Source organism: Pusillimonas sp., assembly GCF_035515275.1.
Taxonomy (GTDB): Bacteria; Pseudomonadota; Gammaproteobacteria; order Burkholderiales; family Burkholderiaceae_B; genus Pusillimonas.
Window position 1 is genome coordinate 1 of the sequence record NZ_DATJBQ010000151.1, and the last position, 55,137, is coordinate 55,137.

The 55,137-nt window shown below is 58.9% G+C and carries 57 protein-coding genes, 1 other RNA gene and 1 pseudogene (1 of these 59 only partly in view); 32 read left to right on the forward strand and 27 right to left on the reverse strand.

Features of this window, described 5'->3' with window-relative positions; all coding sequences use genetic code 11:
* From VL003_RS11095 to VL003_RS11115, 5 genes and pseudogenes are all read right to left on the reverse strand, one after another.
* Positions 1-139, reverse strand: a pseudogene (locus tag VL003_RS11095) (diacylglycerol kinase); the annotation flags it as partial.
* A gap of 198 nt (positions 140-337) precedes the next feature.
* Positions 338-1,984, reverse strand: a complete 1,647-nt coding sequence (gene groL / locus VL003_RS11100) for a chaperonin GroEL (protein WP_325442443.1) — start codon at positions 1,982-1,984, stop codon at positions 338-340.
* A gap of 47 nt (positions 1,985-2,031) precedes the next feature.
* Entirely contained in the window at positions 2,032-2,319 is a 288-nt protein-coding gene (locus VL003_RS11105) for a co-chaperone GroES (RefSeq protein ID WP_017522627.1), read from the reverse strand.
* A gap of 156 nt (positions 2,320-2,475) precedes the next feature.
* Positions 2,476-3,150: an MBL fold metallo-hydrolase gene (locus VL003_RS11110; RefSeq protein ID WP_325442448.1), complete on the reverse strand. Its 675-nt coding sequence runs from the start codon at positions 3,148-3,150 to the stop codon at positions 2,476-2,478.
* Between the two features lie 86 nt (positions 3,151-3,236).
* On the reverse strand, positions 3,237-3,722 hold the full coding sequence (locus VL003_RS11115) for a MarR family winged helix-turn-helix transcriptional regulator (protein ID WP_325442450.1): 486 nt from the start codon (positions 3,720-3,722) through the stop codon (positions 3,237-3,239).
* 186 nt (positions 3,723-3,908) lie between these two features.
* On the opposite strand from VL003_RS11115, the gene VL003_RS11120 reads away from it, so the two are divergent.
* From VL003_RS11120 to VL003_RS11155, 8 genes are all read left to right on the forward strand, one after another.
* A complete protein-coding gene (locus tag VL003_RS11120) occupies positions 3,909-6,236 on the forward strand; it encodes a xanthine dehydrogenase family protein molybdopterin-binding subunit (protein WP_325442452.1) in 2,328 nt (775 codons plus the stop codon).
* On the forward strand, positions 6,229-7,113 hold the full coding sequence (locus VL003_RS11125) for an FAD binding domain-containing protein (protein ID WP_325442454.1): 885 nt from the start codon (positions 6,229-6,231) through the stop codon (positions 7,111-7,113). The genes VL003_RS11120 and VL003_RS11125 overlap by 8 nt, the downstream gene beginning before the upstream one ends.
* Positions 7,110-7,589 carry a (2Fe-2S)-binding protein gene (locus VL003_RS11130; RefSeq protein WP_325442456.1) on the forward strand — a complete coding sequence of 160 codons (480 nt, stop codon included), beginning with the start codon at positions 7,110-7,112 and terminating at the stop codon, positions 7,587-7,589. Before VL003_RS11125 ends, VL003_RS11130 begins: the two co-directional genes overlap by 4 nt.
* On the forward strand, positions 7,579-8,385 hold the full coding sequence (locus tag VL003_RS11135; protein WP_325442458.1) for an SRPBCC family protein: 807 nt from the start codon (positions 7,579-7,581) through the stop codon (positions 8,383-8,385). The genes VL003_RS11130 and VL003_RS11135 overlap by 11 nt, the downstream gene beginning before the upstream one ends.
* A 25-nt stretch (positions 8,386-8,410) precedes the next feature.
* Complete coding sequence (locus tag VL003_RS11140; protein WP_325442460.1) at positions 8,411-9,577, forward strand: ABC transporter substrate-binding protein; 1,167 nt, start codon at positions 8,411-8,413, stop codon at positions 9,575-9,577.
* A gap of 136 nt (positions 9,578-9,713) precedes the next feature.
* Positions 9,714-10,742: a branched-chain amino acid ABC transporter permease gene (locus tag VL003_RS11145; protein ID WP_325442462.1), complete on the forward strand. Its 1,029-nt coding sequence runs from the start codon at positions 9,714-9,716 to the stop codon at positions 10,740-10,742.
* Positions 10,739-12,523, forward strand: a complete 1,785-nt coding sequence (locus VL003_RS11150; RefSeq protein WP_325442464.1) for a branched-chain amino acid ABC transporter ATP-binding protein/permease — start codon at positions 10,739-10,741, stop codon at positions 12,521-12,523. The genes VL003_RS11145 and VL003_RS11150 overlap by 4 nt, the downstream gene beginning before the upstream one ends.
* Positions 12,520-13,239, forward strand: coding sequence for an ABC transporter ATP-binding protein (locus VL003_RS11155; RefSeq protein WP_325442466.1), 720 nt, complete (start codon positions 12,520-12,522; stop codon positions 13,237-13,239). The genes VL003_RS11150 and VL003_RS11155 overlap by 4 nt, the downstream gene beginning before the upstream one ends.
* Before the next feature lie 3 nt (positions 13,240-13,242).
* On the opposite strand, the gene VL003_RS11160 is transcribed toward VL003_RS11155, so the two are convergent.
* A complete protein-coding gene (locus tag VL003_RS11160) occupies positions 13,243-14,064 on the reverse strand; it encodes a helix-turn-helix domain-containing protein (protein WP_325442468.1) in 822 nt (273 codons plus the stop codon).
* A gap of 103 nt (positions 14,065-14,167) precedes the next feature.
* On the opposite strand from VL003_RS11160, the gene accB reads away from it, so the two are divergent.
* The 11 genes from accB to VL003_RS11215 all read left to right on the forward strand — a co-directional run bounded on the left by accB (position 14,168) and on the right by VL003_RS11215 (position 24,915).
* On the forward strand, positions 14,168-14,677 hold the full coding sequence (gene accB / locus VL003_RS11165; RefSeq protein ID WP_325442470.1) for an acetyl-CoA carboxylase biotin carboxyl carrier protein: 510 nt from the start codon (positions 14,168-14,170) through the stop codon (positions 14,675-14,677).
* Between the two features lie 9 nt (positions 14,678-14,686).
* Positions 14,687-16,147 carry an acetyl-CoA carboxylase biotin carboxylase subunit gene (locus VL003_RS11170; RefSeq protein ID WP_325442472.1) on the forward strand — a complete coding sequence of 487 codons (1,461 nt, stop codon included), beginning with the start codon at positions 14,687-14,689 and terminating at the stop codon, positions 16,145-16,147.
* Complete coding sequence (locus tag VL003_RS11175) at positions 16,144-17,637, forward strand: hypothetical protein (protein ID WP_325442474.1); 1,494 nt, start codon at positions 16,144-16,146, stop codon at positions 17,635-17,637. The genes VL003_RS11170 and VL003_RS11175 overlap by 4 nt, the downstream gene beginning before the upstream one ends.
* Complete coding sequence (locus tag VL003_RS11180; RefSeq protein WP_325442476.1) at positions 17,634-18,473, forward strand: HAD-IIA family hydrolase; 840 nt, start codon at positions 17,634-17,636, stop codon at positions 18,471-18,473. Before VL003_RS11175 ends, VL003_RS11180 begins: the two co-directional genes overlap by 4 nt.
* 85 nt (positions 18,474-18,558) lie before the next feature.
* Positions 18,559-19,800: a Tm-1-like ATP-binding domain-containing protein gene (locus tag VL003_RS11185; protein WP_325442478.1), complete on the forward strand. Its 1,242-nt coding sequence runs from the start codon at positions 18,559-18,561 to the stop codon at positions 19,798-19,800.
* A gap of 127 nt (positions 19,801-19,927) precedes the next feature.
* A complete protein-coding gene (locus VL003_RS11190) occupies positions 19,928-21,151 on the forward strand; it encodes an amino acid ABC transporter substrate-binding protein (RefSeq protein ID WP_325442480.1) in 1,224 nt (407 codons plus the stop codon).
* A 109-nt stretch (positions 21,152-21,260) separates the two neighbouring features.
* Positions 21,261-22,136 (forward strand): branched-chain amino acid ABC transporter permease, encoded by an 876-nt coding sequence (locus VL003_RS11195; RefSeq protein ID WP_325442482.1) that lies wholly within the window; start codon positions 21,261-21,263, stop codon positions 22,134-22,136.
* The gene (locus VL003_RS11200) at positions 22,133-23,086 is read left to right on the forward strand and encodes a branched-chain amino acid ABC transporter permease (protein WP_325442484.1); all 954 of its coding nucleotides are present in this window, start codon (positions 22,133-22,135) and stop codon (positions 23,084-23,086) included. Before VL003_RS11195 ends, VL003_RS11200 begins: the two co-directional genes overlap by 4 nt.
* Positions 23,083-23,808 (forward strand): ABC transporter ATP-binding protein, encoded by a 726-nt coding sequence (locus tag VL003_RS11205; protein WP_325442486.1) that lies wholly within the window; start codon positions 23,083-23,085, stop codon positions 23,806-23,808. Before VL003_RS11200 ends, VL003_RS11205 begins: the two co-directional genes overlap by 4 nt.
* Positions 23,801-24,511, forward strand: coding sequence for an ABC transporter ATP-binding protein (locus VL003_RS11210; protein WP_325442488.1), 711 nt, complete (start codon positions 23,801-23,803; stop codon positions 24,509-24,511). Before VL003_RS11205 ends, VL003_RS11210 begins: the two co-directional genes overlap by 8 nt.
* A gap of 179 nt (positions 24,512-24,690) precedes the next feature.
* Positions 24,691-24,915, forward strand: a complete 225-nt coding sequence (locus VL003_RS11215) for a hypothetical protein (RefSeq protein WP_325442490.1) — start codon at positions 24,691-24,693, stop codon at positions 24,913-24,915.
* 35 nt (positions 24,916-24,950) lie between these two features.
* On the opposite strand, the gene VL003_RS11220 is transcribed toward VL003_RS11215, so the two are convergent.
* The 4 genes from VL003_RS11220 to purT form a co-directional block, all read right to left on the reverse strand.
* Complete coding sequence (locus VL003_RS11220; protein WP_325442492.1) at positions 24,951-25,520, reverse strand: YceI family protein; 570 nt, start codon at positions 25,518-25,520, stop codon at positions 24,951-24,953.
* 49 nt (positions 25,521-25,569) lie between these two features.
* A complete protein-coding gene (locus VL003_RS11225; RefSeq protein WP_325442494.1) occupies positions 25,570-26,142 on the reverse strand; it encodes a YceI family protein in 573 nt (190 codons plus the stop codon).
* Between the two features lie 44 nt (positions 26,143-26,186).
* The gene (locus VL003_RS11230; RefSeq protein ID WP_325442496.1) at positions 26,187-26,732 is read right to left on the reverse strand and encodes a cytochrome b; all 546 of its coding nucleotides are present in this window, start codon (positions 26,730-26,732) and stop codon (positions 26,187-26,189) included.
* A 296-nt stretch (positions 26,733-27,028) separates the two neighbouring features.
* Positions 27,029-28,234 (reverse strand): formate-dependent phosphoribosylglycinamide formyltransferase, encoded by a 1,206-nt coding sequence (purT, locus tag VL003_RS11235; RefSeq protein WP_325442498.1) that lies wholly within the window; start codon positions 28,232-28,234, stop codon positions 27,029-27,031.
* A 113-nt stretch (positions 28,235-28,347) separates the two neighbouring features.
* Here purT and VL003_RS11240 point away from each other — a divergent pair, with 113 nt between their 5' ends.
* The 3 genes from VL003_RS11240 (at position 28,348) to VL003_RS11250 (ending at position 30,210) form a co-directional block, all read left to right on the forward strand.
* On the forward strand, positions 28,348-28,554 hold the full coding sequence (locus tag VL003_RS11240) for a dodecin (RefSeq protein ID WP_325442500.1): 207 nt from the start codon (positions 28,348-28,350) through the stop codon (positions 28,552-28,554).
* An 11-nt stretch (positions 28,555-28,565) separates the two neighbouring features.
* Entirely contained in the window at positions 28,566-29,204 is a 639-nt protein-coding gene (locus VL003_RS11245) for a class I SAM-dependent DNA methyltransferase (RefSeq protein WP_325442502.1), read from the forward strand.
* A gap of 253 nt (positions 29,205-29,457) precedes the next feature.
* On the forward strand, positions 29,458-30,210 hold the full coding sequence (locus tag VL003_RS11250; RefSeq protein WP_325442504.1) for a TorF family putative porin: 753 nt from the start codon (positions 29,458-29,460) through the stop codon (positions 30,208-30,210).
* A gap of 65 nt (positions 30,211-30,275) precedes the next feature.
* On the opposite strand, the gene epsC is transcribed toward VL003_RS11250, so the two are convergent.
* On the reverse strand, positions 30,276-31,199 hold the full coding sequence (gene epsC, locus VL003_RS11255) for a serine O-acetyltransferase EpsC (protein ID WP_325442506.1): 924 nt from the start codon (positions 31,197-31,199) through the stop codon (positions 30,276-30,278).
* 75 nt (positions 31,200-31,274) lie between these two features.
* Positions 31,275-32,948, reverse strand: coding sequence for a methyl-accepting chemotaxis protein (locus VL003_RS11260; protein ID WP_325442508.1), 1,674 nt, complete (start codon positions 32,946-32,948; stop codon positions 31,275-31,277).
* A gap of 160 nt (positions 32,949-33,108) precedes the next feature.
* On the opposite strand from VL003_RS11260, the gene VL003_RS11265 reads away from it, so the two are divergent.
* Both VL003_RS11265 and VL003_RS11270 read left to right on the forward strand, forming a co-directional pair.
* On the forward strand, positions 33,109-33,684 hold the full coding sequence (locus VL003_RS11265; protein ID WP_325442510.1) for a copper chaperone PCu(A)C: 576 nt from the start codon (positions 33,109-33,111) through the stop codon (positions 33,682-33,684).
* Positions 33,685-33,855: 171 nt separating this feature from the next.
* Positions 33,856-36,426, forward strand: a complete 2,571-nt coding sequence (locus VL003_RS11270) for an EAL domain-containing protein (RefSeq protein WP_325442512.1) — start codon at positions 33,856-33,858, stop codon at positions 36,424-36,426.
* 46 nt (positions 36,427-36,472) lie between these two features.
* Here VL003_RS11270 and ybgF read toward each other — a convergent pair whose 3' ends face one another.
* The 8 genes from ybgF to VL003_RS11310 all read right to left on the reverse strand — a co-directional run bounded on the left by ybgF (position 36,473) and on the right by VL003_RS11310 (position 43,682).
* A complete protein-coding gene (gene ybgF / locus VL003_RS11275) occupies positions 36,473-37,162 on the reverse strand; it encodes a tol-pal system protein YbgF (RefSeq protein ID WP_325442514.1) in 690 nt (229 codons plus the stop codon).
* Positions 37,163-37,273: 111 nt separating this feature from the next.
* Positions 37,274-37,774 (reverse strand): peptidoglycan-associated lipoprotein Pal, encoded by a 501-nt coding sequence (gene pal, locus VL003_RS11280; RefSeq protein ID WP_325442516.1) that lies wholly within the window; start codon positions 37,772-37,774, stop codon positions 37,274-37,276.
* 33 nt (positions 37,775-37,807) lie between these two features.
* Complete coding sequence (gene tolB, locus VL003_RS11285) at positions 37,808-39,034, reverse strand: Tol-Pal system beta propeller repeat protein TolB (RefSeq protein WP_414708296.1); 1,227 nt, start codon at positions 39,032-39,034, stop codon at positions 37,808-37,810.
* A gap of 97 nt (positions 39,035-39,131) precedes the next feature.
* Positions 39,132-40,313, reverse strand: coding sequence for a cell envelope integrity protein TolA (tolA, locus tag VL003_RS11290; RefSeq protein WP_325442520.1), 1,182 nt, complete (start codon positions 40,311-40,313; stop codon positions 39,132-39,134).
* Positions 40,310-40,759, reverse strand: a complete 450-nt coding sequence (gene tolR / locus VL003_RS11295) for a protein TolR (protein WP_325442522.1) — start codon at positions 40,757-40,759, stop codon at positions 40,310-40,312. Before tolR ends, tolA begins: the two co-directional genes overlap by 4 nt.
* Positions 40,759-41,436, reverse strand: coding sequence for a protein TolQ (gene tolQ / locus VL003_RS11300; protein WP_325442524.1), 678 nt, complete (start codon positions 41,434-41,436; stop codon positions 40,759-40,761). Before tolQ ends, tolR begins: the two co-directional genes overlap by 1 nt.
* A 2-nt stretch (positions 41,437-41,438) precedes the next feature.
* The gene (ybgC, locus tag VL003_RS11305; protein ID WP_325442526.1) at positions 41,439-41,864 is read right to left on the reverse strand and encodes a tol-pal system-associated acyl-CoA thioesterase; all 426 of its coding nucleotides are present in this window, start codon (positions 41,862-41,864) and stop codon (positions 41,439-41,441) included.
* Positions 41,865-41,948: 84 nt separating this feature from the next.
* Positions 41,949-43,682: a proline--tRNA ligase gene (locus tag VL003_RS11310; protein WP_325442528.1), complete on the reverse strand. Its 1,734-nt coding sequence runs from the start codon at positions 43,680-43,682 to the stop codon at positions 41,949-41,951.
* A gap of 63 nt (positions 43,683-43,745) precedes the next feature.
* Between VL003_RS11310 and VL003_RS11315 the strand changes: the two genes are divergently transcribed.
* Positions 43,746-44,327, forward strand: coding sequence for an RNA pyrophosphohydrolase (locus VL003_RS11315; protein WP_325442530.1), 582 nt, complete (start codon positions 43,746-43,748; stop codon positions 44,325-44,327).
* A 62-nt stretch (positions 44,328-44,389) separates the two neighbouring features.
* Here VL003_RS11315 and VL003_RS11320 read toward each other — a convergent pair whose 3' ends face one another.
* Genes VL003_RS11320 through VL003_RS11330 form a run of 3 tightly spaced genes read right to left on the reverse strand, consistent with a single transcriptional unit; the run spans position 44,390 to position 47,321 of the window.
* On the reverse strand, positions 44,390-45,304 hold the full coding sequence (locus VL003_RS11320; protein ID WP_325442532.1) for an NAD(P)-dependent oxidoreductase: 915 nt from the start codon (positions 45,302-45,304) through the stop codon (positions 44,390-44,392).
* Between the two features lie 16 nt (positions 45,305-45,320).
* Positions 45,321-46,826, reverse strand: coding sequence for a tripartite tricarboxylate transporter permease (locus VL003_RS11325; protein ID WP_325442534.1), 1,506 nt, complete (start codon positions 46,824-46,826; stop codon positions 45,321-45,323).
* A gap of 39 nt (positions 46,827-46,865) precedes the next feature.
* A complete protein-coding gene (locus tag VL003_RS11330) occupies positions 46,866-47,321 on the reverse strand; it encodes a tripartite tricarboxylate transporter TctB family protein (RefSeq protein ID WP_325442536.1) in 456 nt (151 codons plus the stop codon).
* A gap of 142 nt (positions 47,322-47,463) precedes the next feature.
* Here VL003_RS11330 and VL003_RS11335 point away from each other — a divergent pair, with 142 nt between their 5' ends.
* The 5 genes from VL003_RS11335 (at position 47,464) to VL003_RS11355 (ending at position 50,830) form a co-directional block, all read left to right on the forward strand.
* Positions 47,464-47,868: a hypothetical protein gene (locus tag VL003_RS11335; protein ID WP_325442538.1), complete on the forward strand. Its 405-nt coding sequence runs from the start codon at positions 47,464-47,466 to the stop codon at positions 47,866-47,868.
* Positions 47,869-47,871: 3 nt separating this feature from the next.
* Complete coding sequence (locus VL003_RS11340) at positions 47,872-48,186, forward strand: cell division protein ZapA (protein WP_325442540.1); 315 nt, start codon at positions 47,872-47,874, stop codon at positions 48,184-48,186.
* 37 nt (positions 48,187-48,223) lie between these two features.
* A non-coding RNA gene (ssrS, locus tag VL003_RS11345) (6S RNA) lies at positions 48,224-48,404 on the forward strand.
* Positions 48,405-48,518: 114 nt separating this feature from the next.
* Positions 48,519-50,021: a sensor domain-containing diguanylate cyclase gene (locus tag VL003_RS11350; protein ID WP_325442542.1), complete on the forward strand. Its 1,503-nt coding sequence runs from the start codon at positions 48,519-48,521 to the stop codon at positions 50,019-50,021.
* A 59-nt stretch (positions 50,022-50,080) separates the two neighbouring features.
* Entirely contained in the window at positions 50,081-50,830 is a 750-nt protein-coding gene (locus VL003_RS11355; RefSeq protein WP_325442544.1) for an SIMPL domain-containing protein, read from the forward strand.
* Here VL003_RS11355 and lgt read toward each other — a convergent pair.
* The gene (gene lgt, locus VL003_RS11360; RefSeq protein ID WP_325442546.1) at positions 50,793-51,584 is read right to left on the reverse strand and encodes a prolipoprotein diacylglyceryl transferase; all 792 of its coding nucleotides are present in this window, start codon (positions 51,582-51,584) and stop codon (positions 50,793-50,795) included. The genes VL003_RS11355 and lgt overlap by 38 nt on opposite strands.
* 175 nt (positions 51,585-51,759) lie before the next feature.
* Between lgt and VL003_RS11365 the strand changes: the two genes are divergently transcribed.
* Positions 51,760-52,086 (forward strand): c-type cytochrome, encoded by a 327-nt coding sequence (locus VL003_RS11365; RefSeq protein ID WP_325442548.1) that lies wholly within the window; start codon positions 51,760-51,762, stop codon positions 52,084-52,086.
* A gap of 44 nt (positions 52,087-52,130) precedes the next feature.
* The gene (msrA, locus tag VL003_RS11370; protein ID WP_325442549.1) at positions 52,131-52,676 is read left to right on the forward strand and encodes a peptide-methionine (S)-S-oxide reductase MsrA; all 546 of its coding nucleotides are present in this window, start codon (positions 52,131-52,133) and stop codon (positions 52,674-52,676) included.
* 154 nt (positions 52,677-52,830) lie between these two features.
* Here the strand turns inward: msrA and VL003_RS11375 are convergent, their stop codons facing one another.
* The 3 genes from VL003_RS11375 to VL003_RS11385 all read right to left on the reverse strand — a co-directional run.
* Positions 52,831-53,895, reverse strand: a complete 1,065-nt coding sequence (locus VL003_RS11375; RefSeq protein ID WP_325442551.1) for an NADH:ubiquinone reductase (Na(+)-transporting) subunit F — start codon at positions 53,893-53,895, stop codon at positions 52,831-52,833.
* 121 nt (positions 53,896-54,016) lie between these two features.
* Positions 54,017-54,376, reverse strand: coding sequence for a phenol hydroxylase subunit P4 (locus tag VL003_RS11380; RefSeq protein ID WP_325442553.1), 360 nt, complete (start codon positions 54,374-54,376; stop codon positions 54,017-54,019).
* 11 nt (positions 54,377-54,387) lie between these two features.
* Positions 54,388-55,137, reverse strand: the final stretch of a protein-coding gene (locus VL003_RS11385) for an aromatic/alkene/methane monooxygenase hydroxylase/oxygenase subunit alpha (RefSeq protein WP_325442555.1). 795 nt of this gene lie beyond the right edge of the window; the window shows 750 of its 1,545 coding nt (coding positions 796-1,545); the start codon falls outside the window, past its right edge; it ends in the stop codon at positions 54,388-54,390.

Below are 55,137 nucleotides of genomic sequence, written 5' to 3' on the forward strand. Positions count from 1 at the left end.
CCATGCACAAAAGCAGCTCTTGGCGAAAGGCCGCCTCATGCTTAAGGGCTGCGCCTAATCCCTGCATGGAATAACGCAGCGCATTGATCAGGCGGGCCGGGCCGCCTCGACTTTTATACGGTGATTTATGTTGCGTCATGACGCCATGGATAAGTGGGGCGGTTATGTTGTGTCTGGGGCATTGTAAGAGAAAACCGCGCCAGGGCTTGGGCACAAGCACATTAAGCGGCATGAAACAAAGAAGCCCCCGGTTTTACCCGGGGGCTTCTTGCGGCCCTGGCCCGCAAGGGCCCGGCCGCATGACAAAGCAGTGGCTTTGGTTTGGGCTGTGGCGTGCTTAGAAACCGCCCATGCCGCCCATACCACCCATGCCGCCCATGTCGGGCATGGCCGGAGCCGACTTGTCTTCAGCCACTTCAGCCACAGCGGCTTCGGTGGTCAGCAGCAGTGCGGCAACCGACGCTGCGTTTTGCAGGGCAGTGCGGGTAACCTTGGTGGGGTCCAGCACACCTTGCTCAACCAGGTCGCCGTACTCGCCGGTGGCAGCGTTGTAGCCGTAGTTGCCTTCGCCTTTAGCGACGTTGTTGACCACGACGCTGGGCTCTTCGCCGGCGTTGGCAACAATGGTGCGCAGAGGAGCTTCGATCGCGCGCAGAATCAGCTTGACGCCGGCTTCCTGGTCGATGTTGTCGCCCTTGACTTTGGCAATGGCAGCTTTGGCACGGATCAGTGCAACACCGCCGCCAGGAACAATGCCCTCTTCGACGGCTGCGCGGGTGGCGTGCAGGGCGTCTTCAACGCGGGCTTTCTTTTCCTTCATTTCGACTTCGGTGGCTGCGCCGACGCGGATCACCGCAACACCGCCGGCCAGTTTGGCCACGCGCTCTTGCAGTTTTTCGCGGTCGTAGTCGGACGTGGCTTCTTCGATCTGAACGCGAATTTGTTTGACGCGTGCTTCGATCGATTTGCCGTCGCCGGCGCCGTCGATAATGATGGTGTTTTCTTTGCCGACTTCGATGCGCTTGGCTTGGCCCAGCTCTTCGAGCGTGGCGTTTTCAAGCGAACCGCCGGTTTCTTCCGAAATAACCGTGCCGCCGGTAAGAATGGCGATGTCTTCGAGCATGGCTTTGCGGCGGTCGCCGAAGCCAGGAGCCTTGACAGCCGTGGTTTTCAGGATGCCGCGGATGTTGTTGACGACCAGGGTAGCCAGGGCTTCGCCTTCGACGTCTTCAGCCACGATCAGCAGCGGACGGCTGGATTTGGCCACTTGCTCGAGAATGGGCAGCAGGTCGCGGATGTTGCTGACTTTTTTGTCGTAGATCAGAACATACGGATCGTCCAGAACGGAAACTTGCTTGTCCTGGTTGTTGATGAAGTAGGGCGACAGGTAGCCGCGGTCGAATTGCATGCCTTCGACGACGTCCAGTTCGTTGTCCAGCGATTTACCGTCTTCAACGGTAATGACGCCTTCTTTACCCACTTTGTCCATGGCGTCGGCAATGATTTTGCCGATGGATGCATCGCTGTTGGCCGAGATGGAACCGACCTGGGCGATTTCCTTGCTGGTGGTGCAAGGACGCGAGATTTTTTTGAGCTCGTCAACGGCAACGGCAACGGCTTTGTCGATACCGCGCTTGAGGTCCATGGGGTTGATGCCGGCGGCAACGTACTTCAGGCCTTCTTCGACGATGGACTGAGCCAGCACCGTGGCAGTGGTGGTGCCGTCACCGGCGTTGTCCGACGTTTTGGAGGCGACTTCTTTAACCAGCTGAGCGCCGATGTTCTCGAATTTGTCTTTCAGTTCGATCTCTTTGGCAACCGACACGCCGTCTTTGGTGACGGTGGGGGCGCCGAACGAACGCTCGAGCACAACGTTGCGGCCTTTGGGGCCAAGAGTGGTTTTGACGGCGTTTGCCAGGGTGTTGACACCGCGAACGATGCGCGTGCGCGCGTCGTCGCTGAATAGAACTTGCTTAGCAGCCATTGTTGATTCCTTGCTTGATTCGAATTCGGTTCAGATTCGGGGGCAGATTACTGGATGACGGCGAGGATTTCGTCCTCGCGGATGACGAGAAGCTCTTCGCCATCGACCTTGACAGCCTGGCCGGCGTATTTGCCGAACAGAACCTTGTCGCCCGCTTTGACGTCGACCGGCGTTACCTTGCCATCTTCAGCTTTTTTGCCGGGACCAACGGCAATGACTTCGCCCTGATCGGGCTTCTCAGCGGCGCTTTCGGGGATAACGATGCCCGAAGCAGTAGTACGCTCGTTGTCCAGACGTTTGACGATCACGCGATCGTGCAAAGGACGCAGTGCCATGAAGGAACTCCTGTTATCAAAAATGTTGGTATTGGCGACGGGGGCGGCTTGCTAGCACTCTACCCCCTCGAGTGCTAATTATAAGGGCGGTATCAGATACTTCAAGGGCATGGGCGGATTTTTTGTTTATCCCTAAGGTTTGTCGTGCACGGAGTTTCAATCCTGGGAAGGCTTCATAGCATTAGCGCTGCGTTGCTTTTCCAGTAAGCCTTCCAGCGCGCGGCTTACGTGTTCCGGCCATTCGCCCCGATCGATCTCGTGGTAGCCGCCTTGTCCTCCGGTAGCGCTGGAAATCACGACGTCTGGCTCCAGGGTGCCGAGTGTCTCCAGGCTTTTTACATAGCTTTGAAGGTCGCCGCGCCGTGGAAAGAACGCAGTCGCCAATACCTTGTTCTTATTGAAATACAGGGTGTCTCCTGTGAAGAGGTAGCGCTTGCCGTAAGGTGAGTGCACATAGAAGCAGGTGCTTCCCGGGCTGTGGCCGGGCGTGGGAATGACCTCGATATTGCCCAGATGGGTGTCTCGTCGCTCGAACAAAATGGTGGGGCGACGAAATTTCGAAAACTGCTCCAGTTCGTTGACATGGCCGCCTAGCTCAGCGCCGTAGCGCTCGGCAATCATATTCAGGCTCTCGCTGAGTTCGTCGCAATGACTTAGGTACTGACGCGCCACTCCACCCAGTTGCTCCATGTGCTCGATCTCTTCGAGGCGGCTGGTGTTATAGAACAAGACGTTGCCGTCGCCATGCAGTAGTAAATAGGCATGGGTATATACGCCGCTAAAGGGGCTTTCGGCTTCAGTCTCGAACAGGTCCGGTTGAATTTGCTTCATCACGCCTCCTGTACAAGTCATTACAGGCACTTCGAGTCGACAGCCGCCGCTCGATAAGGGTAGTGTAAACGTGGTGATCCCGCGCCCTAATCAATATCCGCGCAAACTGTCTGCAATTTTTGAAGAATGTCGTACAGCCGCACGCGGTCTTCGACGTCGAGCGAGAGCAGCAGGCGGGCGTGGCGCTCGCGTGCCAGGGGAATAACCTTGTCGACGGTCTTTGCTCCCTTGGGCGTAATGTTGCATACGAGCGAGCGATCGCCGCTGTTCATGGGTGAGGTCAGCACCAGGCCTTTTGCGACCAGCTCTTTTACCGTGCGGCTGACCAGGGCTTTGTCGCTGGCGGACACCTCGGCCAACTGTTTCATCGGAATGGTCTTATGGTGCGCCACAGTTGACAGCAAGCGCCATTGCGGCAGGGTCAGGTCGACCGTGCCTGCATAGGTACTGGGAAAGCGCTTCAGGTGCGCCGCGATTCGCACGATCGGCACAGAAAGAAAGTCTTCGACAGTAAGGTTGGACCCGTCGGGTTCAATATGTGCCCAGGGGCAGGTATTAGGGTTGCGTGTCACGACCAACATCAGAAAAAGGGTGGCGCTGCCGGAAAAGCGCGCATTGGTTTGCGCTCTATAACTTTAAATATTTACTCCAATCAAATTGATAAGTCAATAAGGAATGGTGTTAATTGATTTATCAATTTGATCGGCGCACACTCTGCTCATTATCAGTCAAACACCCGTCTCAAAGTGGTCAGTGTTATGAGTAATTCAGCGATACCGGGCGCGCAGCCCCCGCACTTTACCTTGGGCACCGAGCTCCCGCAGGTCAATCACCAGGCCAAGGTTCTGGGTCGGGCGCAGTATGCGGGCGACATCAAGATGCCCGGCATGTTGCACGGCGCCATATTGCGCAGCCCGTATGCCCATGCTCGTATTGTCACCATCGACACTTCGGCGGCGCTGGCGCTGCCGGGCGTCAAGGCGGTGCTGACCGGCAACGATGCGCCTGCCACGCCATGGGGCGGCGGGCCCGCCAAAGAGCGCTACATACTTGCCAAGGGCGTGGTGCGTTTTGCGGGCGAAGAGGTGGCCGCTGTGGCTGCCGTTACCGAAGATATTGCCCGCGACGCGCTGGACTTGATCCGGGTCGAATATGAAGAGCTGCCGGCCTTGCTAACACCAGACCAGGCGCTGGCGCCTGGGGCGCCTACGGTGCACCCGGGCCGTGAAGACAATATCGCTCACGAAATCAAGTTTCACCGAGGTGACGTCGACGCGGCCATGGCATCGGCGCATTACGTCTACGAAGCCACATACAGTACGTCGCCCCAGTATCCGGGTTATCTCGAGCCCATGGTTTCCGTAGCTTCGGTCGAGGCCGACGACCGCTTGCATGTCTGGACCTCCACTCAAACCGTATTTCTGGCGCGTTCGCGCATTGCCAAGGCGCTTGAGCTGCCCATTTCTTCAGTTCGAGTGGTGCAGCAAACCACCGGCGGCGGCTTTGGCGGAAAAATCGTCGAAGATGACAACCAGCTGGTGGCCGGTTTGCTGGCGCTGCACACGCGTCGCCCGGTCCGTCTGCTAAATAACCGCCTTGAAGATTTTTTGTCGTGCTGCAGTAGCGTGCCCGAGCGCATCACGCTCAAGCTGGGCATGAGCCAGGACGGCACCATTGTGGCCAAAGACGTAAAAATCATTGCCGACTGCGGAGCTTACTCGGGGCTGGCGGGCGAGGTCATGCACGTCTCCGCCATGCGCAGCGACAATATGTTCCGCACGCCGAACGTGCGCTGCGATGCAGTGCTTACGCATACGCACACGCCGCCCCATGGGGCGTTTCGCGGGTTCGGGGGTTCGCAAATGTTGTTCGCCTTGAACAGCCATATCGATACCATGGCGCGCAAACTGAACCTCGACCCCATCGACATCCACAAGCGCAATGCAATCGAAGCGGGCGACACCTCGGTTCATGGCTGGAAAATCCAAAGCACGGGCTTCAAGCAGTGCATCGACAATGCAACCCAGGCACTTGACTGGGCAGGCAAGCGTGCGGCCCCGCGCGGCAGCGGTGTTCGGCGCCGGGGCGTGGGTATGGCTGCCGCCATGCACGTATGTGGCAACCGCACAATGGGCAACTGGGACGGCTCCACCGTCACGCTTACCATCAACGAAGACGGCGGCGTCGTTGCCCGTAGCGGGGAATGCGACATGGGGCAGGGCGCCATGACGATGGTCACCCAGATTATTGCCAACGAGCTGAAGGTGCCGATGTCGCAGGTGCGCTTGCTTGCCCCGGACACCGACAGCGCACCCTATGCGCTGGGGTCGTTTGCCTCGCGCGTCACCATGTCGGCGGGTAATGCGGCCATACGTGCAGGCCAGGCCGCCAAGGCCAAGTTGTTTGCCGTGGCGGCGCAGCTGGCGCAGGCGTCGCCCGACGACATGGAGCTTGCCGACAACGGGGGCGTTCAAGTGCGGGGCACCGACAAACGCTTCAGCCTGGCCGAACTGGCCCGTGCCCATGTCTGGCGCCACGGCGGCGAGGCCTTGCAGGTCAGCGAAACCTGGGACCCACAAACTCAAGAGCCCGATGCCGATCTGTATGGCAACTGTGCACCTACCCATTCATTTTCTGCTCAGGCCGTCGAGGTCGAGGTAGACACCGAAACCGGTCAGGTCACCGTGCTGGACAGCTTCCTTTCCGATGATCTGGGCCGGGCGCTGAACCTGGCTGCCGTGCATGGCCAGGCCAACGGCGGGGTCGCTCAGGCCATAGGCTGGGCCTTGTACGAACACTTGCAACTGGAAGACGGCCGTATCGCCAACGGTAATTTCGCCGACTACACCATGGCCACGGCTGAGTCCCTGCCGATGTTGCGCGGCGGGTTCGTCGAGTCGATGGACCCGGTGGGCCCATACGGGGCCAAGGCGGCCAGCGAAACCCCGATATTGATGGGGGCGCCGGCCATTGCCAACGCGGTGTACGACGCGGTGGGCATACGTATCACCGACCTGCCCATTACGCCCGAGAAAGTGCTGGCTGCCCTGCGCGCCAAACAAGAAGGAGGCGCCAACCATGCGTAGTTTCGAATATTTTGAGCCGACCTCAATCGAAGAGGCCGGCCGCCTGCTCGCCGATCTGCAAGACGAGGAAGTGCGGCTGATTGCGGGCGGGACGGCGCTAGTGCTTACCATGCGTCAGCGTATGGTGCAGCCCTCGCATCTGGTTTCCCTTGCAAAAATCCAGCGCTTGCACGGTATTGATTTTGACGGGCAAAAAGGCCTGCGCATCGGTGCCATGACGCGACATGCCGACCTGGCAGCGTCGCCCCTGGTTCAGCAGTATTTTCCGATGCTGGCAAGCATGGCGGCGCGTGTGGCCAACCCACAGGTGCGCAACCAGGGAACCCTGGGTGGCAACCTGTGTTATGGCGACCCTTCCACCGACCCCCCCACCTGTTTGCTGGCGCTCGAGGCGCAAGTGGTGCTGGCGGGCCCCCGTGGCGAACGCAGCTTGCCTCTGGAGGCATTCATTGTCGATTACTTTGAAACCGCTCTCGAACCCGACGAGATCCTGATCGAGATTCGCGTGCCGACTCTGCCGTCTGGCACCTCGGGCGTGTACAACCGATTTTTGCGCACGGCGGCCGAGCATCGGCCCCTGGTCAGTGTCGCGCTGGTCGCCAAGCGCGACGGGGCCCAGTGCCACGACGCGCGGCTGGCCGTGGGGGCGTCGGTTCCCATTCCTTTGCGCGTTCAGCGTGCCGAAGCCTTGCTGCGCGGCCGGGTTGTCGATGCGGCTGTGGCGCTTGAGGCAGCCGATCGGGTTGCCGCCGACATTGAAACCTTGTCCGACTCACGTGGCAGCGCCGAGTTTCGGCGCGATATGGTGCGAGCGGTGGTCCGACGCACGATTTGCGAATTATTTGAACTTTCCATCGACGAAGGGGTGTCGGCATGAGCTCGCATCGTATCGAATGCACTGTCAACGGCCAGGCGCACAGCCTGGAAGTACCCACCGGTCGCCTGCTTTCCGACTTCCTGCGCGACGACCTGCAGCTTACCGGCACCAAACGGGGATGCGAAACAGGCGTTTGCGGGGCTTGTTCAATCTTGCTTGACGGCGACGTGGTCAAGTCGTGTCTGCTTCTGGCGGTACAGGTCAACGGACGCGCCATCACCACCATCGAAGGCCTGGCTCAGGGCGACACGCTTCACCCCTTGCAGAAAAGCTTCATGCAGTGCGGCGGCTTGCAATGCGGCTACTGCACCCCGGGCATGATCATGGCCTCGTGTGACCTGCTCAAGAACAATGCCCAGCCCACCATACAAGAAGTGCAACGCGGCCTGTCGGGCAACTTATGCCGCTGTACGGGCTACACCCAGATCGTCGAGTCCGTTTTGCACGCTGCAGAAGAAATGAACCATGGAAATTGAAAAGACACTGGTGGTTTCGGCACCCCGGACTCAGGTGTGGGCCATGCTCATGGACCCGCATGTCATGACCGGCGCCGTGCCGGGCATGCAATCCATCGACGTGATCAGCCCCACCGAATACGCCGCGCTGATGAAAGTGAAAATCTCGTTCATCAGTGCCAAGTTCAAGCTTCGTACGAATATTGTTGAACAGCGCGAGCCCGAGTATTTGCGCGCCGAAGGCACGGGGGAAGACGCCTCGGTGGCCAGTTCGCTTAAACAGACCAGCGAAATATTTCTCAGTGAAACGCCTGACGGCGGCACTGAATTGCGCATCAAGGTCAATGTCGATCTACTCGGACGCCTGGGCACTTTTGGTCTGTCCGTCATGAAGACCAAGGCCGATCGCATGTGGGACGAGTTCGGCAAGAACCTGGCCCAGCGTATTGAAGGGGGGGCGGAGTCCGAGCCGGCCGAGACGTCGGCCAAGGCCGGTGCCGACGAAACGGCAGTAGAACACGCCAGAGTCTCCGTCTCGGCTGCTGCAGCTGCGACAAGACCTCAGCCCGGGCAGCCGGCGCATCGTGCCACGGCCGCCGCTGATACCCCTGCCTACGACGAGGGTCGGTTGACAGGCTGGTTCTCGCGCTTGCTGGCACCCACCCGCGCATCGAGCAGCCGCGTGGCGGCGCCGGCTTCATCAGTGATTCGTGTAGAAGTGCGTCAAAAAGACCGTACGGTTTCGATCGAGTGGCCGGTAGAAGCTGCCGGCCAGTGCCAGGAATGGTTGCGCGAACTACTAGCCCAGCCAAAGTAAAACAAGATCATTTTAGGAGACAGCTATGTTTGAACAGAAGAAAATAGGCGGTGCCCTGCGACTGTTAAGCGGGGCATTGATCGCAGGCCTGTTTGGCGCTGCGGCCCATGCCGCAGAGATTAAAGTGGGCGTTATTGTGCCCTTGTCCGGCCCGGTTGCCGCCCAGGGCCTGAGCACGGTCGAAGGCATCAAGGCGGGCGTTCAGTATCAAGACACCGTCAACGGTCATCAGCTCAAGGTGCTGCAGCTTGACGATGCGTCCAATCCTTCGCTGACCACCCGCAATGCGCGCAAGCTGATCGAGCAGGACAACGTCGATGTGCTGATCGGTACCAGCAGCGTACCGGGTGCCATGGCGCTGGCCACCGTCTCGCGCGAGGGCAAGACGCCTCTGGTTTCGTTTACGCCCATCGAACTCAAGGACGAAGCAGCGGCCTGGGCGGTTACCACCACTCAGTCGGGTCACACCATGGTGTCGGCGGTGGTTGATGAAATGAAGCGCAATGGCGTAAAAACCGTGGGCTACATCGGGTTCGCCGATGCCTGGGGGGACGTGGCCTATGCGGCTTTGCAACAGTACGCCAAAGAAGCCGGCATCGAGGTGGTGGCCAACGAGCGTTACGCCCGTGCCGATAATTCGGTGGCCGCCCAAGTGCTGAAAGTCATGGCCGCCAAGCCTGATGCCGTCCTGGGCGGTGGGGCCGGTACACCGGGCGCTCTGCCGTACATCGGCCTGCACGAGCGTGGCTACAAGGGCGCCATTTACGGCACCCATGCCATTCTTAGCCCCGAGTTCGTGAAGCTGGTGGGCGAAGCCGGCGAAGGCCTGCTCGTGCCGACGGGTCCGGCACTGGTTGGTGAGCAGCTTCCCGCCGACAACCCCAGCAAGGAAATCGTTGGAAAGTACGCCAAGGCCTACGAGGCGGTGCACAACGAAGCCCCTTACGACGTGTTCTCGGCTTATGCCTTTGATGCGTGGCTGGTGGTAACGGAAGCGGCCAAGCGCGTGCCTGAAAGCATTCAGCCGGGCACCCCCGAGTATCGCGAGGCCCTGCGCGATGCGATCAAATCGACCAAGAACCTGGCCGCAACCGAAGGCGTATTTACATACTCGCCCAATACGGCTTACGGCGTGGACAAAAGTTCGGTTGTGATCGTCAAGCTCGATAAGGGCAAGTGGGTACTGCAGTAAACCCGCCGCTCTTTCAATCCGCACATCACCTGGGGTGAACGCCACCCCCTGCAGGCCCTGCAGCAAGTGCAGGGCCTGCAAAACCCTTTTATCAACCAACCAGACAGAACGCTGACGGATGGATTCAACAATTGCAATGATATTGCTGGCGGATGGCTTGGCCTGGTCGGCGATCTATCTGATTATCGGGCTAGGGCTCGTACTGATTTTCTCGGTCACGAGAGTCATTTTTGTACCCTTCGGCAGCATTGCGGTGTTCTCGGCCCTAAGCCTCGGGGCCATGGAATCGGGGCGCCTGCCTGCCATGATCAATCTCATTGGCTTGTTCATGGTGTTGGCGGTGCTGATGGAGCTCAACCGCATCCGGCAGGACAAGGCTTGGCGGCGTGTGCCGCGTATGCTGCTGGGCTGGGTGGTGGCCCCTTTGCTTCCTTGTGCACTGGCTGTTTGGGCCACCGGCCAGGATTCCGGCGCATTGCGCGTGGCGGCGGCCATTTTGCTGGCTGTGCCCCTGGGCCCGCTGATCGAGCGCGTAGCGTTACGGCCTATCGCCCAGGCCTCGGTGCTGAGCCTGCTTATCGTCTCGTTGGTGCTTGACCTGGTCCTGGCAGGGTTGGGGCTGCTTTGGTTCGGCCCCGAAGGTCTGCGCACCAACGCCGCCATCGACGGCTCAGTAGCCCTGTCATCCAGTCTGGTCGTCAATTACCAGACACTCATGACCATAGGTGTGGCCGTGGTATTGGCCGTGTTGTTCTACCTGGGCTTGCAGCGCACGCGCGTGGGCAAGGTATTGCACGCTACCGCGTCCAATCCTACCGGCGCCAGGCTGGTGGGCATCCGCCCGGCGTTCACGGCCACCATTGCGCACATTATTGCGGCCTTGCTGGCCGGCGTGGTGGGTGTGCTGGTTTCGCCGGTGGCCACCGTTTACTACGACAGTGGGCTCATCCTTACCCTCAAAGCCTTTGTGGCGGCGATTATCGGGGGCATGGTCAGCTACCCCCTTACGGCGTTGGGCGCATTGCTGGTCGGCGTGGCGGAAAGTTACGCGGCGTTCTGGAATAGCGGTTTGAAGGACGCCATTGTGTTCGGTTTATTGATTCCAATACTCGTGATCCGTTCGAGCTTGTCGGCGCATCACGAAGAACAAGAGAGTGAAGAATGAAGCGTCGCGCGTGGACATTCGCAGTGCCGCTGCTTTTGCTGGTGCTGATCGCCGTGGTGCCGAAAGTGCTCGGCAGCTTTCATATTGCCCTGCTTAACGACATAGGCATTGCCGCATTGGTGGTGTTCGGCCTGGTCCTGGTGTCGGGTGTGGGGGGGGTGTTGTCTTTCGGGCAGGCCGCTTTTGTGGGCATTGCCGCTTATTCAACGGCATGGCTTACCACCACGCAGGGCTTGTCGCCGTGGGCGGGATTGCTGATGGGGCTGTTGCTGACCTGCGGCAGTGCTTGGGTGGTGGGCGCCATCACCATGCGCCTGGGCGGCCATTACCTGGCGCTAAGCACCATCGCCTGGGGGCTGGCCGTGCCGCTGGTTTTTGCCAATAGCCCAGCCTTGGGCAGCCATACCGGCATCGACGGCGTCCCGGCCATTCAGTTGGGTTCCTGGGTGCTGAACCAGTCACAGAGTATTTTTGTTCTGATCTGGCTGCTGGTGCTGGCCGGAGGGTGGTTCGCCTATAACTTGCTGGGAGCACGTGTCGGGCGCACCATCCGCGCCCTGCGCGGCGGCAAAGTGCTGATGGCCAGCTTTGGCGCTGACGCATTTCGGCTGCGCCTGACGTTGTTTGTCCTGGCGTCGGCCTACGCGACCGTAGCGGGCTGGCTGTATGCCCACACCAATCGCTTCGTCAGCCATACGCCGTTTTCCCTGCATGCCAGCATCGACTATGTGTTCATGATGGTGCTGGGCGGCATGTCTCAGCTAAGCAGCGCTTTGCTTGGCTCAGCCTTGTACATTGGTATCAACAACCAGTTGCAGGACATTCTGCCTCTCTTTACCAATCGAGGGGCGCAGGTCAACTCGCTGGTCTTCGCCGTGCTGTTTCTGTTGATCCTGCTGCGCATGCCCGGCGGGCTGGGACGCCCGCTTGCTCGCCTTGTCGAGCGAGTTCGCCCGTTGCGCAATCCGGTCTCATTGCCAGAGCCTGCCTCCAGTCTGCCTCGAAGAAACATGCCCGAGCCGGGCAGTCTCATCCTGAGCGCCCAGAACGCCACCAAGCGTTTCGGGGGGCTGGTGGCGGTCAATGGCGTCAGCTTTGAAGTCCGGGCCGGCGAAATTCTGGGCCTGATCGGCCCGAACGGCGCAGGTAAATCAACCATGTTCAATCTGCTTACCGGCACTTTGCCGCTAAGCGACGGCAAGGTGCAGTTTTTGGGCCAACCGCTTGCCGGCCTGTCGCAACGAGATATCGCGCTTCGCGGCGTGGCTCGTACGTTTCAGCACGTGAAGCTGCGACCGCGCATGACCGTGCTTGAAAACGTGGCGCTGGGTGCGCATGCCCGAGGTCGATGCGGCTTGTGGCGCGGCGGCCTAAGCCTTGATCACGCCGAAGAGACGCAGATCATGGCTGAAGCCATGGCGCAGATCAAGCGGGTGGGGCTGACCGAGCATGCATACGAGCTTGCTGGCAGCCTTCCGCTTGGAACACAGCGGCTTGTCGAGATAGCGCGCTCACTGGCTGCAGACCCGGTGCTGCTTATGCTGGACGAGCCTGCAGCGGGGCTGCGTCTGTTCGAGAAGCAGGCCTTGTCGCAATTGCTGGACAACCTGCGTATCGAAGGCGTCACGGTGTTGATCGTGGAACACGATATGGAGTTTGTCATGAGTCTGGTCGACCGCCTGGTGGTCATGAACTTCGGCAGCAAGATCTTTGAGGGCAAGCCCGCCGAGGCTCGCGCCGATGCTCAGGTCCAACAAGCGTATTTGGGAGGCGACGCATGAGTGCATTGCTGGAAGTCGAAGACCTGCATGTGGCCTATGGTCAGGTCGAAGCGGTGCGAGGCGTGTCTTTTTCCTTGCAAGAAGGCCATATCAGTTCGGTCATCGGCCCTAACGGCGCGGGCAAGACCACGCTGCTTGCTGCGTTGATGGGGCTGCTGCAGCCTGTTGAAGGCCGCATATGTTTTGATGGTGTGGATATCACCCGTCTTGATGTCGAAACCCGGCTTGAGATGGGGCTTTGTCTGGTGCCCGAGCAGCGTGAACTGTTTGGCGACATGTCGGTGCTCGACAATCTGGTCCTGGGGGGCTATTCAAGAAAACTGTCGAAGGCAGAGCTAAAGCGCAAGCTGGACGAAACCTATGGCCGCTTTCCCCGCTTGGCCGAGCGGCGTGATCAGCGCGCCGACACGCTTTCGGGGGGCGAGCGCCAGATGCTGGCCCTTGGTCGCGCCATGATGAGCCAGCCGCGCCTGCTGATGCTGGATGAACCCAGCCTGGGCCTGGCTCCCCTCATCGTGCAAGAAATATTGACCGAAATAGGCCAGTTGCGTCATCGCGGGCTGTCGGTGTTGCTGGTCGAGCAAAATGCTCGGGCGGCCTTGAAGGTATCTTCCGAAGGGCATGTTCTTGAAGGCGGCTGCATTACGCTTGGCGGGCCTGCCGACCAACTGATCAACGACGAGCGTGTGCGGCGGGCATATCTGGGCGGAGCCTGACGCCTAGGGCCTGGGCCCCGCCGTCATCAGTCTGGTCGAAATGTCCTGGGCCGCCTGCTGTAATACCGGCAGGTGTTTCTCGGCGATTTCACCGACCGTGGCCACGGAATGCATCCAGGTCAGGTTGACAATAGCCACCACTTCTTCGCCCGCCCAGATGGGAACCGCAATCGAGTCGCGCCGGTCGTCCCATTCGCGGCGCGATTTAGCGAAGTGGCCGCCAAAATCCCTGACGCGCGTGCCGTACCCCAGCTTGCGCGTTTCTTTGAGCAATGCTTCTACTTCTCGGGGCTGTCTGGCCAGGTCGTTGCCCGGTTCGCTGCTTACCCTCAAGCGCTGTAGTACGGCCTGGCGTTCGGCATCGCTGCAGAACGCCAGGTAGGCTCGCCCGGTTGCCGATCTCAGCATGTTTACACGAAACCCGATTGGCCCCAGAGGGATATGCGAGAAATATGATTTGGGGCTGTTGGTCTCAATAACCTCCAGGTAGTCGAGCCGCGGCACGGCCAGAATCGACGGCCAGTTCACCTTTTGGCATAAGCGCCCCAATATGGGTGAAGCGGTCTCGACCAGGAAATGCTCGTCATTGATCTGTGCCAGGCGCGGCCGATAAATGTGGCTGGCCATGAACGCGCCGTCGGCCAGGCGTTGCCAGACCAGGCCCCGACTTTCCAGGGTGGCAAGTATGCGAGTAAGCGTGGCCTTGGGCAGACCAGTGGCCAGGTACAGGTCGTGCAGGCTGGCGTTGCGAAACTCATGCAGCGTTTGCAGCACTTCCAGTCCGCGGTCCAGGGCTCGGATGGTTTTTACTTTGTATTCGCGCATAGGCTTCAGATTTCACCCAGTGAAAACTGTGTAATTGATGCTAGCACTGCAGCGGGCCTTGAGCAACACTGGATCGCAAGACCAGAACTCCAGGAGACCGGGCATGAGCTTTTCTCACGCCGATGTGGAAAACATCATCAAGCTGCTTGATGCGTCGCACTTTGACGAGCTGCTGCTCGAGGTCGACGGGGTCAAGCTGCAGTTGCGCCGCAATGGCGCGGGTTCGGCTCAGATGTCAGGCGCTTCGCAGGCTTTGGGCAGTGCTTCGGCGACGCCGTCTGTTGCCCAGGTCGGGCAACCCGCAAGTGCAATCGGGGCGGCCGGGGCGGCCGTCGCCCCGGAAGCAGTGCAAGCCGAATCGTCGCATGACACCAGCCTGCTCGAGGTTCGCGCGCCCATGCTGGGCACGTTCTATCGCTGCCCCAAACCTGGCGCCGAGCCTTTTGTTTCGGTGGGCAGCCGGGTCGACGAGAACACGGTAGTGGGCATTATCGAAGTGATGAAGCTCATGAATTCCACTGCGGCAGGCGTTCAAGGCGAAATTGTCGAGATCCTGGTCAACGACGGCGATCTGGTTGAGTATGATCAGCCGTTGATGCGGGTTCGTGCTTAAAGGGCCGCCATGCCGAATCAAGACAAAGTGGCTTCCGTCCATCCGAACGCCGCAGCTTGGGCGAATGCAAAGCAAAATACCCAGGTCGTGTCCGGGGGCGAGCCCATTCAGCGGGTACTGGTAGCCAATCGGGGCGAGATCGCCGTGCGCATATTGCGCACGCTAAAGCACCTGGGCCTTGAATCGGTTCTGGCGGTTTCCAAGGCCGATCGCAACTCGCTCGGTGCACGCATGGCCGATCGTAGCGTTTGCATAGGGCCTGCGCGGGCCACCGACAGCTACCTGCAAATCGGTACTCTTGTTCAGGCGGCCTTGGGCACGAGGGCGCATGCCATCCACCCGGGCTACGGGTTTTTATCCGAAAGGGCTGAATTTGCCCAGGCCTGCGAAGACAATCAAATTATTTTCATCGGTCCAACCGCCCAACAGATTCACCGCGTGGGCGACAAGCTCGAGGCGCGCCGCATTGCCCAGGCCGCTCAGGTGCCTGTTACGCCCGGTGGGCCTGTACAGGGTCTGGACGAGGCGCTGGCCATGGCCGAGCGCATCGGCTTCCCGGTGCTGATCAAAGCCGTCGGTGGCGGCGGCGGAAGGGGGCTTAAGCGCGCCGACACCCCGCAGCAGCTGGCCGGGCTGTTCGAGCTGGCCGGCGCAGAAGCCCTGGCTGCCTTTGGCGACGGGCGCGTATATATCGAATGCTTCGTGAGACAAGGCCGGCACGTCGAGGTTCAGGTGCTGGGCGACGGAACGCGGGTCATACATTTGGGTGACCGCGATTGTTCCGTGCAACGGCGCTACCAGAAGCTGATCGAAGAGGCGCCGGCGCCCGGACTGCCCGACAAGCTGCGCGCCGACTTGCGCCAGGCGGCTGTGCGCTTTGCCGAATCTATTGCATATCGCGGTGCGGGTACTGTCGAGTTCCTGGTCGACGTCATACGCGGTGAGTTCTACTTTCTGGAAATGAATGCGCGCATTCAGGTCGAACACCCGGTTACCGAACTGGTTACCGGCATCGACCTGGTTGAACAGCAATTGAATATTGCCCAGGGGCGGCGGCTGGCCTTTACACAAGACGATATCCGCATTCAAGGCCATGCCATCGAGTGCCGCATCAATGCCGAAGACCCCGATCGCGATTTTGCACCCTCGCCGGGGCGTGTCCTAGAGGCGTATTTTCCGGCAGGGCAGGGCGTGCGCGTTGATACTCACATTGAAGCAGGGGCCACTATTTCACCGTTTTACGACTCCATGATGGGCAAGGTCATGGCTGTGGGCGCCAACCGCGACCAGGCGCGCACCCGGCTTTTGCAGGCCTTGGCTCAAACCCGTCTTACCGGCATCACAACCAATATTGCGTTGCATCAAACCGTGCTCGAAACCCCCGAGTTTGTGCGGGGCGAGGTCGACACTGGTTTCCTGGGTCGTTATCTGGCCAAAGAGTTTGACGCCGGCGTGCAGGAGAACCCATGAAGAACGGCACCATGCAATTTATCGACACTTCGGTCCGAGACGGAAACCAAAGCCTGTGGGCGGCAACGGGCCTGCGCACGGGCATGATGCTGCCCATCGCACCCGTCATGGATCAGGTGGGCTACCACTCTATTGATTTCAGCACCAGCACCCACATGGCGGTTACCGTGCGCTTTCACAAAGAGGATCCCTGGGAGCGCCTGCGCCTGATGAAGGCAAGCCTGAAACGCACCTCGCTTACTTTTCTGTCGACCGGCATGCGGTTCATCTCTTGGGAAACCGCCCACCCCGAGCTCATGGCGCTTTCGTACAAGCTGCTTGTCAATAACGGCATCGAACGCTTCATGGTGATGGACCCCATGAACAACACGCAGGCCGTCATTGACAACTGCCAGGCCATACACAAGGCGGGCGCTTCGGAAATCGTGGGTGCTTTGGTGTATACGGTCAGCCCCATACATAACGACGCATTCTTTTCCGTCATGGCCGAGCAGCTGGCCGCCCAGCCCTTTATCGACCGCATCTACCTGAAAGACCCCGGCGGCCTGCTGACGGTCGATCGTGCCCGTACGCTCTTGCCGGCCATTCGGCAGGCCGCAGGCAACAAGCCTTTCGAGCTGCATTCGCACTGCACCATTGGGCTGGCGCCCTTTACCTATGCCGAGGCGCACGAGCTTGGCGTGGATGCGCTGCATACCGCTGCGCGCCCCTTGGGTAACGGAACCAGCCAGCCGACGGTCGAAAGCGTCGTCAATAACCTGCAAAGTCGCGGTGTGGCGCACAGCCTCGATATGGATGCGCAGGCGCAGGTCAGTGCCTGGTTCGAACAGCTGGCGCGCGCCGAAGGCCTGCCGGTGGGCGTGCCGCAAGAATACGACGAGCGGTATTTTTCGCATCAGTTGCCCGGCGGAATGATCGGCACCATGCAGCGTCAGTTACGTGAAATCCGTCAGCAGCACCGCCTGCCCGAGGTTTACGAAGAGGTAGTGCGCGTGCGAGCGGAACTGGGCTACCCCATAATGGTTACGCCGTTCTCGCAGGTGGTGGGCACCATGGCTGTCATGAATGTGCTGGCCCCTCAACGTTACGTCAACGTACCCGATGAAGTCATTCGCTACGTCACCGGTCGCTTTGGCACGCCGCCGGGTCAGGTCGACCCGAATGTGCGCGATCGCATCGAGCAAATGCCGCGCACGCGCGAGCTCCTTTCGCAATCTTCCATGCCCGGCGTGGCCGAGCTGCGCAAGCGTTTCAGTGTCAATATCTCAGACGAAGAGTTCTTGCTGCGTGCCGTCATGCCGGCCGAACAGGTCGATGCCATGGTTGCATCAGGCCCTTGCCGTCGCAGCTATAACCCTGCTGCAGCCCCGGTCGAGACATTAATCAAAGAGCTTTCCAAGCGCCCTGACATCACCCACGCGCGTGTCGAGCGCGAGGGTTTCAAGATCGATCTGCGCAGCAATACCTGCCCCACACAAGGAACGGCATGAGCCACCCCGTATCGTCCCGCAGCCTGGAAGGCGTGCGCGGATTCATTTTCGACATCGACGGCACGCTTGCCCTGGCCGACCGTAACCTCAACGGCTATCAGCCCTTGCCGGGCGCCATTGAGATCATTCAGCTGCTTGTCCGGCGCGAAACGCCATTTGTGGCGTTTACCAACGGTTCAACCAAAACGCCCCTGCAGTTGTCGCAGGCCCTGCAAAGTGCAGGCTTGAACATAAGGGATGACCAGGCGCTTACCCCGCCGGCAGCGGCGGTGTCGCTGTTCAAAAGCCGCGGGTATAACAAGGTGCTGGCGCTGGGCGTCGAAGGCGTGTGGCGCCCGCTGGCCGAAGCGGGGTTCGAGGTTGTGTTGTCGCCCGAGCGGGCGGACGACGCCGATGCCGTCTTCATAGGCTGGTATCCCGAGTTTCGTCTGGCCGATCTCGAAGCTGCGTCGCGGGCGGTCTGGAACGGCGCGGGCTTGTACACAGTGTCCACCGCCCCGTTTCTGGCCAGCCGCGAAGGCCGCACACTGGGCATTTCAGGGGCTCTTACAGCGGCCGTCGCCAGCGTAACGGGCGTAGCGGCCGTCATCGTGGGCAAGCCCGCTGCCGCGGCTTTTGATGTTGCGCGCGGCATGTTGGGCGTGCCCGCGCAACAGATCGCCATCGTGGGCGATGACCCCACCCTGGAAAATGCCATGGCGCACCAGGGTGGAGCCATTTCGGTGGGCGTGCATACGGGGCTGGCAAGCGCGGCTGATTTTGCCGGCCTGCCCGAAACGTTGCAGCCGCATTATTCATTGTCCGGCGTTAATGAACTGCTGGACCTCATTCGTTAAAGGCCGTCCTATTAATTAAAGCCAGGCGTTGTGTCAAAGGGTTAACAAAAGACCTGGCACAAAATACATAAGCAGGAGACAAAACATGCAGAACAAACCAAAGGTGCTTTTGATTTGTACCAAAGACACCAAAGAAGTCGAGGCCCGGTATGTGCGCGAGGCGCTCGAACAACACGGCGTTGACGTCATACACATGGATCCAAGCATCCGCAGCGTCGTCGAGCCCCTTGCCGAGATTCCGCCCGAGCAAGTGGCCGCCGCCGGGGGCATGACGCTGCACCAGGTTCGCGACCTGCGTCACGAGGGCAAATGCCAGGCGGTCATGATCGAAGGCGCCGTCAAGGTTGCACACGAGCTGCACCAGCGTACGCCTCTGGGCGGCATCATAGCGCTGGGCGGCTCCATGGGCAGCACGCTGGGCGGTGCCGTCATGAAGACCTTTCCTTATGGCATGCCCAAGGTATTGGTGTCGACCATGGCGTCGGGTTTTACGCGGCCGTTCGTCGGGGCAAAAGACATCACCATGTTCAACCCCATTACCGATATTGCCGGCCTCAACACCATCACCAGGGCGGTATTCCGCAACGCGGCCATAGCGGTGGCGGCCATGGCCAAAGAGTACGCCCCCTATCAGCGTGAACCCCGGCCTGTTATTGCCATGGGTACCTTGGGCACCATCGACCGTTGCACGGTACGGGTGCGAAAAAAGCTCGAAGAAAAAGGCTACGAAGTGCTGGTGTTCCACACCCTGGGAACCGGCGGAATGGCGCTGGACGAATTCGTGTCCGAGCGCGATGTGGCGGCGGTGATCGAAACCTCGCTCAATGAGCACAACGACTTTCTGAACAACGGCATTACCAGCGCCGGCCCTGACCGCTCGAAGGCGGCCCTTAAAAAAGGGGTGCCGGTGGTATTTGCCCCCGGCAATGCCGATTTCATGGTGTCCGGGCCCATCGAAATGGCGCGTCAGCAGTTTCCGGGCAAGCGTTATCACCTGCATAACGCTGCCTTGACCGCCGTGCGCACCGAGGCCGAAGAGCTTGATAAGCTGGCCAGGCACTTGGCCGGCCTGGTTGCCGAGGCCCAGGGGCCCGTTTCGGTACTGGTGCCGCTAAAAGGGTTTTCGAACCACGACAGCCCCGAAGGGCACCTGCATGACCCTTCGCTATGCCCGGTTTTTTATGATGGGGTTAAGTCTAATATGCCGCCATTTGTAAATGTGGCAAATTTCAACTGTCACTTGAATGACGAGCAGTTCGCAGATGCGCTGGTCGACGAGGTACTCAAGCTTATCGCCCAGCGCCAGGCCGCTACCAGCCAGGCTTAGGGTTAATGCGTTGCAGGGGTTCAAGCAATTGGAACCCTGTTGCATCATCAGCATGCCCAAAGCCAGGGGCGGAATTCGGCATGTTTATATAAATCTAGCGCCCTGAAAAACAACGGAGACTAACTGTATGACGCTTTCCAAATGGACTTCCACTCTGGCGGTTACGCTTGGCCTCTCGGTCGGGCTGGCTGCACCGTCTTTTGCCGAAAAGGCGCCCGATGTCATTCGTATCGGCTATGCCCTGGCCAAAAGCGGCCCTAACGCCCCCGGTGCCGACACGACCGTGCGGCCGAACTACGAGATGTGGGTAAAAGAGGTCAACGATGCCGGCGGCCTGATGCTTAGCGCCTACGGCAAGCGCGTGCCCATCGAAGTCATCCAATACGACGACCGCTCCAGCACCGAAGAGGCGGTACGCGCGGTCGAGCGTCTTATCACTCAGGACAAGGTCGATCTGGTGCTTCCACCCTGGGGCACTGCCACCAACCTGGCAGTAGCTCCGTTGTTCATGAAGCACGGCTACCCGCAGATCAGTGGCACCAACCTTACCGACAAGGCCGATCAGTTTGCAAAGCGCTGGCCCACCCAGTTCTTCCTGCTGGGTAATGCCACCGCCTATGCTGAAACCCTCATGCAAGTGCTCGATGCTGCTCGCAAAGACGGCAAAATCAACGACAAAATCGCCATGATCTCCGTCGCAGACGGGTTTGGGGTCGACAACTCGGCAGCCGCCCGCAAGGCAGCCAAAGAGCACGGCTTCAACCTGGTCATCGATAAAACCTACCCCGTCGGCACCGCCGACCTTTCATCCTTGCTCAACGAGGTCAAAAGCTCGGGTGCCGACACCTTCGTTGCCTGGTCGTATCCGCCCGACACCGTTCTTATTACCGATCAGGCTCGCGTCACCGGCCTGAACCCCAAAGTGTTCTACACAGGTGTGGGCACGCAGTTTCCGTTCTTCCTGGGCAAGTATGGCGCCGAAGCCATCGAAGGCCAAATGAGCCTGGGCGGTATCGACGGCAACTCGAAGCTGGTCAAAGACTACCGCGCCCGTCACAAAGAGATCACTGGTCGAGACGCCGACTACTGGGGTAGCCAGGCTAATTACGCCGGTCTGCAAATGTTGCAACAAGCCATCGAGCGTGTAGGCAAGATCGATCGCGAGGCCATCACCAAAGAACTCCAGTCGGGCACGTTCGACACGGTTGTGGGGCCGGTCAAACTCGAGAATAATCAGCTCAAGGGGCTGTTCTTGGTCGGCCAATGGCAAAACGGTGTCTTCCAAGGCATCGGGCCCAAAGACCACGAAGGCGCCCAGCCCGCCATCATTCCCAAACCCGCCTGGAAATAACTCTTCTGTCCAGAGCCTTCGTCCAACAGCCCACGTCGTTGAACGAAGGCTGATTCGTTGTGGCTGAAGCAGGTGGGCGGTGCCCCAATTGCTTCAACAGGGGAAAAGCATGCTTGTTGTTGAGCTGACGTTGTCTGCCCTGACCTTGGGCGGGCTGTACGCGCTTATCGCCATGGGGCTAACCCTGCAGTATGGGGTGGCCCGCATCATGAACCTTTCGCATGGCGAGTTCATGGTGGGCGCAGCGTTTCTGTCGTACTGGCTGGTTACCAGCCAAGGGGTGCATCCCCTGTACGCGCTGGCCATTGCGCTGCCCATTGGGTTTGTGCTGCAGTGGCTGGTGTACCAAATATTGCTTACGCCGCTGGTCAAGCGTTCGCCCAATGCCGGCGCACTTGAAGTCGACAGTATTCTGGCCACCTTCGGCATTTTGTTTGTCGTGCAGGGCATCATTCTGGTGATTTTCGGGGGCGAATACTACAGCTACGATTTTCTTACTGTACCCGTGCACGTTCTGGGTGCCACGGTTGCCGCGAACCGTCTGCTGGCCGCCGCTACGGCTGTGATCATCGGGTTGCTGGTGTATTTTGTGCTGGTGCGTTCGCGTTGGGGCGCAGCGCTGCGCGCCATGGCCAATGCGCCGCAATTCGCGCATCTGGTCGGCATCAACCCGCGCGCCATGGCGGCCTTTGCCTTTGCCCTAGGCGGTGCGCTGGTGGCCGGTGCAGGTGTGCTTATCAGCATGTTCCTCAGCTTCAGCGCCTCGATGGGGGTGGCCTTTACCATGAAGGCCCTGGTCATTGTCATTATGGGGGGCGTGGGTAATTTGCTGGGCTGCCTCATCGCAGGCATGTTGCTGGGCATCGTTGAAACCCTGGTGGCGCGTTTTGTCGACCCTGGGTTAACCATGGCCGCCACGTTTTCCATCTTCCTGTTGGTGCTGCTGATTCGGCCCCAAGGTATTTTCGGGAGGGCCACACGATGAAACCCGCCAACCTTGCATCCGCCGGTTTTGTCCTGGTGTCGTTGACCCTGCTGGTGGTGGCCGCCTTGCCCTTCTTCGTGCAAAGCGATTACTTCATCGCCTACACCATCAACGTCTTGCAATACGGGGTTCTGGCCACCGCCTGGACCTTGTTTTCGGGCCCGACACGCTATATTTCACTGGCCACCACCGCTTTCTTCGGCATTGGCGCTTATACCGTGGCGGTGCTCTCCGAAGCCTTGCCCTGGGCGGCCGTGCTGGGTGTGGCCGGTGTCATTGGTGTCGTGCTGGCGCTTATTGTGGGCTTGTCTACCTTGCGATTGTCGGGCGTGCATTTTGTTATTTTTACCTTTGGTCTGGCCGAGCTCATACGTCAGCTGGTCACCTGGTACGAGGTCAATATCACGCGCGTCATCGGGCGGTATATCTTTCTTGACATCACCCAGCGTCAAATCTATTGGCAGTTGCTGGTGCTGCTGGCGCTGGCCCTGTTTACGGGCTGGCTGATCAAACGCTCGCGCCTGGGCCTGGCCTTGCGCGTCATCGGCGAAGACGAACTCGTGGCCCGCCACCTGGGCATCAACACCACCCGGGCCAAGGTCATGCTGTTCGTCATCAGCTCCACGTTCATGACCCTGGTGGGTGCCGTCATGGCGCCTCGCTGGACCTACATCGACCCGACCATTGTGTTCAACCCCATTGTGTCGTTCCAGGTGCTGATCATGTCCCTGCTGGGTGGCGTGGGTCATTTGCTTGGGCCATTGGCGGGGGTCATACCGCTTACCGCTTTGTTCGAGGTATTGTCGGCCAGGTTCCCCAATCATTTCTCCATCCTGCTGGGCACGGCCTTCCTGGTCATTGTGTATCTCGTACCCAATGGGGTCGTCGAGGCCTTGCGCAAGTGGCTGCGGCCCCGTCGTGGCGAAAAGAAGCAAGAGGCTCCTGTATGACACTGCTCAAAGTCCAGAACCTGCGTAAATCGTTCGGTGGCTTGCGCGCCGTCGACGGCCTCAGTTTCCAGGTTGCGCAGGGCGAAGTCATGGGGCTGCTTGGCCCCAACGGTTCGGGCAAGACCACGGCCATGAACCTTATTTCGGGCGCCTTGCGGGCCGATTCAGGCAGTGTCCTATTAGGGGCCGATCAGCTTGTCGGCCTGCCTTCGTACAAAATTGCGCGTTTGGGTGTCGCCCGTACCTTTCAACTGGTGCGGGTGTTGGGCGGCATGACCTGCTCTGAAAACGTGCAGGCCGGCATGGCCTTTCGCCGCGACCACAGTTTTGGCCAGGCAGCCCAAAAAGAAGCGTTGCAGCTGCTCGAGCTGGTCGGCCTGCGCTACCTTGCTGACACCCCTGCCGGCGACATGACCTACATCGATCAGAAACGGCTCGAACTGGCGCGTGCGCTGGCGCTCAAGCCCAGGCTGCTGTTACTGGACGAATGGCTGGCGGGGCTCAACCCTACCGAATTGCAAGTGGGCATCGAACTCATCCGTAGTTTGCGGGCTTCGGGGCTTACCATCATTTTGGTCGAACATGTCATGGATGCGGTGCGTGCCTTGTGTGATCGCTGCGTCGTCATGCTGGCAGGCGCCAAACTGGCCGAAGGCCCCACCGAACAAGTGTTGTCCCAACAGGACGTCATTTCTGCTTATCTTGGGGTGCCTTATGCTTGAAGTCAGCCAACTGTCGGTTCGCTACGGCAAACACCAGGCGCTCGATAATGTCGCGCTGCGGGTCGATAAAGGCGAGATGGTCGTTATTCTGGGGGCAAACGGAGCCGGCAAGTCTTCGATGTTGAAGGCGCTGGGCGGCATGGTCAAACCCTTGCCGGGGGGGCGGGCGCAACTCGAACAGGTCGACCTGCTGGCCTTGCCGCCGCATCGGCTGGTCGAGCATGGTCTGGCGCTGGTGCCCGAAGGGCGCGGGGTGTTTGTTGACCTGACCGTGCGTGACAATCTCAAGCTGGGTGCGCTTAACAAGCACGCCCGCAACCTCGAAGAGCAGAATCTGGCCCATGTCATCGAGCTTTTCCCTCGCTTGGGCGAGCGTCTGGGCCAGCGTGTGGGCACCATGAGCGGCGGCGAACAGCAAATGGTGGCGGTAGGGCGCGCCATCATGTCGGCGCCCAAGGTGTTGCTGCTCGACGAGCCCTCGCTGGGTTTGTCGCCACTTATGTGCCAAGAGCTGTTTCGCGCCATCGAGCAGGTGCGTAAATTGGGCATGGGCATATTAATGGTCGAACAAAACGCCAACCTTAGCCTTGCCATTGCCGATCGCGGCTACCTTATTGAAACCGGTCGTATTGTCGGCGAAGGTACGGCAGCGCAATTGCGCGAAGACCCTGCCGTGCAAAGGGCTTATTTGGGGGCTGTCTGACACGGCTAAGTGCAATGTTGAAAATTGCAGGGTCGCGCCGTGTGGCGCGCTGCGCATGGCCTTCCGGGCCTGCCGGTGCTACACTTGCGCGGCCTTGTCCAAGGCGGCGGCGCGGTCGCACCTACAAAACAGCGGCGCGTCTTATCGGATCAAATCAATAAACAAAGCAGGGGGCATCCATGCAATACGTCTACAACCTTCTGGCGGTCATACTTATTGGCCTGTCTATTGGGGCCATTATGGGCCAGCATAACAATGCGGCTCGGTTTTCGGGGCTTGTTGCCATCGTACTGGCGGTTCTGGCGTTTTTTATTTCGCCGGGCTGGGCGCCATTGGCCGTTGGAACCGCGGTGTTCCTGGTTGGGCAGGGCATGCAACGCGACCACCGGGGCGCGCGCGTTTAACCCATACCCAACGCTGCTTCAGGCGGTCTCGAGCCTTACTCGACGATCGCTTCTAGCGCGATATCCAGCGTTATCTCGTCGCCCACACCGGGTGCAAATTTGCCGGCATTGAATTCGCTGCGCTTAATAACAGCGGTTGCGTTGGCGCCGACCGTGTCTTTCTTCATCATCGGATGGGGCCCATTGAAGAACGAGGTCACGTCTAGGGTCACCGGCTTGGTGATGCCTTTAATGGTCAGGTCGCCTTCAATGCTGACGGGCTTGTCGCCTTCAAACACAACCTTGGTCGATTTGTAGGTGGCGGTCGGAAACTGCGCGGTGTCCAGAAAATCGGCTGCCTGAATGTGTTCGTTGAACAAGTCAAAGCCGGTGTCGATCGAGGTCATGTCGATCGTGACATCCACCTTGGCTTGTTTGGCTGCTTTATCCAGCATTACCGTTCCGCTTGTCTTATTAAAGCGCAGAATCTGCTTGGACAAGCCCATGTGGTCATACGAGAAGCGGGGGAAGGTATGCGACTGGTCCAATACGTAGGTCTGGGGGGCGGCCAGTGCCTGACCGGCAAAGAAGGTGGCAAAAGCTGCGGCGATAAGTGTTTTTTTCATGGTGTTTCCAGTGTGGTAAGGTAAATTTAAAAAGCCTGAGAAGAACAATCTAGCGCGTTGCAATAACGCGGAACTTAATCTTGATATCGTTGGCTACGATGCTGAAGTCGCGCCATGGGCCGTCCCCGATGCCGAAGTCGGCACGCTGAAAAGTAAATTCGCCCTCGAAGGCGCCCGAGTCACCTTTCTCGGTAAAAACGAAGGGCGCCGTCACCATCTTGCTGTTGCCTTTAACGGAAAGGTTGCCGGTCACCTGGTACCGGTTGTCGCCCAGCGCTTCAACTTTGGTCGATTGAAAGCTCGCCAGCGGGTGGGTGCCCAGGTTCAACCATTCTTCTTTTTCAAGCTCGGCGTTGGCTTCAGCGTAGCCGGCATCAATGCTCGACAAAGGAATCTCGAGCGCCACCTTTGCTGTCTCGGGGTTGGCCGGGTCGAAATTGAATTCAGTGGCCTTGATCTGCCCGAAGCCGCCCTCCATGCTGACGTTCATCTGGCTGTAGCCGAACGAGATGCGGCTGTTCGCTGCGTCAAGCGAGGTGTATTGGGCGGCGGTGGCGCCACCCAGCATGCCCAGGCCAAGTGCAGCGGCCAGGGCAATAGAGTGTATGGCTTTGCGTTTCATGGTTACTCCGGTCTATAGATTTTTCGGTTCAGGGCTGGCGGGGCTCAGGCCTTGCCTGCGAAGGGCAACATGCGTGTCAACACGGTGTCTTTTTTAATAAAGTGATGCTGCAGGGCTGCGCCCACGTGTCCAACCACCACCACCAGCAAGGTGTAGTTCATTACCACGTGTGCATCCTTTAGCCACTGGCCAAGCTCGGCGTTTCTGGACACCAGGTCGGGCAGCGGCACGACGCCGAACCAAACCGTCTGGAACCCTTGTGCCGAACTCATCAACCAGCCGCTAATGGGTATGGCCAGCATCAGTACATAAAGCAACCCATGGCCTGCATGCGCCGCCCTTTGGGCCATGGGGCCCATCGAAGAAGGCAACTTGGGCGCAGGGTGGGAAAGGCGCCAGGCCAGGCGCACCACCGCCAGCGCCAGCAGGCTGATTCCGGCCCACTTGTGCCAGGAATAAAACTTGAGCTTGTCGGGCGACAACGGAAGGTCGTGCATGTAAAAGCCAAGTGCAAAAGTGCCCGCCAAACCCAAGGCGACCAGCCAGTGCAGAAATATTGCTGTTTGTGTGTAGCGCGGAGGGGTATTCATGGGTGCCTCGGTGGTTGAATGGCGAGCGAGCGGGTGATCGAGCGTGTAACGGTTTTCGCTCGAGGCTTGGTAACATTCTATTGGTTGTGATTTATTAAATTAAGCCCATCGATTGGGCTTTTTAGTTCCAAAAATGGAACAGTCTGGCTCTGTTGCGGACGTGTCGGCGGGCAGAGCGCGGGCAGTAAGCTGCCTTGGGTTATGCGAGTAGAGGACGCCAGCAGGCAAGGGGCGCGTACCCACCGGCTTTAGGGAAAGGAACCGCCGATACTGGGTCCCGTGCAGGCTGGTGTTGGCTAATCGGCAGCCTTGACCTTGATGTGCGATGCCACCGTACGTGCCCGCTGACGCGCGGCGTCGATGTTGTCGTCGTAGGCCACAGCCACCCCCATGCGCCGTTTCACGAAGCTTTCAGGCTTGCCGAACAAGCGTAGGTCGGATTGCGGAACACTGAGTGCTTCGTCCACGCCCTCGAAGCGCACTTGCCTGGCATCGACGCCGCCATATATAACCGCACTGGCCCCCGGGTTACGAAGGCGGGTATCAACCGGCAAGCCCAAAATGGCCCGGGCGTGCAGCTCGAACTCGCTTTGCCATTGGCTGATAAGCGTGACCAGCCCTGTGTCATGGGGACGCGGACTCACTTCGCTGAACCATACTTGGTCGCCCTTGACGAACAGTTCTACCCCGAACACGCCCAGCCCGCCCAGGTTTTGAGTGATTTTTTGAGCCACGTCGCGGGCATTGGTCAATGCTGCATCGGCCATGGGTTGAGGCTGCCAGCTTTCTACATAGTCGCCCGCTTCCTGGCGGTGGCCGATGGGTTCGCAAAAGTGGGTCTGTACCGACCCGCCGGCATCCTTCGCCCTTACGGTAAGCAGGGTGATTTCATAATCGAAGTCGATAAAGCCTTCAACAATGATGCGGCCATGGCTGACGCGGCCGCCCGCCATGGCGTAGTTCCAGGCGGCTTCGATGTCGTCTGCATTGTCGATGCGGCTTTGCCCTTTGCCCGAGCTGCTCATGACCGGTTTGACAATGCAGGGGTAGCCGATGCCTGCGTCAATGGCCGCGCGCAATTGGTCGAGCGAGTCGCAGAAACGATAAGGGCTGGTAGGCAGCCCCAGTGTTTCAGCCGCCAAGCGTCGTATGCCTTCGCGGTCCATGGTCAGGCGGGCTGCACGGGCGGTGGGAATGACCTTTACCGTGCCCGCCGCCTCGAGCTCTTCGAGCATGGAGGTGGCGATGGCTTCAATTTCCGGCACGACCAAGTGCGGCTTTTCGGCTTCAATCAGCGCTCGAAGCTGGGCCGGGTCGCTCATGTCGATGGTGCGGGCATGATGCGCCACCTGCTGGCCGGGCGAGTTTGAATAGCGGTCGACTGCAATGGTTTCAACCCCCAGGCGTTGCAGGGCGATTAAAACTTCTTTGCCCAGCTCGCCGGAACCCAGCAACATGATGCGGGTGGCGACAGGGGTAAGGGGGGTGCCCAGTGTGGTCATGCGAAGCTCATTTTCTAGCGGTTCCAAAGATCGAAATTGTACGCCTTGTGGCAAGCGTGCAAACGAATTACCATGGTTTAACCTGTGATCGACACCAGTGTAAGGAGCCAACCATGAGCAGTCATGTTTATAAGCAAATCGAACTCACCGGTTCATCGCCCACCAGCATCGAAGACGCCGTCTCCAACGCCATAGCCAAGGCCAGCGAAACCGTGCGCCATATTCAATGGTTCAATGTGGTCGAAACCCGCGGCCACGTGGTCGACGGCAAGGTGGGGCATTGGCAGGTCACCATCAAAGTCGGCTTCACCATGGAGTAAACGCTTTAACCATGACGTCAAATTTTCGTCCGGCGAACAACATTACTGAACACACGCTGGACGATTACAATCGAAACGCCGCCAGCTTTCGTGCAGGTACCCAGCACCACGACGTTCAACAGAACATCGATGCGCTCTTGCGCCACATTCAGGGGTCGCCGCCTTGGCGCATACTTGATTTCGGCTGCGGGCCGGGGCGCGACTTGGCGGCCTTTTTGCAGCGTGGGCATCAAGCCGTCGGGCTCGATGGCTCTCACGAGTTTGTCGCAATGGCGCGCGAAGCCACGGGTTGCGAAGTCTGGCACCAAGATTTCCTGTCCCTGCAGCTTCCCGACGAGCATTTCGACGGCATCTTTGCCAACGCCTCGCTTTTTCATGTTCCCAGTGCTCATTTGCCCCGGGTCATGTCTGAGCTTAACGCTGCCCTGAAGCCGTCAGGCGTGCTGTTCAGCTCCAATCCACGAGGCGCCAATCAAGAGGGCTGGAACGGAGCGCGCTATGGTGTTTATCACGACCTCGACTCGTGGCGGCGCTTGCTTGAGCAAGCCGGCTTTGACATGCTCGAGCATTACTACCGGCCACAAGGCCTGCCGCGAGAACAGCAGCCCTGGCTGGCCAGCGTTTGGCGCAAGGTTGGCGCACCCCGGTAATTTGCGCCTCGTCGCCAACCTACCATCCGCAACCTTGTCGCAGCCGTATCGTATACACGACACGCCTTGCATTTGGCACCTTTTCGGGGCGTAGCACCAAAACCGCGCACATTGACCGTTTCAGTTTTTATGCCTGGCCCTGGCTCGCAGAAGCAGGCACACAAGACCCTGACGCCGCAGAACTGGCATGCATGTTGCGTAATGAATGATGAAGAAGCGATTCACCTCATTCATCCAAACGCAGGGAGCATGCATGAAAACCAACGTAAAAAAAGCGGCAATTTCTTTAGCGCTGGCAGGTTGTGTCGGCGGGGCGGCGGCCGCTGAATCCGCCGGGTCTGCCTTTGACTTTGAAGCCAACGTTTCGTTGGCGAGCCAGTACCGCTATCGCGGGCTGATGCAGACCAATAACAAACCTGCTGTTCAGGGCGGATTCCGCATTACGCATGCCAGCGGGTTCTACGCGGGCAACTGGAACTCCAGCATCAGTTGGCTGGGCGATACCGACCCCGGCGTGTCTGCACCCCTGGAAATGGATTTCTTCGCCGGTTACGCGGGGACCTTGTGGAACGACCTGGGCATCGACACCGGCGTGCTGCAGTACTACTACCCAGGGGATTATCCGGGCGGTTACACTCGCCCGCACACCACCGAGTTGTTTCTAGGGTTGAAGTACGGGCCGGTTTCGTTCAAGTACTCGCGTGCCTTGACGAATCTATTTGGTGTGCCCGACAGCAAGAACAGCCAATACTACGAACTGAACGCCAGTGTGCCGACGGGGGTGTGGGGGCTGAGCCTGGATGGACACGCGGGTTATCAGCGCGTTCGTAATCTTGATGACGGCTCGTACACCGACTGGTCGTTGGGCCTAAGCAAAAGCTGGGGCGGCCTGACTGCGGCACTGACCTACATTGACACCAATGCGGATCGCACTGTGTATACCAATAGTAGCGGACGCTATACTGGACGCGCTGCCGGAATGCTGACCCTGACCCAGACTTTCTGACGGTTGCCCGCCACACGTTCTGGCCGGCTTTTGGCCCCAACGTGTGGCGTAGTCTTTATAAAGCATTAGAGCCGTGACAAGGTTTCTTGTCGGCCCGGCGTGCAGTCGGCCTGGGTCACGTAGCTGCCGGCGGCCACGTCTTGCGTCAGCCATACGTTACCGCCAATCACGCAGCCGCGTCCCAAGGTGACGCGGCCCAGTATGGTTGCGCCGGCGTAAATGACCACGTCGTCTTCCACGATGGGGTGCCGGGGCAGACCTTTTTGAAGCGAGCCGTTCTCGTCAGTTGGAAAGCGCTTGGCGCCGAGCGTTACCGCTTGGTAGATGCGCACCCGTTCGCCGATGATGGTGGTTTCGCCGATGACCACGCCCGTGCCATGATCAATAAAAAAACTGCCGCCGATTTCTGCGCCCGGATGAATATCAATGCCGGTCTGGCTGTGGGCCAGCTCGGACGCCACCCGTGCCAGCAGGGGCAGCCCTTGCTTATATAGCTGGTGCGCGATGCGGTGGTAGATCATGGCTTCCATGCCGGGGTAGCACAGCAGTACTTCGTCGACTGTGCGGGCGGCCGGGTCGCCATGGTAGGCGGCCAGAGCGTCACTGTCGAGCAGGCTGCGAATCTGCGGCAACGAGGCGGCCAGCTGGCGAATGGACTCGACTGCACGTGCCTGTATGGCGACATCGCCAATGTCTTCGTCGTGGCGTGCGAGGTATCGAAGCTCGAGCCGGGCTTGGTTCAGCAGCGAATGCAGCGCAGATTCCAGTGTGTAGCCTACGTAGTAGTCTTCGCTTTCGTGGCGCAGGTCGGTGGGCCCCAAGCGCATGGGAAACAAAGCGCCCTTCAGATCGTCCATGGCACGGGCCACGGCCTCGCGTGAAGGAAACTCGCGTCCGTCCGGCTCGCGCGGTCGCTTCTGCGAATCGCGCCAATCTTGCCGGATGGAATGCAAGGATTTGACGATGGGGTCGATGTCGAACACGGCCATAGGTATGCTACTTGATGGAATGAGTGGACAGGTTTAAATGTTACCACCCAATCGAGCAGTCCTATCGGCCAGGTATCAGAACTCGTCCCATTCGTCTTTGCCGACGGCTAGGGCCGGCCGGTCCGAGGTCAACGGGGCCTCGGGCGCATGCACCGGCGGCAGCACCGGGTGCGCTTCGTCGATGTCCTGACCTATATCGAACACACCAACGACATCGACCAGGCGATCGGCCTGATCGCGCAGGCTGTCGGCTGCGGCGGCTGACTCCTCGACCAGTGCGGCGTTTTGCTGGGTAACGTCGCTAAGCTGGTTGACCGCATCGTTGATCTGGTTCAGCCCAGAGGTTTGTTCGGTGGTCGCGGCGCTGATTTCGTTGATCAGCTCGGTCACTCGTGCAACCTGTGAAACGATTTCCGACATGGCGGCGCCGGCGGCATCGACCATTTCACTGCCTGTTTCTACCTTCTGAGTGCTATCGTCAATCAGTTGCTTGACGTCCCGGGCGGCCGATGCGCACTTTTGCGCCAGGCTGCGTACCTCGCTGGCCACCACGGCGAACCCGCGCCCTTGCTCACCTGCACGGGCGGCTTCCACTGCGGCGTTCAGGGCCAGGATATTGGTCTGGAAGGCGATCGAGTCGATCACGCTGATAATGTCCACTACTTTTTGAGACGAAGCGTTGATCTCGCGCATCGTGGTCACTACGCCGTTTACCACTTCGCCGCCTTTGCCTGCCGAGTCGCTTGCCGACGCGGCCACGGCGGCGGCCTGGCGGGCAACGTCTGCGTTGTTTTTTACAGTGCTTGAAAGCTCTTCCATGGCTGCGGCCGTCTGCGTCAGATTGGCCGCTTGTTCTTCAGTGCGTTGCGACAGATCGGCGTTTCCGGCTGCAATCTGGCTTGAGCCGGCAGCAATGTGATCGCTGCTCGCCCGCACCGACGCCACGACCTGGCGTAGCGAATCCTGCATCCGGCTCATGGCATGCACCACACTGCCCTCGACTGCCTTGCTGATGTCGATGCGGCTGGTCAGCTTGCCTTGCGCGATGGTGCCGGCCAGCACGGCGACCTCTCGGGGCTCGCCGCCCAGCTGCCGCGTCAGACCGCGAGTGATCAGCCAGCCCAGTATGAGCGCCAGCAGTGCGCCGCCCAACGTCAAGGCGATCATGCTGTACAGCGTGACCCGGTAGATATCGGCAATTTCTTTGGCGTACTGCTGGGCAATGTTTTGCTTTTCCAGTGTCAGCAGGCTGACCAGGATTTCTGCGGTGTCGCTCAGCGAGCGAACCTCATTGAACAATCGCTCAGACACTTCTTCGGGGCTGGGCAGGTCGGCCCGGTTTTGAGTAACCAGCGATTTGGCGGCTTTCTCGTAGGCCGCTACCGCGGTCAAGGCGTCCTGAACCGACTTCAGGGCCCGTTCGGTATCGAACATGCTTTCGAGCTTTTTGAGCTCGAACGTCAGTGAGTCGAAGCGGGATTCCATGGCGTAGTACTCGGCTACATGCACATCAGCGTCCGGCGCCAGTAGCGTGCTGCGCAAGGAGCGTCCAGCCGCCACGATGTGCAGGTTGGCTTCGGCGGCCATGGCCACTCCCAGCAACTCGCGTTCGTACATCTGATGGGCCATTTCGTTCATTTGCTGCGTCGAGCGTATGCCCAACGCGCCGATCACGGCAGCGATTGCCGCCACTATCAGGAACCCGCCGACCAGTCTGGTGCGGACCGTTGTCTCATTAAGCCAATGCATCGCTGCTTTTTCATAGTTATGTACTTGGAAATGAGATGAACGGCTTGTTTACGGATAAGTTTAGAGTGGTATGGAAAATGATCGAGAGTGAGGCCGCGCGCGCGTTCGGGGCGGGTGTTCGCGGTACACTCAACCCCGAAACTTTTCATTCGGAGTGAATATGAAACATGTCATTTTGGCGGGCTTGACCTTGCTTGGCGCGACGTCCATGGCCTTGTCCGGTACCGTGCATGCATCGGCTTCGGGGGTACAGCTTGCCCAGGCTCATGGTCATCATTCCGGCGCCGGCGGACACGGTCATGGCCAAGCAAGCGGGGTTGCGGCGCCTTCCCAACACGCCATTGCGGCCATGCCGCTTTCAAAGTCGGTTGTCATCAGCGACTGCTGGATACGCCTTTTACCCCTGCCCGCTCCGTCTGCAGGGTACTTTGTTGCCGCCAATCAGGGCGACAAGCCGGTTACTTTAGCCGGCGCTGCCTCGGCGAAGTATGGTGCGGTCATGCTGCATCAAACCACGCACAGCGACGGCATGAGCCGCATGTCCTCGGTCAACGGCGTTGAAATCGCCGCTCACGAAAAGCTCGAGTTCAAACCTGGTGGTTATCACATCATGCTCGAAAAACCAGCCGGCGAGATCAAGGTGGGCGACGCCATACCCTTGCAGTTTCTTTTCGCATCGGGCGAGAAGGCTGAGGCGCAGTGTGCGGTCAAGCCGGCAAACACGGTTGCCAGGTAAGGCAGCCTAGGGGTAATCCTTATCTATGCGATATCCAGTACACGCACAGATAATCCAGAACAATTAATGACAAATATTATTAAATATGATGCCATCAGGCTGCGTTCAAGCCTTTAGCATTCCTGATGGCAAGGTTGGTGGTTTACTCCAAGGCCCGTCCAAGGTTGCATCATGAAGGACCTGACTAAAAAAATCCAAGCCCTGACCCAAGATCTGGGCCTTGACGAAAACGCGATTTCCCTGCGTAAAGAGTTTCTAGAGCTCACCCGCGAAGACGAGATCCGGCTGGTGCGTGCCCATAAGCTGTTGGGCAACCGATCGGCCAGCTTTGCCGACGCGTTCTACGACCATTTGCAACGCTTCGAAGCCATGAGGCGCCTGCTCGAAAGCGAAGGGCAGCTTGCACGTCTCAAGCACGTGCAAGGGCGGTATTTCGACACCCTTACTGCGGGCGACTATGGCCCCGAGTACGTACATGACCGGCTTCGTGTGGGGCTGGTGCATCAACACATAGGGCTCGAGCCTACCTGGTATCTGGGGGCTTACCGCAAGTATCTTTCTGAAATGCAGCGCATGCTCTGGGAGGTCCTGGGCCATGAACCGCAAGAATTCCTGAGCACCTGCGATGCATTGACCAAGGTTGTGAACTTCGATATCGGCTTGGCACTTGATACCTATTTTCACGCCGACACCCAAGAGGTCCGAGAACACAAAGAGTACGGGGAAAATATTTTTTCGGCCATGCCTAATGGCCTGATGGTCGTCAGCGCCAACCTTTTCGTGCTGTCAACGAACCCCGCCATGCGTTCGATGCTGCAATTAACCGACGACATGTCAGGCGAGGGCCTGCCATTATCGTCGTTGGTTAAAAGCAGCTTGCTGCTCGAGGCATGCAACGACGTCTTCGAGAGCGGCGACGAGCAAAAGAATATGTTGGTAACGCTGGTGCGTGAGTCGCAGCGAATCAAGCTCGAATTCAACCTCAGCCGCATCCAGTTTCGGGGCAAGCCCTTGTTGCTGCTTACTGCACAAGACGTCACCGAGAAGCTGCGCGTTGAAGCGCAGCTGGCACAAAGCGAAGAGCGCTACCGCCTTACGTTCGATCTGGCCGCTGTGGGCATGGCGCAAGCCGATCCCGAAGGCCGCATCACAAAAACCAATAAAAAGCTGTGCGACATTCTGGGTTACGAACAAGACGAGCTTCAAGGCGTGCGTGTTCAACAACTTACGCAAGCCGAAGACCGCGACGACATGCACGTGATGTTTCATCGTGTCATTAACGGCAGTCTCGAGAGCTACAGCAAAGAGCGTCGCTACTTGCACAAGAACGGCCAGGTCATCTGGGCCAATGTCACGGTTTCCTGCCTGCGCGAAGACAGCAAGAACATTGGTCTGATCATCATTCTTGAAGACATCTCGGCGCGCAAGCACATGGAGCAAGAGCTTGTGCACATGGCCGGGCACGACTCGCTTACCGGCCTGCTTAATCGGGTGCTGTTGCAAGACCGTCTTGCCAAAGCGCTGGTTCAAGCCCGCCGCACCAGCAGGCAGGTGGCGGTCATGTATGTCGATCTGGATAATTTCAAGCATGTAAACGACAGCAAGGGTCACGCAGCCGGAGACGCCATGCTGGCCGAAGCGGCTCGCCGACTGCTTCGCTCGGTCCGCGACATCGATACCGTGGCCCGTTTGGGCGGCGACGAATTTGTGGTGGTGCTTGAAAACCTAAGCGGTAACCATGAGGCAAGCGCCAGAGCCCAAAGCATACTTAAGGCCTTGGCCGAACCCTTTGTATACAAGGGCAGGTCGTTTCATATTGGTGCCAGCATAGGCATAGCCCTATACAACAATAACGGCGTCGATGGCGACACCTTGCTCAAGCAGGCTGATTCGGCCATGGGTCAGGCCAAAGAAGCGGGCCGCAACAATGCCCAGTTTTATACCCCTGAGCTCAATGCTCAGCACGCCCGGCGCGTAAACATTGCCGACGCTTTGCGTGTGGCCCTGGAAAACAACGAGTTGCAACTGCATTACCAGCCCAAGATCCACGCGCTAACCGGCGAGCTGGTGGGGCTCGAGGCCTTGCTGCGTTGGGGGCGCTCCGATGGCACCCTCGTGCCTCCTGAAGAGTTCATTCCCATTGCAGAACACACTGGAATGATTCTTCCGATTGGCGAATGGGTGCTGCAGCAAGCCTGTCGTCAGATCGTGGCTTGGCGCGACCGTTCTGATCCCAAGTTGCGTGTGTCGGTCAATATGTCGGCCCGACAGCTTAAGAACCCCGGTATTGTCGCGGTGGTTCATAATGCCTTGCAGCAGGCTAGGTGTCCGGCAGACGCGCTCGAAATTGAAATTACCGAAAGCGTTCTTATGGAGCACCCTGAAACCACCAAGCAAACGCTGCAAACCTTGCACGACATGGGCATACGGTTGTCCATCGACGATTTCGGCACCGGCTATTCAAGCCTGAGCTATCTGCGCAACTTCCCCATACACGAGCTAAAAATCGACCGGTCGTTCATCGACGATATTACCCACGACGAAAGTCACGCTGCCATTGTCAGGGCCATTATCAACCTGGCCCATAACCTGAAGCTGACGGTCGTCGCCGAAGGCGTTGAAACCGACGAGCAGCTACAGTATTTGCGCGCCGAAAACTGCGATCATTTGCAAGGCTACTTGTTTAGCCGTCCGTTGCCTGCCGCCGAAATCGACGGCTTGCTGGGCACCACCTTGCTTTAAGCGGTGCGTGTTGCGGTCGGCCCGACGGGCGGGCCGCAACGCTTTATTATTGTAAAAGTTGGAGCCGGCTCTTGGCGGTATCGGCGGCCGAGCTTTGCGGGTAGTCGCGTACGATTTGCTGCAGGCTGGCCTTTGCGCCGGCCATGTCGTTAAGCTCGATTTTGCTGGCGGCAACGATAAGCAAGGCATCAGGGGCACGCGGGTCGCTGGGGGCCTCTTGAACCAACTGCTGCAGCCGGCTTATCGAGCCCTTGAAGTCTTTGATGGCGTATTGGCTGCTGCCCAAATAAAACTTGGCCTCAGAACCTAGCTGGCTGTTCGGGTAATTGCCAAGAAACCCGTTCAGGCCCTGTGCCGCTTCTTTGTATTTGCCGCTGCGAAACAAGCCCATGGCGTTGTCGAACGCGGCCTGCTCTTGCGGGTTGCTGACCTGAATCGAACTGCCGCCTGACTGGTCCTCGCTCGAGCGCTTATTGATGTCGAGCTCGAAGCGCATGCGTTCCATCTGGCCGCGTATGTCGGTCAGCTCTTGTTGCAGGGCTTCTATCTGGTTGGCAAGCATGAACCGCGCCTGCTGGTTTTGCTCTTGCATCTGGCGCACTTGCTGACGCAGGTCGATGATGGCTCGGCGGGCTTCGTCGTCGGCGAATGCGTGAGCCGGCAACATGAAAACCGACGCGAACACCAGGGCAAATGCTGATAGCAAGGGACGGGATCTGGGAACGAATCTGCGCATCGAAAGGCTCCGGTGCCGCGGTGTGCGGCAGGCTACGTGGACAAACAATTGACAAAAGAAAACGCTGCGACGGAAAGCCGCCGCAGCGTTGCAGTGACTCAAACCCTAAGATTAACGCCGATAGACGATGTCTGCACGTCGGTTTTCAGCATAATCGGCTTCGGTCGTGCCGTGAGCCTTGGGACGCTCTTTACCGAAGCTAATGGTTTCGATCTGGTCGGCACGTACGCCCATCAGGGACATCATGCGCGAAACCGCCTCGGAACGACGCTGACCCAGGGCCAGGTTGTACTCGGCGCCGCCGCGTGCATCTGTGTTGCCTTCGATGACGATGCGCTGCTGACTATTGCTGGTCAGGTACGAAGAATGCATTTCGACCACGTTGCGGTATTGGTCCGGTACCACATAGCTGTCAAACTCGAAGTAAACCGAGCGTTGCTGGGCCAGTGGGCTTTGTGGGTTGAAGGGGTCCATGACTTGGCCGGTGGCAGCGCCACCGCCCATGCCGGCGCCACTGCCGCTCTGTGATTCATCGAGAGGCACAGAGCTACACGCAGCCAAAGAGGCGGCAAATGCGGCAATGCTGAGGCTTTTTACAATGCGCGATCTCATTTGAGTTCCTTTTAGAAAAGAGTCACGAAAAAACTAGTTGGTGAATGGTCCCCAGGTGGGTTCGCGTACTTTGCCGTCCAGGGTGGACAATGTCTGACGCACCCGTCCGTCTGTAGAAACTACAGCCAGCACGCTACGTCCGCCTTGTATGGAACTATATAGGATTTGCATTCCGTTCGGCGCGAAACTGGGCGACTCATCGTCGGGTCCGTTCGTAAGTAGTTGTTCAGCGCCGGTACCCATGTTTTGCAATGCGATCCGAAATGCGCCGTCCCTTCGTGTAACGTACACCAACTGGTTGGCGTCTGGCGAGAGGGCCGGTGAAATGTTGTAACTGCCATTGAAGGTGATACGGCTTGCATTGCCGCCCGAAACCGGAACCCGATAGATTTGCGGGCTGCCGCTGCGGTCGCTGGTAAAGACCAGGCTGCCGCCGTCAGGGCTATAGAAGGGCTCGGTGTCGATAAGCGGCGAACGCATCACACGTCGAAGATCGGATCCATCGGCACTGATCGTGTAGATCTGGGCAATGCCGTCGCGCGAAAGGGTAATGGCCAATTGCTGGCCGTTCGGAGACCAGGCCGGTGCGCTGTTATTGCCCTTGAAGTTGGCAATGGGAAACCGTTCGCCGGTGGCCAGCGTCTGCACGTATACCACCGGCTTGCCGGTTTCAAAGCTGACATAGGCCAGCTTGGAGCCGTCGGGCGACCAGGCGGGTGAAATGATGGAATGTTTCGAACGCAACATGACCTGCGGATTTTGCCCGTCAGCATCTGCAATTTGTAACTCATGCGTGTTGTTTTTTTGCACTACATAGGCCAGGCGTGTGGAAAACACGCCACGCACACCGGTGATCTTTTCGTAGATGCGGTCGGCGATCTGGTGGGCGATGCGACGCAGCTCTTTTTCGGAACCGGTAAACGCCACGCCGTCGAGCTGACTTTTATGAATCACATTACCCAGCCGATAGCTGATGGTGTATTGCCCTGCAGCCAGAGTGACGGACCCGTAGGCAATGTAGTCGGCGCCGCGCCCGTGCCAGCCGTCGTAATCAATGGTGCTTTCGGCGTCCAGGCTTGTGCCGGTGGCGTTTACCAGGCGGAACTGGCCCGATCGGGTCAGGTCGGCCCGAATGACCTCACTGATAAGCTGGCCCTTGGGGTCGCCCGAGAAATCGGCGATGGCAATGGGGTATTGCGTGGCGCCCACACCCGAGATGTCGACGCGAAGCTGCGCTGCGGCTGTTCCGGCTGCCAGCATACTGAATGCAAACAGCAGCAGGCCGAACAGGCAAGTTGCCCAGGCGCGCTGCAAGGGCTTGATTGCGGGGATGACGGTGGTCATGTCGGCATATCTCCTATTGTTCATACATCAGATAGTTCCCGTCGACATACGCAGGATACTTGCCCGTGGGCGGGTTGGGGAAAGGGTTGCAAGCCCGAATGCCTGTTTCGACGGCTCGGTCAAAAGCGGGTATGCCCGATGAGCGCAATATGCGAACCCCGGTAACTCGCCCGTTGCCGTCCAGATTGGCTCTATATTGTACTGTCGGGTTCTGGCCGCTACGCGGCGGAGTTGGATAAACCACGCCGTTGCGGATGCATTGGGCCACCTTGGCTGCGTAACCCGAGTCAGTACCACCGCCGCCCGACTGATTGCGGTCAGCGGTGCCGCCGGAGATACCGGCCGCGCCCAGGGCATCGCCGCGCATGGCTGCACGAATGGCATCGCGCTTGGCCTGGTCTTCTTTGGCCTTTTTCTCGGCTGCGGCTTTTGCCGCTGCTGCTTTCTTTTCTGCGGCCGCTTTATCAGCTGCTGCTTTTTCGGCAGCGGCTTTCTCGGCAGCGGCCTTTTTCTCCAGTGCCGCCTTCTCGGCAGCGGCCTTCTCAGCAACTGCTTTTTCCGCAGCCGCTTTCTTCTCAGCGGCGGCTTTCTCAGCGGCTGCTTTTTCTGCCGCCGCCTTTTCGGCAGCGGCTTTCTCGGCCGCGGCTTTTTTCTCGGCGGCAGCCTTCTCGCGAGCGGCCTTTTCAGCTGCAGCTTTTTCTTCGGCAGCCTTTATTTCCGCCAGGCGGCGCTGTTCGTCCTCTTCACGCTTGCGTTGCGCTTCTCGCGCTTTCTCAATGGCGATGTCGGGATCCACCTCGGGAGGTGTGGGCGGCTCGACAGTGGGCTGCGGTTTAGGCTGGGCCTGAGCTTCCGGTTCGGGTTGTGGTTCGGGTTCGGGCTGTGGTTGGGGCTCAGGTTGAGGCTCCGGAGGCTGCTCGATATTTTCGGGGGCTTCAGGCTCGTGCGTGGGTTCGGCGGCTGACAAGGTATTGCCCTCGGCCCAAAGTTCGATCTGCACCGGGTTTGGATTGCTGGGCGACGAACTAAGGAAGCCGATGAACATGATGGCCGCAATGGTGGCGTGAGCGGCGAGCGCATAGGCAAGCCCTCGACGTTCGTCTTCTTGCTCGGGTGTGCGCAATGGCCGCTTGGCAGACCGCGGGGCGGACTGCTTTGACCCGTTTCCTGGTTTGCGGATGGGCGGTTGCGTCATTGCTTCTTGTCGTCAGGAGCGGCGCTTTGGTCAACGAGCAGGCCCAGTCGAGTGATGCCGTTCGAGCGCAGTTGATCCATGGCCTTCATGACTGTTTCGTATGGCACTTGGCCGTCGGCCGCCAGCACCACAGGGGTTTCCGCCGTAATGCGCGAGCGGATTTCTCCGACCAGTTGCTCGGGGGCAATCTGCCGGAACTCTTCGCCGGCACGGCGAGTGCGGATGGCCATTGAACCGTCTTTTTCAATCTGGACTTCGACCGGGTCGACGGGCACCTCGCTGGCCTGGCCCACGGTGGGCAGGTCGATCAGCCCGGGCGTGATCATGGGGGCCGTGACCATGAAAATGACCAGCAGCACCAGCATGACGTCGATATAAGGAACGACGTTGATTTCGTTTTTAAGGCGGCGGCCCGTACGGCCGGTAGCGCCACGCATGGAAGGCATCAGCGCACCTGGCGTTGCAAGATGTTCAGGAACTCATCGATGAAACTGTCGAAACGGATGGACAGCCGGTCGATCTCGTTTGTAAAGCGGTTGTAGGCGACCACGGCGGGTATGGCCGCGAACAGGCCGATAGCCGTTGCAATAAGGGCCTCGGCAATGCCCGGCGCCACAGCGGCCAGAGTTGCCTGCTGCATGCTGGACAAGCCGATGAAGGCGTGCATGATGCCCCAAACGGTACCCAGCAAGCCGATATAGGGGCTTACTGAGCCGGCGGACGCCAGGAAATTCAAGTGGGATTCAAGGCTGTCCATCTCGCGTTGATACGTGGCCCTCATGGCCCGGCGCGGTCCGTCGAGCACGGCTTCGCCAGACCCCGGGGTGCTGCGGCGCGCTTTCAGGAACTCGGTCATGCCTGCGTCGAATATTCGCGCCAGTGCGCCGTGCTCATCGCGCCGTCCGGCAATTGATTGCTGAAGCACGGTCAGGTCGCCGCCGGCCCAGAAGTCGTCTTCGAAACGGCGGGTCTGGGTATGGGCCCGTTTAAGCGCAGCCCGCTTCGAAAAGATATAGGTCCACGACATGACGGAGATGATGACCAGAACCAGCATCACCAACTGTACCGGGAAGCTGGCGTCCAACAATAAGGAGAGCAACGAGATCTCGTTGGGGGCTTGCATGATTAATCCTGGACCTTTTGCAGTAGGGTTCTAAGAGATGTGGGAAGGCCGGCCGGCCGGAACGTGCGTGTGTCGACACAACAGACTTCGACCGTGCTCTCGCACAGTACTTCGTCGTTCAGTGTAGCCACCTGAGCAAAGTCAATCGAGGCCCGGCCCAGCCGGGTGATGCGGCTATGAATGGTTAGCAGGTCGTCAAAGCGGGCCGGTTTGATGTACTGGGTCTGGGCGCTTTTAACCACGAACATGCGTTGATCATTCGCCGCCAGATCGGATTGATTGACTCCTAGTCGACGCAACCATTCGGTACGGCCTCGTTCAAAAAACTTGAGGTAATTGGCATAAAACACGACGCCAGCGGCGTCGGTGTCTTCGTAATATACGCGAATATCCAGCGTGGACAGGGAGCCGGGTGTTTCTGTTGACATGGGTTCGTTAAGCAGTGTGACAGAGCCGGCCCCACTTGGGATGCAGCAGTTGCAGGTGATTCGTACGGTTGGGGGCGATGCTGATCATGTCAGGGATTTTAGTCGTTCGAGGGTGCAAGATAGCGCGTCGGCAGCAGGTATTTTTTCAGTCTGACCCGTTGAGCGTTGCTGTAGTTCCACAATTCCTTCATCAAGGCCTCGTTCGCCCACGGTAATGCGCAATGGCACACCGATAAGCTCCCAATCGGCAAACATCACGCCCGGTCTTGCGTCACGGTCATCAAGCATGACATCCACGCCTAGATCCAGCAATTGCTGATACAGGGCCTGCGCAGCGTTGCGCACTGTTTCACTTTTGCCCCAGCCCATCGGGCAGATAACGACTTCGAACGGGGCAATGGCTCGGGGCCACACAATGCCTTTGTCGTCGTGGTTTTGCTCGATGGCGGCGGCCGAGATGCGACTGATGCCGATGCCGTAGCAGCCCATTTGCAGTACGGCCGGTTTGCCGTCCGTGTCAAGAAAGGTGGCGTTCAACGCCTTTGAGTATTTGTCGCCCAGAAAGAAAATGTGGCCCACCTCGATGCCGCGCTGAATGGCAAGGCGGCCGCCTTGCGGGTCGGGGTCGCCGTCGACCACATTGCGCAGGTCGGCGACCTGGGGCTCAGGCAGGTCACGTCCCCAGTTGACACCGGTCAGGTGAAAGCCCTCGTCATTGGCGCCGCAGATGAAGTCGCTCATATTGGCTACCGTGCGATCGGCAATGATCTTTACCGGCTGGGCGGGGTTGACCGGGCCCAGATAGCCCGGCGGGCAACCGAAAGTGGCACGAATTTCGTCTTCGGTGGCCAGGCGATGGCCTTCGAGCCCCGGCAGTTTGCCGACCTTGATCTCGTTCAATTCATGGTCGCCTCGAATCAGCAGCAGCCAGATGCGGCTTTGTCCCGGCTGCTCGGCATCGTCGGTGGCCAGCACCACCGACTTGACGGTTTGCTCAAGTGGCACCCCCAATAGATCGGCGACCAGTTCGCATTTGGGCGCTTCGGGCGTGGCCGTTTTTGTCAGGTTTTGGGCAGGCGCGGCGCGTTGCGCCACAAGGCAGGGCGCCTCGGCCAGTTCAATGTTGGCGGCGTACTGGGTGTCGGGGTTGTAGACAATCAGGTCTTCGCCGGTGTCGGCAATGACCTGAAACTCATGGCTGCGCGACCCGCCGATGGAGCCGGTGTCGGCCGCCACGGCGCGAAACGTCAGGCCCAGGCGCTGGAAGATATTGGTGTAGGCCGTGTACATGGCATCGTAACTGGCTTGTGCGCCGGCCTCGTCGCGGTCGAACGAGTAAGCGTCCTTCATGGTGAACTCACGTCCGCGCATCAAGCCGAAGCGGGGGCGGCGCTCATCGCGGAACTTGGTTTGGATATGATAGAAGTTGCGGGGTAGTTGGCGCCAGCTGTGAATTTCGTTGCGTACGATGTCGGTAATCACTTCTTCCGAAGTGGGTTGCAGGACAAAATCGCGCTTGTGGCGGTCTTTGATGCGCAGCAGTTCGGGACCGTACTCCTCCCAGCGACCCGATTCCATCCACAGCTCGGCCGGTTGAACCACCGGCATCAGCAGCTCAAGGGCGCCGGCGGCATCCATTTCCTGTCTCACGATGCGTTCGATCTTGCGCAGCACCTTCAACCCCATCGGCATATAGGTATAAATGCCGCCCGCCACCTTGCGGATCATTCCGGCCCGTGTCATCAACTGATGACTGGCCACTTCTGCCTCGGAGGGAGCTTCCTTCAGGGTGTTGATGTGATAATTGGATGCGCGCATGGTGTGGATCTCTGCAGATACGTATAATCAAAAGTAATTGTATTAAATCTATTGGGGTGGCCTATGCTAGACCGTGAAGGCTACCGTCCCAATGTCGGCATTATCCTCGTAAACAACAAGAACGAGGTGTTCTGGGGCAAACGAGTCCGCGAACACGCGTGGCAGTTTCCTCAAGGTGGCATCAAATACGGCGAAAGCCCGGTACAAGCCATGTACCGCGAGCTCCACGAAGAAGTGGGCCTGCTGCCCGAGCATGTGCGCATACTGGGACGTACACGGGATTGGCTGCGTTATAACGTGCCGAGTGATTTCATTCGGCGCGATTCTCGCGGCATTTATAAGGGGCAAAAACAAATCTGGTTTTTGCTCCGCATGACAGGGCGCGATTCCGACGTCAGCTTGCGCGCGACCAAACATCCCGAGTTCGACGCCTGGCGCTGGAGCCATTACTGGGTTCCGCTTGATGCCGTGATCGAATTCAAACGCGAAGTCTACACCCTGGCGCTTAACGAGCTTGCCGGCATCTTGTTTCGTCGCGGGCACGACACCCGTTATTTGCGGCAGCGTGGCCAGGCCCAGCGCACCTTGATCGAAAAAAAATCAGCCGAAGCAAAAGAGCTCCTCAAGTCGCAGGCAGCACGCTGAAGGCGTCTTGAGCCGCGCCGGCAAGTCGGGCGCAAGCCTGCTGCCGACGCGACGGGCAGATGCTATGGGGTCATTTTTTGCAGGCGGGCGATCAAGCTAGAGGTGTCCCAGCGGTTGCCGCCCATTTGCTGTACGTCGCCGTAAAACTGGTCGACCAGGGCGGTAACCGGCAGGCGCGCGCCGTTGCGCGCCGCTTCGTCCAGCACCAGCTTAAGGTCTTTTCGCATCCAGTCCACGGCAAACCCGAAATCGAATTGCCCTTTGATCATGCTGGCGCCCCGGTTGTCGAGTTGCCAGCTTTGGGCGGCGCCTTTTCCGATCACCTTGACGACCTGCTGCATGTCGAGCCCGGCGGTCTGGCCAAACGCTATGGCTTCAGACAGGCCCTGAATCAGTCCTGCAATACAAATCTGGTTGACCATTTTGCACAACTGGCCGGAGCCCGGGCCGCCCAGTAAAGTGACCGCTTGCGCATAAGAGCGTAAAACGGGTTCGGCTTTTTCAAAGGCTTCGGGGTCGCCGCCGCACATAACCGTCAGTACGCCGTTCTGAGCCCCGGCCTGGCCGCCCGACACCGGCGCATCGACAAACCCAATGCCGCGCTTATTGGCGGCCTGGTAGAGCTCGCGCGCCACTTGCGCCGATGCCGTGGTGTGGTCGACAAACAGGCTGCCCGGCGTCATGGACTGCAAAGCTCCTTCAGGGCCGACTGTGACACTGCGCAGATCGTCGTCGTTGCCCACGCAACACAGCACGATCTGGGCGTTGCGGGCGGCTTCTGCAGGGGTTGCGGCATGCGCGCCACCAAATTCTTGTGCCCAGCGTAGGGCTTTGTCAGTGCTGCGGTTGAAGACGGTTACGCGGTGTCCGGCGCGGGCCAGGTGCCCGGCCATGGGGAACCCCATGACGCCCAACCCCAGAAAGGTGATGTCGAGCGCGGTGGTGTCGGGATACTGCTTTGCTGCAATCGAGGGCATGGGCTAGCTCCGGGGGTCAGTCGTCTTCGGCGAAGGTTTCTTCGCGCTTTTTACGAATCACCGGCAAAGCTACGATCATAACCAAAGCAGCGGCCAGGATCAGCAGGGTCAGTGATAGCGGGCGCGTGACAAAGGTGGTGTAGTCGCCGCGCGACAACAGCAGCGCCCGCCGAAAGTTTTCTTCCATCATGGGGCCCAATACCAGGCCCAGCAATAGCGGTGCACCCTCGCATCGCAGCTTCGTCCAGACATAACCCACCAGCCCGAACAAGGCCAACATCCAGATATCGAAGACGTTGTAATTAAGCGAATAGACACCGATAGTGCAAAACACCAGAATTGCCGGGAACAGGATTCGATAAGGCACTTTCAGAAGTTTGATCCACAACCCGATCAGTGGCAGGTTAAGAATGACCAGCATCAGGTTGCCGATCCACATTGAAACGATGAGCCCCCAGAAAAGATCGGGGTGCGATGTCATGACGCGCGGGCCGGGCTGAATATTGTGTATGGTCATGGCGCCCAGCATCAGAGCCGTAACGGCGTTGCCGGGTATGCCCAGGGTCAGCAACGGAATAAATGAAGTCTGTGCGGCGGCGTTGTTGGCCGATTCGGGGCCGGCGAGGCCGGCGGGGTGTCCCTGCCCAAACCGTTCGGGTGTGCTCGAGATTTTCTTTTCGAGTGTATACGAGGCAAATGACGACAAAATGGCGCCGCCGCCGGGCAGAATGCCCAAGGCGGCGCCCATGGCGGTGCCGCGCACTGTGGCGGGCCAGGCCTCGGCGAACTCTTGGCGGTTGGGGTACAGCGTGCCGATCTTGCTGGTGATTTCGGTGCGTTTGTCTTTAAGCTCAAGGTTTGAAAGGATCTCGGCCAGACCAAATACGCCCATGGCCACCACGGCAAAGTCCAGACTGTCTTGCAGCTCGGGAATGTCGAAATCAAAGCGGGACACGCCCGAGTTGACATCTGTGCCGATCATGCCTAGCAGCAAGCCCAGCAATATCATGCAAATGGCTTTGGGCAACGAGCCCGAGGCCAGCACCACGGCCCCGATAAGGCCCAGCACCATTAACGAAAAATATTCGGCTGCGCCGAACCTGAACGCGATTTGAGCAAGCGGCGGGGCGAAACCCGCCAGCACCACGGTGGCTACGCAGCCGGCAAAGAACGAACCCAGTGCGGCAATGGCCAAGGCCGACCCGGCACGGCCCTTGCGGGCCATTTGGTGGCCGTCCAGGACCGTGACCACAGACGAGGTTTCGCCCGGTAGCGCCACCAGAATGGCGGTGGTCGAACCGCCGTACTGCGCGCCGTAATAGATGCCGGCCAACATGATCAGGCCTGCAACCGGCGACAACACATAGGTGATGGGCAGCAGCATGGCGATGGTTGGTACGGGGCCAATGCCCGGCAACACGCCGATAAGCGTACCCAGCAGACAGCCCAGCAGGCAATACAGCAGGTTTTCTATGGTCAGCGCTACTGAAAACCCCAGTAACAAATGTTCTATGAGTTCCATTGCGGCCTGTGTGATTTGAAGTGAGTGAAAAGGCCGGCTTTAGCCGAGCGCCGGCCAAAGCGGAAAGACAAGCCCCAGCCCTTTGATGAACGCCAGCCAAACGAAAATGGTCAGGCCCAGACCCGTCAACACAGCCACCTTCCAGCTGAACAAGTGACTGGCCGTGCTGCTAAGCACCACCAGGATGAATAAGGTCAGAAAAACGCCCAGATGCTCGAGCAGTACCCCGGCCAAGGCGACCGAGCCAATTAAAATTGCAACAGTTTTGAGATCGATAGGGTCAAGCTTGTTTATGGGCGCTTCGGCTGAAACGGCACGCAGCGCAACGCCGGCGCCCAGTACTGCCAGGCCGATGCCAAGCCAGAACGGAAAATAGCCGGGACCCATGTCGCGGGCCGTGCCCATTGGGTATCGAAGCGAACCGGCTGCGGCCAGTGCACCGATCAGGGCAAACATGATGCCGGCCCAGAAGTCTTGTTGATTTCTGACTTGCATGACTGCGGTGTCTCCCATCGAGCAAAGCTGCTGCATGGTAGTCGACACATCCATCGCTGAAAACCCTGATTTCCCCTGAGTTGGGCGGATTTACTTCATTTCCTCTTTCCAGCTTGCGGCGGGATGGTTTACGATAACGCCCATGTTGCAAGATCTCGATTCCCTCTCGGCCCGTATCGGCCAGCTTGTAAAGCTGGTCCAGCGCCTGCAGTCCGACCGCGCTGCGCTGCAAGCGCGTCTTTCCGGCCTCGAGCAAGAGCACAATGCCTTGCGCGATCAGCTCGTGCGCGAACATGCGGCACAGCAGCAGGCGGCAGAGCACGCGCTCAATCATGCTGCCGAGCTCGAAGCCTTGCGCCAACAGGCCCGGGCCGGCGAAGCCCAGCTGCGCGAAGAGGTGGCCCGTAGCCGCGCCGACTACGAAGCGGTTCGGCAAAGCCTGCAAGCCAGTCAAGACGACTCCGCCCGTTTGCGCAGCGCAGCGGCCGCCGCCCAACATCGCATCGATGCTGTTTTGATGCGCCTTCCGGGCGCGACCCAGGAGTAACTCATGGAACGAATCGATGTCTCCATACTGGGCCGCGATTATTCGCTGGCTTGTGCCCCTTCCGAAAAGCAAGCGTTGCTTGACGCCGTGCATATGGTCGATCAGCGCATGCTGCGAGTCAAAGGGTCTGGTAAAATCTCAAGCAATGAACGAATCGCGGTTATGGCCGCCATTCAGATCGCAGCCGAACTTTTGGCGATGCGTGCGCCCGACGGCCCATTGGGCGACATCGCATTAGGTGATTTCAAGCGTAGAATCGACGACATGAACCACCTTATCGATCAGGCGCTGGGCTCAGGCACCAGCGCCGCAACCTAGACAACTTCCGGGGCGTTTGTATTAAACGCTCTACCGATTGTCCCTGCAGTGTTCGAGATTGACCATACATTCCTTGAACCAATGCTTAGGCATAAAGGTTGCCGGATTGACAAGCGGGAGTGAACGTCTTAACTGACGATCCCGATGCTTGGCTGATGGCGACCACCGTGAACCCTCGGTTCCGGGATGCCGGTCTATACGGCACAGGCGGGGCATTTTTTAAAAAGCTCGTCCACACGGACGAGCTTTTTTTTTGAAAGCTCATACTTCGTGCAATAAAAAGCGGGCGCGCTAATGCTATCGTTGCGCTGATCGATGTCGAGGGTACAAATATGAAGTCCGATTCATTGCCGGTGCAAAATGCGCAGCAGATTCAAGGGGTGCGGCTCGATGATTTCTTCGAGGCAACGCCCATGGCCTTGTGGCTCGAGGACTACAGCCAGTTGTATCGGATTTTCGAGCAATGGCGTGCCCAAGGAGTTAAGAACCTGGCTGCCTGGTTTGCCGAAGACTCCGACCGCGTGCGCCACTGCGCCGCAGCCATACGCATCCAGCACGTCAATCGCCAAACTCTGAACCTGTATGGGGCTGATTCTGTCGCCACACTGGTGTCGCGGCTTGGCGAAGTCATGCGCGACGACACGTTCGAGGGCCTGACTGCCGAAATGCTGCAGCTCTGGAGCAGTGGCGTTTCGTTTCGCAGCACGACGGTCAATTACACCCTTGACGGCCGTCGCATCGATATTGTCTTGCGTGGTGTGGTTCTTGCAGATCGGGCGCAGCCCTGGGACCAGGTGCTGGTGGCGGTCGAAGACGTGACCGAGCTGCAAGAGTCCCGTCGCAGCGCTTTGACCAACGAAACCCTTGCGCGCGAGCTCTTTCAGCAGGCACCGGTTTCTCTCTGGGTCGAAGACTTCAGCCGCATCAAGAGCTTGCTGGACGAAGTGCGCGAACAGGGGGTGGTCGACTTTCGTACTTTTCTTGATGTGCATCCCGAATTTGTCGAGCGCTGTATGTCCGAGATTCGTGTACTGGACATCAACGGCTATACCTTGCAGATGTACAAGGCAAAAAGCACAGCCGATTTGCTTGATCGCCTGGATGAAATCTTTGATGACGAAATGACCGCGTCGTTTGCAGAGCAGTTGATCGACCTATGGGAGGGTCGGCTGTTTCAGCAGCGCGAGGTCCGCAACCGCACTCTGGTCGGTGATGTGTTGCATATCCACATGCAGTTTTCGGTATTTGCCGGCCACGAAGCCGACTGGAGCAAGGTGCTGCTGGCCCTGACCGACATTACCGCCCGCAAGAAAGCCGAGGCCTACCTTGAGTATTTGGGCAAGCACGATGTGCTGACTCAACTAAAGAACCGCTCGTTCTACGTTGACGAGCTCGCGCGGTTGGGTCGCAAGCGGGTTAATCCCGTGTCGTTTATCGCTCTTGATCTCGATAATCTCAAGGCACTTAACGATTTGCAAGGTCACGCAGCCGGCGACGCCTTGCTGCGCCGCATGGGTGAGGTCCTGAACAAGGTGGTTGATCGGCCCGCTTCCGCTGCGCGGATCGGCGGAGACGAGTTCATTGTGCTGTTGCCGGGCATGTCCGAGAGCGACGCTGCCACCGTTTTGACAGACATTCGCCGACTGATAGAGTTGAACAACCAGTTTTATTGCGGGGCGCCACTCAGTGTTTCGGTGGGCGTTGCCACAGCCCATGGACGCGACGATTTTGATCGGGCCCTGCGCGCCGCTGATCTTGCCATGTACGAGAACAAGCGCGAGCGGCGCGCCTTCGGCAAGGTTGACGGGGCTGCAGAATTGTCGTCCGGTATCTGATTTCAGCCGGGCGTCCTGTGCGGGACACCCGGTCTACTGTGCATCAACCAGGAGGCCGTATGTATTTATCGAAGCAGAAACTCAACTGGCTGGCAGGCTTGGCAGCGGGCCTTGCATTGGCTCTGGCCATGCCGGCCCAGGCAGGCGACCAGGGTGACCCGGGCGATCGCGGCAAGCGCGAGCAGCGGCATTGGCCCCAGGCCACGCTTGACGCGCAGGCCTCCAAAGAAATACAACAAGACACCGTAACCATCACGCTGGCCAAAGAGCTTAGCGATCCGTCTCAGGCGAATGTCGTCAAAGCCTTGTCCGAAGCGCTGGATTCAGTCATGAAAGACGCCAAGGGCGAAAGCAAGGTGCAGGCGCACAGCGGCAACTATCGCGTGTGGCCGCATAGCGACGACAAGGGTGCCGTCACCAACTGGAGGGGGCGCGCCGACATTATCCTTAAATCCACAGACTTCGAGGCGGCATCCCAACTGGCCGCCAGGCTGAGCGATCGCATGCCCATCGCGGGTATGGGCTTTTCGGTCGCGCCTGAAACCCGGGCGCGGCACGAGCAAGAGCTTTTGGCCGAAGCCGCCAGAGCGTTTCAAGATCGTGCCCAAGCCCTTGCCGCGGCATTTGGATTTGAGTCGTACTCGATAAAAAGCGTTGCCTTGGGGGGCATGGGCATGCCTTATCAGCCTATGCCGCGCATGATGGCCATGGCGGCGTCCGCAGACGAGTCTGCGCGCATACCGTTAGAGCCGGGCACCGAGCACGTGACCGTCACGATGCAAGGCTCGATTTTCTTGCGCTCCAAATAAAAATAAACACGCCGGCGGCGATCATGGGCAATGAAAGCAGTTGGCCCATCGAAAGGCCGCCGCTTAGCAGCCCCAGAAAGGCATCGGGCTCGCGCGTGTACTCAACCAAGAAGCGCAGCACGCCGTAGCCCATCAGGAACACGGCCCCAACCTGGCCCAACGGGCGTGGTTTGCGGGCGAACCACCACACCAGCGCAAATAAAAGCAAGCCTTCAAGGGCCAGTTCATACAATTGTGAAGGGTGGCGGGGCGCGTTGCTGCCGCTTTGTGGAAAAACCATGCCCCAGGGCATGGTGGTGGCGCGACCCCAGAGCTCTCCGTTAATAAAATTGCCCAAACGTCCGGCCGCCAGCCCCAGCGGAATTAGCGGAGCAAGAAAGTCGCCTACCGCCAGTATGGGCTTGCCTTTTTTGCGGGCGAACAGGCAAAGAACAACCAGCACCCCCAGCAGCCCGCCATGGAAAGACATGCCGCCCTGCCAGACGTAAAGTAGTTCGATTGGGTTGGCCAAGTATTCGGCAGGCTTGTAAAACAGCGCGTAACCCAGCCTGCCGCCAATGACAACGCCCAGAACGCTATAAAAGATCAGGTCTTCGAGGTCGCGTTGGGTAAGGTCTGTTTTGCCGTGCTTGATGCGCCAGTTGCCTAGCAGCCATACCAGAGCAAAACCCACCAGGTACATTAGCCCGTACCAATGTATGGCTACGGGGCCGATCTGTATGGCTATGGGGTCGAATTGCGGATGAACAAACATGGGCGGTAGGGGGTGCGAAGTGAAATATCGTCGATAATACAGGAAGAGCTTTCGGAATTTCGCAGGTGTGTCAGCGCAGCTTTGCCCCGGTTTGAGGCCGGCCCGAAAGCGTGGCCGATTTTTATTGGAGTCGATTAGTTCATTTATGGTGTCGCGTTTTGTATTTTTAGTGTGGATGGCGTCTGCGCTTGCAGGTGTTGCAGTCGCGGCGAGTGCAGCGTCGGCGCAGACGGTTGGGCTGGGGCTGGCTCAAACCAGTAATTGCATGTCTTGTCATCGGGTTGATCGAAAAGTTGTTGGCCCGGGCTTTACGGCTATCGCCGAGCGTTTTGCCGGCAATGCCGAAGCCGTCGACTACCTGGCCCAACGCATCATCAACGGCAGTAGTGGGCACTGGGGTCCGGTTCCCATGCCGCGCCAGGTCCATGTCAGCGAAAAAGATGCGAAAACGCTGGCACAATGGATATTGTCATTGAAGGAACCAGAGGTCCGTCTCGAATAGCAGGGCGTGCTTCTGTAAAGTTAGCTATTTTTGCGAGATACGCCATGGATCAACTGCCAGAGCTCAACACCGAGACCGCCGTTCTGGGCGGCGGCTGCTTTTGGTGCACCGAAAGCGTGCTGCAATCGCTGCGCGGGGTAATCGACGTCACCCCCGGTTACTGCGGCGGCCACGTCGACAACCCTAGCTACGAGCAGGTATGTAGTCAGGAGACGGGCCATATCGAGGTGGTGCGTGTGCGGTTCGATCCAACCATGATAAATTTCACCACCTTGCTCAAGGTGTTTTTTGCCACCCATGATCCCACCACCATTAATCGGCAGGGCGCCGACGTGGGGCCTCAATATGCCTCCGCTATCTTTTGTCAGTCAGAAGCTCAAAAGATCGCCGCCGACCAAATGATCGACCAGGTTGAGGCCGCCCTGAACACGCCCGTCGTCACTAAGGTACTGGGTGCCGCTCACTTCTGGCCCGCCGAAGCTGTCCACTACAACTACTATAAACGCAACCCCCAGCAAGGCTATTGCCAGTTTGTGATCGCGCCCAAGATGTCCAAGCTGCGTTCAGAGTTTTCCGACATATTGGCCTGATTCGGCTCAAGGCCGGCGTCGGCAGCGTGGGCATGTGGGCAGGATAAGTCGCCTGGTGCGATATGAATCCGTATCGTGGCGGGCTGGAGCAGGGCAATGTGTGAATGGGTGGCTGGAGAGGTCATGGTCTGTCAGGGTGCCGGCGAGGCAGCGCCTAAATACGGCGGAACAACGCACTGCGTGCTGTGTCGGCGTCTGCCGCGCTAAGGAATCGCTCCGCGTAAATATCGCGCTCGAACAGACGCCCCTGCATTAGTGTGCCGATGCAAGCCTCTATCATCGACGGAGGGCCGCATAAATATGCCTTTTTGCCCGTAAAGTCACCTTTCAAATGCTGGTGGGCGATATCGTGGACATAACCGCGTGCCCCCTGCCAGTCAGAGTCTTCCGCTTCGTCGGACAACGTCGGGACATACTGAAAGTTGGGGTGCTGCGCGGCCAGTGCCTGCAGTGTTTCATCATAGTAAAGCTCTGCCTGCGTGCGCTGGCCGTAAATCAAGGTGATGGGTTGTTGATAGCCGCTTTGAAGCAGGTCAAGAATCATGGATAACGGGCTGGCCAGGCCGGAGCCCCCCGCCATGAACAGCACAGGCAGGTTGGCTGATCGACGCACAAAAAAACGCCCGTAGGGACCAGTGATAGTAATGCGGTCGCCCACTTTAAGTTGGTGGTGCAGCCAGGTGGTGCCGCGGCCACCGGGGACCAACCGCACATTGAGCTCGATGTGGTCGGCTTGGCCCTGGGCATTGGGCGGGTTGGCGATTGAAAATGCACGAGTGTCATCGCAGTTGGGCAAGTTGACCTTGATATATTGCCCGGCTTGAAACGTGATCGGTGCCTGCAACTTAAGGTGGATGGCTTTGATGGTTGGAGTCAGCGTCTGGATATCTGTAACGGTGCCTAAGAAGTCATTTACCGGAATCACATGTGCATCAGGCTCTTCGTCGATGTCGGCTTCAATGACCACATCAGATAGAAGTGTGGCGCAGCAGGCCAGAGCTTTGCCTCCCTCGCGCTCGAAGTCCATCAGCGCAAACGGGTTGGCGTTGCCGTGGTGGACCTCGCCTTCCAGGACATCGACCTTGCAGGTGCCGCACAGGCCGTGACCGCATGCATGCGGAATATAAATACCTTGGCGCAGGCTGGCATCCAGCAAGGTTTGTCCGTGCTCGACATCCAGTGCCGTTCCTAACGGTTCGATCGTGAGTTGGTACGTCATGACAGGGTCTCCTTCTTGACTTGCGTCCTGTCGGCGAAGACAGTTGCCAGCTGTCTTCGCCAGGGGCGTGTGCCCCGTCAAACAAGAGCACCCGGACGGTGCTATGGTTGGTATGCCAGGATTAGCTGTAGCTGTTGCTGATGCCGGTCAGCCCGGGTGTGCGAAAGCGAATAACCGCCTTATGGCCCAGCCCGTTGTCTTCTAGCGAGGCATGGGGGTCGGGTTGCCAGGGCTGACCCGAACGCAGCCACTGCACCGCGCCCCAGTCGATGCGGCCGAAGTCGGGATGCTGGCCGTAGATTCCGGGCAGTATCTCGGACTGCAATGCCGCGAAGGGTGTTTTGCCCGATACGGGGATGCACACAGGGGAACAAAACATGTGGTGGTCTTCCCAGCCTATGTACAGCAGGGGGGCCGGAAATTTTTCGCGTGCATCGCGTGGCGGAAATCGGTAGTCGCCGAGGGAATGGGGTAAGGTCATGCCATGTCTCCTTATTTGTTTTGCCCGGTCCAGGCGGCAAAGTTGGTTTGATCGGGCGAGCCCTCGAATTCCATGTTGTCTATGTCTTGCTGGATGCCGTACCAGTCCAGTACTGCGGCCAGGGGATTGAAGTCGGGGGCGGTCGGGTCGACATCACTCTTGAAACAATTGCCTTGATAAATCTGATGAACAGGCAGCCACGCTTGCACGAATTTTTTGGGTTCGCGGTCGAAGACGTGTTTGCATCCGTCGCTGCAAAAGTGATACTTGTCTCCTTCGTAGTCGGATTCGCGATAGCAGATCTTGGTCGGGTCGCCGGGTTCGGTAAACGCCATAGGTATTTGGCAGGTGGTGCACAGCATGGGCAGGCTGTTGTTGTAAAACCGCTTCCCTTCTTGCTGCAGCTTGCGATAGTGCAGCAAGCGGGGGCGATACAGGCGGTCAAACGAATCCGGATATTTTTCTGACAGCCAGTCGAGCTCTTCATCGCCGGGAACCCATGTGTGGATAGCGGCGGCACCCGAGTAGTTGTAGAAAATGTTCCAGGCCTGGTGGCTGATGTGGTCTTTCTCTTTGATGGCCTGCTGCCAGCCCATAGGTTCGCGTATGCCGTATCGGGCCAGGTCGCGGAACAAGGCCGTGCCATTGGCTTCGCCGTACATTTCCCAGGCCTCCTTCCAGCTCATCACGCGTTTGGGCAGCATGTAGTCCTGCATCATGGCAACCAGTGTCAGAACCCGATAGCCGCGCCAGAACCATTT

Excerpts from the sequence above, each read along its gene's own strand:
- groL (WP_325442443.1), bottom strand. The coding sequence starts at position 1,984 with ATGGCTGCTAAGCAAGTTCTATTCAGCGACGACGCGCGCACGCGCATC.
- VL003_RS11105 (WP_017522627.1), bottom strand. The coding sequence starts at position 2,319 with ATGGCACTGCGTCCTTTGCACGATCGCGTGATCGTCAAACGTCTGGAC.
- VL003_RS11110 (WP_325442448.1), bottom strand. The coding sequence starts at position 3,150 with ATGAAGCAAATTCAACCGGACCTGTTCGAGACTGAAGCCGAAAGCCCC.
- VL003_RS11120 (WP_325442452.1), top strand. The coding sequence starts at position 3,909 with ATGAGTAATTCAGCGATACCGGGCGCGCAGCCCCCGCACTTTACCTTG.
- VL003_RS11125 (WP_325442454.1), top strand. The coding sequence starts at position 6,229 with ATGCGTAGTTTCGAATATTTTGAGCCGACCTCAATCGAAGAGGCCGGC.
- VL003_RS11130 (WP_325442456.1), top strand. The coding sequence starts at position 7,110 with ATGAGCTCGCATCGTATCGAATGCACTGTCAACGGCCAGGCGCACAGC.
- VL003_RS11135 (WP_325442458.1), top strand. The coding sequence starts at position 7,579 with ATGGAAATTGAAAAGACACTGGTGGTTTCGGCACCCCGGACTCAGGTG.
- VL003_RS11140 (WP_325442460.1), top strand. The coding sequence starts at position 8,411 with ATGTTTGAACAGAAGAAAATAGGCGGTGCCCTGCGACTGTTAAGCGGG.
- VL003_RS11145 (WP_325442462.1), top strand. The coding sequence starts at position 9,714 with ATGATATTGCTGGCGGATGGCTTGGCCTGGTCGGCGATCTATCTGATT.
- VL003_RS11150 (WP_325442464.1), top strand. The coding sequence starts at position 10,739 with ATGAAGCGTCGCGCGTGGACATTCGCAGTGCCGCTGCTTTTGCTGGTG.
- VL003_RS11155 (WP_325442466.1), top strand. The coding sequence starts at position 12,520 with ATGAGTGCATTGCTGGAAGTCGAAGACCTGCATGTGGCCTATGGTCAG.
- VL003_RS11160 (WP_325442468.1), bottom strand. The coding sequence starts at position 14,064 with ATGCGCGAATACAAAGTAAAAACCATCCGAGCCCTGGACCGCGGACTG.
- accB (WP_325442470.1), top strand. The coding sequence starts at position 14,168 with ATGAGCTTTTCTCACGCCGATGTGGAAAACATCATCAAGCTGCTTGAT.
- VL003_RS11170 (WP_325442472.1), top strand. The coding sequence starts at position 14,687 with ATGCCGAATCAAGACAAAGTGGCTTCCGTCCATCCGAACGCCGCAGCT.
- VL003_RS11175 (WP_325442474.1), top strand. The coding sequence starts at position 16,144 with ATGAAGAACGGCACCATGCAATTTATCGACACTTCGGTCCGAGACGGA.
- VL003_RS11180 (WP_325442476.1), top strand. The coding sequence starts at position 17,634 with ATGAGCCACCCCGTATCGTCCCGCAGCCTGGAAGGCGTGCGCGGATTC.
- VL003_RS11185 (WP_325442478.1), top strand. The coding sequence starts at position 18,559 with ATGCAGAACAAACCAAAGGTGCTTTTGATTTGTACCAAAGACACCAAA.
- VL003_RS11190 (WP_325442480.1), top strand. The coding sequence starts at position 19,928 with ATGACGCTTTCCAAATGGACTTCCACTCTGGCGGTTACGCTTGGCCTC.
- VL003_RS11195 (WP_325442482.1), top strand. The coding sequence starts at position 21,261 with ATGCTTGTTGTTGAGCTGACGTTGTCTGCCCTGACCTTGGGCGGGCTG.
- VL003_RS11200 (WP_325442484.1), top strand. The coding sequence starts at position 22,133 with ATGAAACCCGCCAACCTTGCATCCGCCGGTTTTGTCCTGGTGTCGTTG.
- VL003_RS11205 (WP_325442486.1), top strand. The coding sequence starts at position 23,083 with ATGACACTGCTCAAAGTCCAGAACCTGCGTAAATCGTTCGGTGGCTTG.
- VL003_RS11210 (WP_325442488.1), top strand. The coding sequence starts at position 23,801 with ATGCTTGAAGTCAGCCAACTGTCGGTTCGCTACGGCAAACACCAGGCG.
- VL003_RS11215 (WP_325442490.1), top strand. The coding sequence starts at position 24,691 with ATGCAATACGTCTACAACCTTCTGGCGGTCATACTTATTGGCCTGTCT.
- VL003_RS11220 (WP_325442492.1), bottom strand. The coding sequence starts at position 25,520 with ATGAAAAAAACACTTATCGCCGCAGCTTTTGCCACCTTCTTTGCCGGT.
- VL003_RS11225 (WP_325442494.1), bottom strand. The coding sequence starts at position 26,142 with ATGAAACGCAAAGCCATACACTCTATTGCCCTGGCCGCTGCACTTGGC.
- VL003_RS11230 (WP_325442496.1), bottom strand. The coding sequence starts at position 26,732 with ATGAATACCCCTCCGCGCTACACACAAACAGCAATATTTCTGCACTGG.
- purT (WP_325442498.1), bottom strand. The coding sequence starts at position 28,234 with ATGACCACACTGGGCACCCCCCTTACCCCTGTCGCCACCCGCATCATG.
- VL003_RS11240 (WP_325442500.1), top strand. The coding sequence starts at position 28,348 with ATGAGCAGTCATGTTTATAAGCAAATCGAACTCACCGGTTCATCGCCC.
- VL003_RS11245 (WP_325442502.1), top strand. The coding sequence starts at position 28,566 with ATGACGTCAAATTTTCGTCCGGCGAACAACATTACTGAACACACGCTG.
- VL003_RS11250 (WP_325442504.1), top strand. The coding sequence starts at position 29,458 with ATGAAAACCAACGTAAAAAAAGCGGCAATTTCTTTAGCGCTGGCAGGT.
- epsC (WP_325442506.1), bottom strand. The coding sequence starts at position 31,199 with ATGGCCGTGTTCGACATCGACCCCATCGTCAAATCCTTGCATTCCATC.
- VL003_RS11260 (WP_325442508.1), bottom strand. The coding sequence starts at position 32,948 with ATGCATTGGCTTAATGAGACAACGGTCCGCACCAGACTGGTCGGCGGG.
- VL003_RS11265 (WP_325442510.1), top strand. The coding sequence starts at position 33,109 with ATGAAACATGTCATTTTGGCGGGCTTGACCTTGCTTGGCGCGACGTCC.
- VL003_RS11270 (WP_325442512.1), top strand. The coding sequence starts at position 33,856 with ATGAAGGACCTGACTAAAAAAATCCAAGCCCTGACCCAAGATCTGGGC.
- ybgF (WP_325442514.1), bottom strand. The coding sequence starts at position 37,162 with ATGCGCAGATTCGTTCCCAGATCCCGTCCCTTGCTATCAGCATTTGCC.
- pal (WP_325442516.1), bottom strand. The coding sequence starts at position 37,774 with ATGAGATCGCGCATTGTAAAAAGCCTCAGCATTGCCGCATTTGCCGCC.
- tolB (WP_414708296.1), bottom strand. The coding sequence starts at position 39,034 with ATGCTGGCAGCCGGAACAGCCGCAGCGCAGCTTCGCGTCGACATCTCG.
- tolA (WP_325442520.1), bottom strand. The coding sequence starts at position 40,313 with ATGACGCAACCGCCCATCCGCAAACCAGGAAACGGGTCAAAGCAGTCC.
- tolR (WP_325442522.1), bottom strand. The coding sequence starts at position 40,759 with ATGCCTTCCATGCGTGGCGCTACCGGCCGTACGGGCCGCCGCCTTAAA.
- tolQ (WP_325442524.1), bottom strand. The coding sequence starts at position 41,436 with ATGCAAGCCCCCAACGAGATCTCGTTGCTCTCCTTATTGTTGGACGCC.
- ybgC (WP_325442526.1), bottom strand. The coding sequence starts at position 41,864 with ATGTCAACAGAAACACCCGGCTCCCTGTCCACGCTGGATATTCGCGTA.
- VL003_RS11310 (WP_325442528.1), bottom strand. The coding sequence starts at position 43,682 with ATGCGCGCATCCAATTATCACATCAACACCCTGAAGGAAGCTCCCTCC.
- VL003_RS11315 (WP_325442530.1), top strand. The coding sequence starts at position 43,746 with ATGCTAGACCGTGAAGGCTACCGTCCCAATGTCGGCATTATCCTCGTA.
- VL003_RS11320 (WP_325442532.1), bottom strand. The coding sequence starts at position 45,304 with ATGCCCTCGATTGCAGCAAAGCAGTATCCCGACACCACCGCGCTCGAC.
- VL003_RS11325 (WP_325442534.1), bottom strand. The coding sequence starts at position 46,826 with ATGGAACTCATAGAACATTTGTTACTGGGGTTTTCAGTAGCGCTGACC.
- VL003_RS11330 (WP_325442536.1), bottom strand. The coding sequence starts at position 47,321 with ATGCAAGTCAGAAATCAACAAGACTTCTGGGCCGGCATCATGTTTGCC.
- VL003_RS11335 (WP_325442538.1), top strand. The coding sequence starts at position 47,464 with ATGTTGCAAGATCTCGATTCCCTCTCGGCCCGTATCGGCCAGCTTGTA.
- VL003_RS11340 (WP_325442540.1), top strand. The coding sequence starts at position 47,872 with ATGGAACGAATCGATGTCTCCATACTGGGCCGCGATTATTCGCTGGCT.
- VL003_RS11350 (WP_325442542.1), top strand. The coding sequence starts at position 48,519 with ATGAAGTCCGATTCATTGCCGGTGCAAAATGCGCAGCAGATTCAAGGG.
- VL003_RS11355 (WP_325442544.1), top strand. The coding sequence starts at position 50,081 with ATGTATTTATCGAAGCAGAAACTCAACTGGCTGGCAGGCTTGGCAGCG.
- lgt (WP_325442546.1), bottom strand. The coding sequence starts at position 51,584 with ATGTTTGTTCATCCGCAATTCGACCCCATAGCCATACAGATCGGCCCC.
- VL003_RS11365 (WP_325442548.1), top strand. The coding sequence starts at position 51,760 with ATGGCGTCTGCGCTTGCAGGTGTTGCAGTCGCGGCGAGTGCAGCGTCG.
- msrA (WP_325442549.1), top strand. The coding sequence starts at position 52,131 with ATGGATCAACTGCCAGAGCTCAACACCGAGACCGCCGTTCTGGGCGGC.
- VL003_RS11375 (WP_325442551.1), bottom strand. The coding sequence starts at position 53,895 with ATGACGTACCAACTCACGATCGAACCGTTAGGAACGGCACTGGATGTC.
- VL003_RS11380 (WP_325442553.1), bottom strand. The coding sequence starts at position 54,376 with ATGACCTTACCCCATTCCCTCGGCGACTACCGATTTCCGCCACGCGAT.